A 57671-nucleotide genomic window follows, 5' to 3' on the forward strand; every position below is an offset into this window, starting at 1 on the left:
AAAGAGAAGAGGCGGGGCATGCCCCGCCTCTTACACCACATCTCTGCGCGCTACCGTCGAAATGGCGATGAATGCACGATTTTGATCCAGCTGTTAGTCCTTATAATGGACATATGTTGCGTAACTTAAGCAAATACTATCTTTTTATACGTTGTAAGCAAGGTAGCAGTACTCATTTTTGCCATTTTTTGGCCACGACCTTTGTGACAGACGTGCTGGCGGGTTCGAATCCCATGAAATAGGCCCAAACAAAAAACGGTCCCCTTTCGAGGACCGTTTCCAAATCAGTGGTGGGCGATGAGGGATGTCCGCGTGCGGCTGGCGCCGCCCGCGCCCCGCTTCGTCGCTCCGCTCCTCGCGTGCTGCGCTGGAAAACGCTTCGCGTTTCCTCAGCTCCGCACCCTTGCGGGTTCGAATCCCATGCGCTGAGCCCGAAAAAGAAAGGCCTCCAGTGATGGAGGCCTAACAAATCAGTGGTGGGCGATGAGGGATTCGAACCCCCAGCCTTGTGCGTGTAAAGCACCTGCGCTAACCGTTGCGCCAATCGCCCGTGCGGAGAGAGTATAGCAAAACAACCGCCTCATTCATCTCATATCCATTAAAGGTAACCGGCACGTGTCACAGCGGAGCTGATTCAGTTGAGATTGCCTGAACATTCCGCCCCTCTTTACGCCCTCGGGTATACTCAAAAGCTACTGATTCGATTTGATGCCCAGCAACAGCAGAGGGGATAGTATATGTGCGGTTTTGTCGGTTTTGTCGGTGGGACGGATAACCAATCCGAGGTGCTCACCAAGATGATGGACCGCATCGTCCATCGTGGTCCCGACATGGGCGGTCAGTTTATCGACGGCCGCGTTGCCCTCGGCTTCCGCCGCCTGTCGATCCTCGACCTGACCGAGGCTGGCGCCCAACCTATGGCCAACGAGGACGGTAGCGTCGTCATTGTCTTCAACGGCGAGATCTACAACTTCCAAGAACTCCGTTCCGAGCTCGAAGCCAAGGGCTACAAGTTCCATTGCGGCGCCGACACCGAGAGCCTCCTACACGGCTACGAGGAGTGGGGCGAGGCCGTTCTCGATCGCCTGCGCGGTATGTACGCCTTCGTCATCTGGGACAAAAAGAAGAACAAGCTTTTTGGCGCCCGCGACATCTTTGGCATCAAGCCGCTTTACTACTATCCCATGGCCGATGCGGGCGACGGCGCTCCGGGCGTGCTCTTTGGTTCTGAGATCAAGAGCTTCCTGGACTACCCGCACTTCCACAAGGCGGTCAACAAAAAGGCCCTGCGTCCGTACATGACGCTGCAGTATTCGGCAACCGAGGAGACCTTCTTCGAGGGTGTCTACAAGCTGCCGCCGGCGCACTACTTTACCGTCGATATCCCGACCGGCAAGATGAACATCGAGCGCTACTGGGATTGCGATTACTCTGCCGTCGAGAAGCCGTTCGAAGAGTATGTCGATGAGCTGGACGAGGTCGTGCACGAGAGCGTCGAGGCCCATCGTATCGCCGACGTCAAGGTCGCGTCGTTCCTCTCCGGTGGCGTCGACTCCAGCTACATCGCCGCTTGCCTCATGCCCGACAAGACCTTCTCGGTAGGCTTCGATTACAAGAACTTCAACGAGACCAACTACGCCAAGGAGCTCTCTGACAAGCTCGGCGTCGAGAACGTCCGCAAGATGATCACCGCCGACGAGTTCTTTGGCGCGCTCGAGGACATTCAGTATCACATGGACGAGCCGCAGTCCAACCTGTCGTCCGTGCCGCTGTGGTTCCTGGCCGAGATGGCCCGCAAGGACGTCACCGTCGTGCTTTCGGGCGAAGGCGCCGACGAGCTCTTTGGCGGCTACGCCTATTACGAGGACACGGTTCCGGTGCGCAAGTACAAAAAGATGGTGCCGCTGCCCATCCGTCGCGCGCTCGGTAACCTGGCGCTGCACATGCCGTACTTCAAGGGCCACAATTTCCTGGTCAAGGGTGCCGAGATCCCCGAGAAGTCGTTCCTAGGACAGGCCCTGGTATGGCCGGAGCGTGAGGTCGACGGCGTGCTCAAGCCCGAGTACAACACCGGCGACGGCGCCTTCGAGCTCGCCGCCCCCATCTACGCGCGCGTAAAGGGTCAGCCCGAGCTGGTCAAGAAGCAGTACCTGGACATGAACATGTGGCTCCCGGGCGACATTCTGCTCAAGGCCGACAAGATGTGCATGGCGCACTCGCTGGAGCTGCGCGTGCCCTTCCTGGACCGCAAAGTCATGGAGTTCGCCGAGCACATTCCCGACCGCTACCGCATCAACGAGAACGGCAACAAACAGGTACTCCGCCACGCTGCCAACAAGTCGCTGCCCGATGAGTGGGCCACCCGTCCCAAGGTGGGCTTCCCGGTGCCGATTGTCTACTGGCTGCGCGAGCAAAAGTGGTACGACTATGTCAAGGAGTACTTCACCGCGCCGTGGGCAAGCGAGTTCTTCGATACCGACGAGCTCATGCACCTGCTTGATCTGCACTTTGCGGGCAAGGGCGATTTCCAGCGCAAGATCTATACGCCGCTCGTGTTCCTGGTGTGGTACAAGCGCTTCTTTATCGACGAGGACCAGCCCGCTGTTCAGGCTGCCTAGCCTCGGCTTACGAACGCCTGCGCGTAACGGCTCCTCCGGGAGCCGTTTTTGCGTGGGTGCGTTTCAGTTACTATAAAAACCGTCCCTGCCAAATGGCTGAGAAAGGCGAAAGATGCACCATTCGGATTCCGCGACCGTGACCACGGTCGATACGCTTGCCAAGCTTCTCGATGTGTGCGGCGAGCTGCGCGCATCAGAGCAGGTTGACGAGCGTGCCGTGACCGGCTGCTCGTTTGATTCGCGCGCGGTCTCGGCAGGTGACGTGTTCTTTTGCAAAGGCGCTGCCTTTAAGCCCGCGTTTTTGAGCATGGCGCTCGATGCGGGCGCCGTCGCATTTGTGTGCGAAGAGTCGCTGGTCGAGTCTCTGGAGCCGCTGGCGCAGGAGAGCGGTGCTGCGATGCTGGTTGTTGATAGCGTTCGCACAGCCATGGCCCTGTTGCCGCCGGAGGTCTACGACCGTCCCGACCACGACGTCAAGATCGTGGGCATCACCGGTACCAAGGGAAAGACCACGGCCGCTTTTATGCTTCAGTCCATCATCAAGGCAGCGGGCGAGTCCTGCGGCATGATCGGCTCGGTGAGTACCGACGATGGTATCGAGTGCTACGAGAGCACCAATACCACGCCAGAGGCCCCCGAGGTCTGGCGCCATATCGCCAACTGCCGTGAGTCCGGTCGCCAGTCCATGGTCATGGAGGTCTCGAGCCAGGCGCTCAAGTACCAACGCGTCGAGAATCTGCCGTTTGACGTGGCGTGCTTCCTCAACATCGGGCGTGACCACATCTCGCCGATCGAACACCCCACGTTTGAGGATTATTTTGAGAGCAAACTCAGGATCTTTGACCAGGCAAAGACCGCCGTGGTGAATCTGGGCACCGAAGAGGTTGACCGTGTGCTGGAGGCAGCGTCGACGGCCGAGCGCTTGGTGACCGTTGGCGTCGAGCATCCCGAGGCAAGCCTGTGGGCAAGCGATGTCCGCGTGGTCGGCTTTAACATCGAGTTTAACCTGCATGGCCTGTGTGCCGACGAGTCCGAGGCGGGGGAGAAGATCCTGCTGGGTATCGCGGGAGACTTTAACGTGGAGAACGCGCTGGTCGCTATCGCCGCTGCGCACGAGATCGGCATCGGTATCGATGCCATCAAGAAGGGCCTCTCCAAGCTTCGTGTGCCGGGCCGCATGGAGGTCGTGGAGTCGAAGGACGGCCGCGTGATCTGCGTCGTTGACTATGCGCACAACCAGCTTTCGTTCCGATCGCTTTTCTCGTCGGTTAAACGTGCGTTTCCCGCCAGCCCCGTCATTGCAGTGTTTGGCGCTGCCGGCGGCAAGGCGCAGGAGCGCCGCGAGCAGCTTCCGCGCGAGGCCGCACCATATTCCGACCTGATGATCTTTGCCAACGAGGACCCGGCTCACGAGGACCCGATGAAGGTCTGTCGCGAGCTTGCCGAGCATGTTCCCGACGATACGCCGAACAAGATTATCCTCGATCGCGAAGCCGCTGTGCATGCGGCGTTCAAGGCGGCGCGCGAGGAGTACGTTAACCCCGATGCTCCCACCATTGTCTTGCTGCTGGCAAAGGGTGACGAGGAGCTCATGCACGTGGGTGACGAGTTCGTGCCCATCGAGAGCGACCTTTCGTTGGCCAATCGCCTGATCGATGTTACCCAGTTTGACTAATGAACTATGATGGCGGCGGCGCCCTGAGTGCGCTGTCGCCATAAGCGTGTTCCCTCAATCAAAACATGCCGTCCAAGTCCAAACCCTTCTACGTAAACGGAGTAACCATGTCCCACAACACCCTGCCGACCGTTGCCGAGCTTTCGGGCGAGATGCGCGAGCGCTTGGCCAAGGTCAAGTACGTCTTTACCGACCTGGATGCCACGATGCTCGCGCCCGGCTCGTGCGTGCTGCGCGACAATGACGGCAACCCCTCGACCAAACTCGTCGAGGCCGTCGTGGCACTCGCTCGCGCTGGTATTCAGGTGGTTCCCACCTCGGGCCGCAACCGTACCATGATCCACGAGGACGCGCGCGTGCTCGGCCTCAACTCTTACATTGGTGAGATGGGCGGCCTGGTCATGTACGACCTCAAAGCCAACGATTGGGAGTATCTGACTGGCGACATGCCTTACGACCCCGTCTGCGGCCTTACTCCGCACCAGGTGATCGAGCAGACCGGCGTGTGCGAGAAGATCCTCGCCCGCTGGCCGCACAAGATCGAGTATCACAACGACATGTCGACCGGCTACAAGTACCGCGAGGTCACCGTCGGCATGCGCGGCGACATCCCCGATGACGAGGCGCAGGCCATCCTCGACGAGGCCGGCTGCGGCCTGGTGTGGGCCTGTAACGGTCACCTGACGCATCTGTCCAAGCCGACGACGCTCGAGCTCGATCGCGTCGAGGACGGTCGCGCGTTCAACATCAACCCCGCGGGTCTCAACAAAGGCGTCGCCATTGCGCGCTTCTGCGAGCACCTGGGGATCGAGCGCGAGGAGACGCTCGCGCTCGGCGACTCCGAGTCCGACTTCTACATGGCCGATCACGTGGGCACGTTCTGCCTGGTCGAGAATGGCCTGACGAGCGCCGGCGCGCCCGAGTTCCTGGCTGCTTGCGAGAACGCTTTCGTTACGCGCGGCAAAATTGTCGACGGTTGGGCGGCGACGGCAGAGTTGCTGGTCGCGGCGCGTTCGTAGCGCGGCGTCGCCGCACTTGGACATGTCTTTTCGAGAGAGACTGGTGAGGTAATGTCCGATATCGAGAATCCGGCAGGCGACACGCGCCCGATTGGCGTGTTCGATTCTGGTTTGGGCGGTCTGACGGTTGCGCGCGCCATCGCGACGGCGCTGCCGCATGAGTCCGTCTACTACTTCGGCGACACCAAACGCTGCCCCTACGGCACGCGCACCGAGGATGAGGTGCGCTCGTTTGCGTTGCAGGCGGGCCGTTGGCTGTCGAAGCACGACGTCAAGATTATGGTCATCGCCTGCAACACGGCGACAGCTGCGGCCTTGCGTCTGGCCCAGCAGGTGCTCGACGTTCCCGTGATCGGCGTGATCGCGCCGGGTGCCCGTGCGGCAATCAACAGCACCCGCACGCGTCGCGTAGGCGTGCTCGCCACCAACCTCACCATTCGCTCGGGCGCTTACACGCGCGCCATTCAGGACCTAGATGCCGGCGTCGACGTATACGGCTGCCCCGCCTCGAGCTTTGTCGAGGTTGTCGAACACGAGCTCGCCTCGGGTGCGCATCTGCAAGAGCAGTGGCTTGAGAACGAGGACATCTTCGATACGCCTGCCGTGCGTGCGCTGGTGGGTGCCACGGTTGAGCCACTGCGCGACCACGGTATCGATACCGTGGTGCTCGGCTGTACGCATTTTCCGCTGTTGGTGGGACCTATCCGCCATGCGCTGGGGCCTGGGGTACGCGTCGTGAGTTCCGCCGAGGAGACCACGCGCGAGCTGACCGATATCCTCACGCGCCGCGAGCAGCTGGCGGGCGTCGCCGCCGAGCCGCAGCATCGTTTTGCCACGACGGCCGATAACATTGCCGAGTTTGCGGTGGCGGGCAGCTTTATCTTTGGTCAGCCGCTCAAGAGCATTGAGCATATCGATATCGATGAGCTGAAATAGATGTAAGGCCGCCGTCAGAGCCTTCGCCACACCTTTTGCCGAAAGGATTTTTCTATGGAGTACATGCAGGTCAACCGCGCCAACGGTCGCGCCGCCAACGAGTTGCGCCCCGTTAAGCTCACCCGTGGCGTCATGAAGCACGCCCACGGCTCGTGTTTTGCCGAGTTCGGTGACACGCGCGTGTTGTGCGCCGCCACCATCGAGGAGGGTGTGCCGGGTTGGCGAAAGGGAGCTAAGGCCGGCTGGGTGACCGCGGAATACGCCATGCTGCCGGCGTCGACCGGCAAGCGCTGCAAGCGCGAGCACGCCAACCGCAAGGGTCGCTCCATGGAGATCGAGCGCCTCATTGGCCGCAGCCTGCGTACCGTCGTCAACATGAAGGCGCTCGGCGAGTACACCGTCACCGTCGACTGCGATGTGATTCAGGCCGATGGCGGCACGCGTACAGCGAGCATCACCGGCGCCTGGGTGGCGCTGCACGACGCCCTCGCCATGTGGGTCGAGGCGGGCAAGATCGAGCGCATCCCGCTTACCGGCCAGGTGGCTGCAATCTCCATGGGCGTTGTCGACGGCAATACGCTGCTTGACCTCGATTATTCCGAGGACAGCCATGCCGAAGTCGACATGAACCTCGTCGCCACCGACACCGGTGAGATGATCGAGCTCCAGGGCACTGGCGAGCAGGCGCCCTTTGACCGTAAGCGCCTCAACGCCCTGCTCGACTTGGGCGACAAAGGCATCGCCGAGCTCATCGAGCTTCAGCGCCAAGCCATCGCCTAACCTGCCAAAAAGGGACAGGTTTATTTGGCAGGTTTTATCTGGGAAAACGTCGAAGTATAAGACTGCCGTTGATTGAGAGGGGAGAGGCGGAGGCCCTCGTCGCCCTCGGCGCGGCATTGCTATAGAGACAAGGAGACCACTCATGGCACTTGAGAAGATCGACATCGACACCCTCGACCCGGCGGCGACCATCGTCGTGGCAACCGGAAACGCTCATAAGCTCACCGAGATCGAGGCCATTTTGGGCAAGGTCATGCCCGAGGTGCGCTTTGTGGCGCTCGGCCAGCTGGGCGATTTTGAGGACCCCGAGGAAAACGGCACGACGTTTTTGGAGAACGCCATCATCAAGGCGCAGGCTGCGGTCGAGGAGACGGGCCTTATGGCCATTGCCGACGATTCTGGCTTGGTCGTTGATGCCCTGGACGGCGAGCCGGGCGTGTATAGCGCGCGCTATGCGGGCGTGCATGGCGACGATGCCGCCAACAACGCCAAGCTGCTCGTTAACCTGGAAGGCGTGGCCGACGAGGATCGCACCGCGCGCTTTATGAGCGTCGTTGCGCTCATCGACACGGACGGTTTGGTCACCTATGCTGAGGGCGCCTGCGAGGGCGCTATCGCACACGAGGGCCGCGGCGATCACGGCTTTGGCTACGACCCGCTGTTCCTGCCGGTCGACACGCCGGGCAAGACCATGGCCGAGCTGACGGCGGACGAGAAGAACGCCATCAGTCATCGATTCCATGCGCTCGAGCACCTATCCGCCAAACTGACGGGCGAGGAGTAGGCCGTGCGCGCGGTGGTGCAGCGCGTGCTCAACGCCGGCGTGACGGTCGACGGCAAGTGCGTGGGCAAAATTGGGCGCGGCTATCTGGTCCTGCTGGGCGTGGGCCATGGCGATACGCGTGCCGAGGCCGACAAGCTGTGGGGCAAGCTCCGCGGGCTGCGTATCAACGAGGACGAGAACGGCAAGACCAATCTGGCGCTTGCCGATGTCGACGGCGAGATGCTCGTGGTGTCGCAGTTCACGCTGTTCGCTGACTGCCGCCACGGTCGCCGTCCGTCGTTTACCGATGCAGGCGCGCCCGATGTTGCCAACGAGCTCTACGAGTACTTCCTGACGCTCGTTCGTCAAGATGTCGAACACGTGGCGCACGGCATCTTTGGCGCCGATATGAAAGTCGACTTGGTCAACGACGGTCCGTTCACCATCGTTTTGGACACGGACAACCTTTAGGTTACGCGGTTTTACCAAACCGCGTAACAACTGGTCATGCGAGGTTGTCGTCTGGTACGTATTTGGGATGGGGCTTTTTTAGCTACTTGCGTATGGCGGCAGCAGGGTGCTATAGTATTAGAGTTTTGTCTATCTTAGGGGTATTATCCCCTTTTTGAATTGCACCTTCTGGAGGCCCTGTTCATGGAAGAGATGGAAGTCAATCACGTCGACGACATCCACGAGAAGCTGACCGATATGGTGGGCGATCGCGTTAAGGTGAAGGCCAACATGGGCCGCACCCGCGTCGTCGAGCGCATGGGCACCATCAAGAGCGTCCATCCGGCAGTCTTTATCGTCGAGGTCGACGAGCGCCGTGGCCGCAAGTCGCGTCAGTCCTACCAGTATATTGATGTTCTCACCGGCCAGGTCGAGCTGTTCGACCCCGAGAGCGGCGAGCACATTTTTACCCCGCTCGGCAATCAGCTCGAGGAGCACTAGCGGTGACCGATTGGTCCCTGACCCTTTCCGCGCCGGCAAAGATCAACCTCTATCTGGGGGTTCATACCGAGCGTGACGACCGCGGCTACCATAAGGTCGATTCCCTGATGGCAGCCGTTGGTCTTGTCGATACCGTGACGGTTACGCCGGCACAGGCGCTGACCGTCCAGACGATTCCGACATCCGACTTTCCCATGCAAAAGAATACGGCGTATCGTGCTGCGCTCGCTATGGCCGAGCATTATGGTCGTGAAGCCAACGTCTGCATCACGATCGAGAAGTGCATCCCGTTGTGTGCCGGCCTGGGCGGTCCTTCGACGGATGCCGCGGCGGTCATTGTCGCCTTGGCAGAGCTGTGGGGTATCGACCGTGCCGATCCCGCGCTGGACAACATCGCGCGCGGCATTGGCGCCGACGTTCCCTTCTTTTTGCATGCCAGCCCTGCATTTTACGTGGGTGGGGGAGACGTGCTGGCAACCGAGTACCCCGCACTTCCCGCGACACCCGTCGTGCTGGTTAAGCCGCGCGAGGCAAGCGTTTCAACAATTGAAGCCTATCGACGTTTTGACGAGACCCCAGCGTCTGCGGACAAGCCCGGAGCGATCGCATCTGCCCTTCGCTCGGGAGACGCAGAGGCGGCCTACGCGCTCGTCCACAACAACCTGGGTGTCATTTCCGCGCAGATGGAGCCGCGGATTCAAACGGTGCTCGACTGGCTTCGTTCACAGGACGGTACCATTGCCACAAACGTGTGCGGTTCGGGTGCCTGCTCGTTTGCTCTCTGCGATAGCGCCGCCACGGCAGCCAATCTTGCGGCGACGGCTCAACAAAACGGCTGGTGGGCTTATGCAACGGAGCTCGTTTCCGACACGGTTCGCATTGAAGCGCCAAAGAAATAAAAATTTATCTAGCACGCGGCGAAAATCTTTGTTACTATAGTCGAGCTAACGGGTTGTGGCTCAGTTTGGTAGAGCACTGCGTTCGGGACGCAGGGGTCGCTGGTTCAAATCCAGTCAACCCGACCAGAGCATGAGGAGGGACCGCTTCTTGCGGTCCCTTTTTTTAGCTATTGTTGTGATACCGCGATACCCGCGGTATACTCATTCGAGCTTGTCTCGCTGTATTGTGGAGGTCTACATGTTTGGACTGAGGGCTCCTGAGCTCATCATTATTCTCGTCGTTGTCCTGATTATCTTCGGGCCCAAGAACCTGCCGAAGCTCGGCAAGTCCCTCGGCTCTACCGTCAAGAATATCCGTGAGGGTATGGAGGGCGACGATAAGGCCGAGACCAAGCAGGCCGAGGAGGTCGTGGTCGAGCAGTCCGAGGAGGACAAGGAGATCGCTGAGCTCGAGGCCAAGCTCGCTGCTGCCAAGAAGAAGCAGGCAGAGGACAGCGACGCGGACGCAGAGTAGTCCCATCCCTTTGGGGTGAGCACCTGACCGGCTTGCCCGCAGGCTAGCCGGTCTTTTTCGTTTTGTTGACAGTTGATTGTTTGATCAGAGTTGGGGAGATATCCGTATGGACGCAAGCCAGATCGTACTGACCGCTGAGGGCCGCCAGAAGCTCGTCGAGGAGCTCGCTTGGCGTGAGGGCGATTACGCCAAGGAGATCGTCGAGGACATCAAGGAAGCCCGCGCGTTCGGCGACCTTTCGGAGAACTCCGAGTACGATGCCGCTAAGGACAAGCAGGCCCAGAACGCCGCTCGTATTGCCGAGATCCAGGCCATCCTCGCCAACGCTCAGGTTGCTGCCACCACGGGCGATCTGACCGTCTCCATCGGTTCCACCGTTTCTCTGATTGATCCCAACGGCGAGGTCATGGAAGTCACGCTCGTCGGTACCACCGAGACCAACTCGCTCGAGCACAAGATTTCCAACGAGTCTCCGGTCGGCCACGCCATCATCGGTCACGGCGAGGGCGACTCCGTCGAGGTCGTTACGCCTTCCGGCAAGACTCGCGTCTACACCATCGCCAAGATTGCACGCTAGACCACGGTCCCGCGTAAAGGTATGTTTTCGCTCCCTGGGACCGAATCCTGGGGAGCGTTTTAGTTTGAGGAGCTAACTTATGGCAGAGAACCAGAACGCCGCAGATCAGGCATCGACGCTCAACGACGAGCGCGCCACCCGCCTGGCCAAGCGCGCCGCCCTGTTCGAGGCGGGCCAGAACCCCTATCCCGAGCACTCTGAGCTTGAGGACTACGTTGCCGATATCGAGGCTAAGTATGCCGAGCTTGCCGATGGCGAGGACACCGAGGACGTCGTGAAGATCGCCGGCCGTGTGGTCGCCAAGCGCGGTCAGGGCAAGATCATGTTCATCGTCGTGCGCGATGCGACTGCCGAGATTCAACTGTTCTGCCGCATCAATGACATGGACGAGGCTGCCTGGAATACGCTCAAGGCTCTCGACCTGGGCGACATCCTGGGCGTGACCGGCGTGGTTGTGCGCACCCAGCGCGGCCAGCTTTCCGTTGCCCCTAAGAGCGCGACCCTGCTTTCCAAGGCCGTTCGTCCGCTGCCCGAGAAGTTCCACGGTCTTTCCGACAAGGAGACCCGCTATCGCCAGCGCTATGTCGACCTGATCGCCAACGACGACGTTCGCGAGACCTTCCGTAAGCGTTCGCAGATTCTCTCCACCTTCCGTCGCTTTATGGAGTCCGACGGCTACATGGAGGTCGAGACCCCCATCCTGCAGACCATCCAGGGCGGCGCTACTGCCAAGCCGTTCATCACGCACTTCAACGCGCTCGATCAGGAGTGCTACCTGCGCATTGCTACCGAGCTGCACCTCAAGCGCTGCATCGTCGGCGGTTTTGAGCGCGTGTTCGAGATCGGCCGTATCTTCCGTAACGAGGGCATGGACCTTACCCACAACCCCGAGTTCACCACGATGGAGGCCTATCGTGCCTTCTCCGACCTCGAGGGCATGAAGGCGCTCGCCCAGGGTGTCATCAAGGCGGCTAACAAGGCCATCGGCAACCCCGAGGTCATAGAGTACCAGGGCCAGACCATCGACCTTTCTGGTGAGTGGGCCAGCCGTCCCATGACCGACATCGTCTCGGATGTGCTCGGCAAACAGGTCACCATCGACACGCCGGTCGAGGAGCTTGCCGCCGCCGCGCGCGAGAAGGGCCTGGAGATTAAGCCCGAGTGGACTGCTGGCAAGATCATCGCCGAGATTTACGATGAACTGGGCGAGGACACCATCGTCAACCCGACCTTCGTGTGCGATTACCCCATCGAGGTCAGCCCGCTCGCCAAGCGTTTTGAGGACGATCCGCGTCTAACCCACCGCTTTGAGTTGGTTATCGCCGGTCACGAGTACGCCAATGCGTTCTCCGAGCTCAACGACCCGGTCGACCAGGCCGAGCGCTTTGCCGCCCAGATGGCCGAGAAGGCTGGTGGCGACGATGAGGCCATGGAGTATGACGAGGACTACGTGCGCGCCCTCGAGTACGGTATGCCTCCCGCGGGCGGCATTGGCATTGGTATCGACCGCGTGGTCATGCTGCTCACCAACCAGGCTTCTATCCGCGACGTCCTGCTGTTCCCGCACATGAAGCCCGAGAAGGGTTTCCAGTCCGGTGCCGCTGCCGCCAAGGCTGCCGAGGCCGGCAACGCCGCGAGCCCCTTCGTCAAGCCGCTCAAGCCCACGGTTGATTACTCCAAGATCGCCGTCGAGCCGCTGTTTGAGGAGTTCGTCGACTTTGATACCTTCTCCAAGAGCGATTTCCGCGCTGTGAAGGTCAAGGCGTGCGAGGCCGTCAAGAAGTCCAAGAAGCTGCTGAACTTTACGCTCGACGACGGCACTGGCACCGACCGCACCATCCTCTCCGGCATTCACGGTTATTATGAGCCCGAGGACCTGGTCGGCAAGACTCTGCTCGCCATCACCAACCTGCCTCCGCGCAAGATGATGGGCATTCCTAGCTGCGGCATGCTCATCAGCGCTATCCACGAGGAGGAGGGCGAGGAGCGTCTCAACCTGATCCAGCTCGACGCCTCCATCCCCGCCGGCGCAAAGATGTACTAGGGGGTTACGCGGTTCTACGAACCGCGTAACGGCTCGACGCTGCGCCCTCAGGTTCCGCCGTTCTACCGAACGGCGGACCGGTCGACGCTGCGCGCCGCCCAGAGCGACAATTTGTCATTCAAAAAGCAAGGCATGACCAGAAGGTCTATGCCTTACCTTTTTCATGCCAACTTGTTCGCTCTGGACGGCGCTCGCTGGCGTAGGCTCAACCTGCGATGCGGCAGATGGGGAGTTCCTTTTGTGTCGGCACTTGGGGACACTCCTTGTAGTCATTGGGGACGTTCTTAAACGACTACTCAATGGCTATTGAGCACATGGCTCGCATGGCAGCCGTCTCTTTTATGTTTCCTTTAGCCGTTGCTGCCTAGGATGGGGGTTAGTCGGTAGGAAGGGAGCGTCTATATGGACGACGCGAGCGAGCGTGCAATCGAAGAGGACATGCTCGATCAGTTCAATTACTTTGACGATGAGGATGAGGAGCTAATCGATCGTCGCGAGCCGGCATCGCTTGACTCATTTGATCTGGTCGATGAAGAGACTGATGAGGTTGAGGACGAATCAACGGAGCCCCCACAGTCTTCGCGCCTTGACTCGCTGCTTTCGAGAGCCCCCATGCACCACGGTGTTCGTGCCGGCGCACTCCATATGAAAACAGACTGGCACCAGATCGTGACGGCAGGCGATGAGCTTGCCGTCGATGCGCCGCTCACCGATAAGTCATCCATCATCTGCCGCACCGGTATGCTTATGCTCGCGAGCGGAACGGGTGCCTGGCGTGTACGCGATACCATGAATCGCGTTGCCGCCGTACTCGGTGTCACCGTCCACGTTGACTTAAGTCTTCTGTCGTTTGAGTGCACCTGCATCGAAGATGGCCACTGCTTTAACGAGGTTGTCAGCCTGCCCACAACGGGAGTCAATACCCATCGCATTTGGATGATGGAGAGCTTCCTAAAGGAAATCGAGACGTATGGGCGCCGGTTTACCGTGCACGAATACCACGAGATGCTCAAGACCGTTGAGAGTTCAAAACCCGATTACTCTCCCTGGCAACAGGGCCTTGCGGCAGCTTGTGCTTGCGGCGCCTTCGTCTTTTTGCTCGGCGGCGGCCCTATCGAGATGGCCTGCGCATTCGTAGGCGCTGGTGTTGGCAACTTTGCTCGCTCTCATATTCTCAAGCAGGGTCTTGGCCAGTTTAGCGCGCTGACGATTGGCGTTGCGCTCGCTTGCGTTTCGTATCTGCTGGCATTGCTCGGCCTTGGCCAGGTCGTACCGGGGGCAATGTCGCACCAAGAAGGCTATATCGGCGCCATGCTCTTTGTGATTCCCGGCTTTCCCCTCATTACGGCAGGCCTCGACATCGCTAAGCTCGATATGCGAAGCGGCATTGAGCGTCTTTCGTATGCCGTGTCGATTATTGTGATGGCGACCCTTGTGGGCTGGATGGTTGCCGAGTGTGTGGGGCTGGCACCGGATGATTTTGCCCCGCTCGGCCTTTCGCCGCTTGCCCTTACGCTCCTGCGCGTGGTGATGAGCTTTGTTGGCGTATTCGGCTTCTCGGTGATGTTCAACAGCCCGGTAAAGATGGCCGCGGCAGCTGGGCTGATCGGCGCCGTGTCCAATACCTTGCGCCTTACGCTCGTCGATGCGCCGACGCTGTTTCCCTTTCTGGGCCTGAGCGTAGGTATGCCTCCCGAGGCGGCAGCGTTTATCGGCGCGCTGGTATCGGGGCTGCTCGCGAGCTTAGCCGAAATCAAGCTCACCTACCCACGTATCGCCCTCACGGTGCCATCGATTGTCATTATGGTGCCGGGCTTGTATCTGTATCGCTCGATGTATTACATGTGCACCTTCGACACGGTCAATATGCTCGGCTGGTTTGTGCGTGCAGTGCTCATTGTGGCGTTTCTGCCCGTTGGCCTGGGCGTGGCGAGAACCCTCACCGACTCTCGCTGGCGCCACACCAGCTAATTGGTGCAAATGAAACTGATCCGCAAAACATGAACGTGGATAATCTCCCGTTTTTGGCCTGTTTACGGGCTCAAAACGGGAGATTATCCACGCTCGTGGAATGGGTGTCCGAAAATCCACGCTCGTTGGGCCGATGCAGACGCACCTGGCAATTCCTTTTTTGTAGACGTTGTCGCGCGGCTACGGGTGGGAAAGGTCCCAACGGTTAACATATACTCCATATGGGTAAAGAGACCAAAGCGCTGCCGCGGGGCGGCGCTTTGCGTTTGAAAAAACTAGCTCGTCTAAGAGGAACTAGCATGTTAGACCGTTTTACCGATCGCGCGCGCAAGGTCATGTCCATGGCCAAGCAAGAAGCGCTCGATCTTCACTCAAATAAGGTGGGCACCGAGCACCTGCTGCTCGCGCTTGCCAAGGAGGACGAGGGCATTGCCGCCGAGGCACTGCGTTCGCTCGACATCTCCTATGATGACATCATGGATACTCTCAAAGAGGTCCAGACCACGGTTCCCGAGCCCAGTGATGAGACCGAGGCGGCCAAGCTCGCCTTTACGCCGCTCGTCATTAGCGTGATGGAGCGTTCATTCCGCGTGGCGCGTGAGAACAACCAGACCTACGTGTCGACCGAGCACTTGCTGATCGGCATCGTCGAAGAGGGCAACGGCATGGCCATGGACATCCTCATGCGCCTGGGTGTGTCGTCCGCCTCCATCAAAAAGGCTATCGAGAAACTCACCGCCAAGGACCAGGACAAGAAGCGTCCGCTCGCCGGCGCCGGTGCCGGTCGTCCCGGTGCGGGCCTGCCGTTCTTTAGCGGCTCGGATGCCTCTCAGCAAAAGGGGGGTGGTACCGATACGCTCAAGCAGTTCGCGACCAACCTCACGCAGAAGGCGTGCGACGGCGAGCTCGACCCTGTAATTGGTCGCGAAAAGGAAGTCCAGCGTATGATGGAGATCCTTTCGCGCCGCACCAAGAACAACCCGCTCATTCTGGGCGATCCCGGCGTGGGCAAGACGGCCATCGTCGAGGGCCTAGCTCAGCAGATTGCAGCCGGCAACGTGCCCGAGAACCTCATGAACCAGAATATCTGGACGCTCGACCTGCCGGGTCTCGTGGCGGGTGCCAAGTATCGCGGCGAGTTTGAGGAGCGCCTCAAGAACGTGATCCAGGAGGCCACCGAAGCCGACGACGTCATCCTGTTTATCGACGAGATGCACACCATCATCGGTGCCGGTTCTGCCGAGGGCTCCATCGACGCGAGCTCCATGCTCAAGCCCGTGCTCGCGCGCGGTGCCTTCCAGATTATCGGCGCCACCACGGCCGAGGAATTCCGCAAGTACCTCACCAAGGACCCGGCCTTTGAGCGTCGCTTCCAGACCATCGATGTCGAGGAGCCGAGCGTCGAGGACACGGTCAAGATCCTGACCGCGCTCAAGCCGCGCTACGAGGAGCACCACCATGTGCGGTATACGCAGGGTGCTATCGAGGCTGCCGCGAACCTTTCCAACCGCTACATCCAGGATCGCTTCCTGCCCGATAAGGCCATCGACCTCATTGACGAGGCCGGTGCCCGCGCTCGCATCGCCGCGAATCGCGCACCCGAGCCGGTGCGTGAGGCCGAGCATCGCGTGGAGGAGCTTAAGGCCGCCGCGCAGGAGGCCACCGAGAGCGACGACATGAACAAGGCCGCCGAGATCACCGAGCAGCAGAAGGCCGCCGAGATTGAGCTCGCCGAGGCCAAGGCCGCCTGGACCGCCGAGCTCGACGCCAGCCCGCTCACCATCGATGTGAGTCAGATCGCCGATATCGTGTCCGTGACTTCGGGCGTGCCGGTGTCCTCGCTTACCGAGAGCGAGAGCCGTCGCCTGCTGCAGGCCGAAAGCGTGCTCAAGACGCGCATCATCGGTCAGGATGAGGCTGTCGAGGCAGTTGCCAAGGCCGTGCGCCGCAGCCGCTCACCCCTCAAGGACCCGCGTCGCCCCGGCGGCAGCTTTATCTTCCTGGGTCCCACCGGCACGGGCAAGACCGAGCTCGCCAAGACGCTCGCCGAGTACCTCTTTGGCAGCAAGGATGCACTCATCAGCTTCGACATGTCCGAGTTCGGTAGCGAGTTCGAGGTCTCCAAGCTCATCGGTAGCCCTCCGGGTTACGTCGGCCACGACGAGGGTGGCCAGCTCACTAAAGCCGTTCGTCGCCACCCGTATTCGGTCGTGCTGTTCGACGAGATTGAGAAGGCGCACCCCGATATCTTCAACATCTTGCTGCAGGTGCTGGAGGAGGGCCGCCTGACCGATAGCCAGGGCAAGACGGTCGACTTCCGCAACACCGTGATCATCATGACGTCCAACGTGGGCGCCCGCGAGATTGCGCAGGATGCGAGCGTGGGCTTTGGTACCACCGGCGAGCAGGGCCTCACCTCGAGTGAGATCCGCGGCCGCGCGATGGGCGAGCTCAAGCGCCTGTTCCGCCCCGAGCTGCTCAACCGTATCGACGACATCGTGGTGTTCCAGAAGCTCTCGGGCGAGAACCTGACCAAGATCGCGCACCTGCTGGTGGACGACCTGCGTCAGCGTTTGATTGCCAACGGCATGAACATCAAGCTCACCGATGCGGCCTATGACAAGATCGTGGCCGAGGGCACCGACCTCACCAACGGTGCGCGTCCGCTGCGCCGTGCTATTCAAAAGCTCATCGAGGACCCGCTGTCCGAGGAGCTTCTGGCCGGCGAGTGGGGCGAGGGCGATACCGTCCTGTGCGACGTGGCCGATGGCAAGTTTGTCTTTAGCCATGGCACGGGCGAGATCCCGGCACCGCGTCCGGCGGGCACGCTCGGTGGCGATACCGCCCCGGCGGCACCGCACACCGGCAACGCCGCGCCCGTGAGCGGCGGCGTGACCTCGGGCCCCGGCGGCATGATGCAAGCCGGTTCCGGCGCGCTGTAGGGATTGAATATAACCTTGCATGATAGGGGGCGTTTCCGATGGAGGTGCGCCCCTTTTCTTGTAGAGAAGAGTTTCCGGTAACGATAAAATAATTGAAAGAGTTCTGCTGGATGGCAAAAGGAGTTACTATGGCGAATAGCGCTCAAAGAATTGAGATGTCGTTCGATAACATGAGAAAAATCGGAATGGTTCTTTGTGCCGTGCTGGTACTTATAGCCATCGCTACCATCGCCGTCTTTGGTTCGGCATTTGTTGTTGCATGCCAAAGTATTTTGAACGGCGCAGTGGTAATCGAGGGGGTCGTTGAGCTTGGTAAGGGCGGCAGCATCGCGCTCCCAAACTTGGCGCTATGGGCGGTTTTGCTCCTGGCAGGGGAGTTTACATTGTCAAGCATTAGCTTCGATGTCGCCCGTCGTCAATCGCCTTTTACTATCCGACATGCACGGATGATTGCCGTTATTGCCTGCCTATTTGCAATCAATGCCGTGATGGGCTCTCTACAGATTGGCAGCGATTTAAAAATAATGATGGGCAATTGTATGTTGAGCTGTCGTATGAATTCCGCTCTCCTTCAGATTGGTGACTCAGGCATCACTTTGGATGTGGGATCCATCATTGCAATGATGGTCGCTTTCGCTTTGTCGATCTTCTGGCGCTATGGGGCGCTTTTGCAGTCCCAGTCCGATGATTTGGTCTAGGTGATTGACCATGGATTATCTCATTATTGAGGTTGAGACGATTTTGCTTAAGACCGGGAAAACAAATGCCGATCTAATAAGAGCGACTGGGCATACGCCAGCTAACATTTCTAAAATCCGTAATGCAAAAATCAAAGCCATACGCTTGAAGACATTGCTTGATATCTGTGTTGAGTTGGATTGTCAGCCGGGAGATTTGATCCGTCGCGTGAGTGAAATAGAACTTGAGGAACTTACCATCGCGCGTGCGCGGAATAAGATTTTGCAAAGACGCAATCCCGACCCCTCCGAGATATTGCCCACAGAGGTTTACGTAGTAGATCTTTCTAAGGAATAACAAAACAGAATAAGAAGACAAGAATACAAACACGTATACATGCAAGGCTCCTACTGAAACGATCGATAGGAGCCTTAATTTATTTGAAAATAGTTCTTGAAATCATTAGATTATCGATATACGATAACAGCGTATTAAAACAGAAGATAAATCGAAAGGAGGTAATTATGAACTGGGTAATCGATCCGTGTAGCAACGTGCAGGGTGGCGGTGGTGGCTGCCGCAATTACCACCCGTGTTCGCGCTGTAGCTGTTTTGGCGTATATGTTCATTTCTAGCAACGCGAACGTTAATGCTGGTTAAGACAGCAGAGGGTAAGCAGCGTGGTCGATAACTGCCATCCGTCGGCCGCGCTGCCTTTTTTAATGAGGTTCATGAGACATGGGTAATGCGATTTCAATCAAGGATCTATCAAAGCGCTACGGCAAAAACTGGGCGTTGTCTGATGTTTCATTTGATATAGATGAGGGCGAAGTGTGCGCTCTCGTTGGGGAGAACGGCGCAGGGAAGAGTACATTGATCGATATTCTTCTTGGCTTGCTTAAAGCAACGAAAGGCTCAATCAGTTTTTTCGGCGAGTCTGGGAGAACGGGTCTGGCAAGAGCGCGCAGAAACATCGGATTCGTCCCTGACGGCTGTGGGGCATTCTTGAACTTAACCGGGCGAGAAAACTTGACCTCACGCTGTATCGAGTGGGGGCTGCCAAAAAGTGAAGTCAATCGAGTGCTCGCTGCCGTTGGTCTAGAAAATGCAGCGGATGCATCGGTAAAACAATACTCTCTCGGCATGAAGCGGCGTCTGGATATCGGAACGGCTCTACTGGGCAACCCGCAATTGCTCATCATGGATGAACCGATAAACGGGCTCGATCCAGTGGGCGTGATCGAGGTACGTGATCTTCTGCTGTCGTTAAAGGACAGGAGGGATAAAACGGTGCTCATTTCAAGCCACAACCTAGATGAACTGGAGAAAGTCGCGACATCCTTCGCTTTTCTCCATCAAGGCCGACTTCTCGTTAAGGAAGAGAATTCCTATAAAGACAGAAGTCTGGAAAAGCGGTTTTTGGATTTGATCGGGGAGGCAGATAATGCAACTTCTGCGACTGATTAGATGCGAAGCCCGTCGGTTGCTCAGAAATCCAGCCTATTTCGTGTTGTTGATCTGGGGGATTTGGATTGTTAAAGATGTCTGTAATCCAAATATGTATGGGACCTATGGAACATCTGATTTAGGGGGAGTCGGCAAACAGATCGGTTTCTTTGCGAACATCCTCGACAAGACTGACCCGGCTGGTTCGGCGGTTCGGACGGCACTATTCATGACCTACGAGTGGTTTTTCGTTCTGGTCGGATGCATTGTTATTTCCTGTGCGATGGATTATCAAAGCAGGTCTTCTGAAGTGACGTATGCAAAGGGTACGGGTATAGCAAAGGCCGTTGTCGCAAAGTGGCTTGTTCTGACGATTGCAACTTCAATAGCGTTCAACCTGTTTTCGGGATTTACTCTCTTCAAATCTCCGCTTGGCTGCTATGTGGATGGGCGGGTGTTTCTTGATAGATACCTGCCCGTGTTGCTTTTGATTGATGTTATTTTGGCTGCATTAGTAGCTCAGTCGATGGCAGTTTTCTATTTACTTAGAAATGCACCGCTTAGCATTATGTTGGTGTTGGTCGGGACGCTGCTCGCCTCCGATGAATATACGCTGGTGGTCTTTTCCAATCACGCATCGACGCAAATTCCCTGGTGGCTCTCAGTCGGACCATACTTACGCCATCTTGGAAATCTGTGCTTTCAAGGCCTAGCCATTAATCAGATCATTCTTTTCTCTGTTATTTGCACCGTTGTTTCGTTGCAGCTCGGGGTCATGGGAATCAAAGCGAGGAGGGGGTAGAAATGCGCTGCGAAGATATGATTAAGGCTGAAGCCTATCGAGTTATGAAGAGCAAAGCGCCTCTTCTGCTGATTGCGGCAGGTTTCGTGCTCGCATTGCTTTATTCTGTGTCTTATGAACCATGGAGAGCCTACGGAACGAGCGATTGGCTTGGCGACGGTGTTATGGGCTTCTTTCCAAACCCACAATATGGTTTTGGGGGAATTCCGGGAGACCTCGTTAAAGATGGAGCTCGCTACCTTTCCGCTGTGGCACCGCTTGCCCATTCTCTGTTCTTTCCTATTGTTGCTGTTCTCGTCATCGGCTATGCGTTTCGAACTCCGATAACGGGATCTCAATGGCTTGTTTCCTATGCAAGGGGAATGAAAACAGTACAGTTGTTGGTTGCAAGGACTCTTGTCTCGATTGTCACGCTTGTCGGTGGTTTTGTTCTCTTTTCGATACTCGTTGGTGCGGTCCAAAGCGCGAGTGGCATAGGAATGACGATGGATATGATCGGAGAGTTTCTTCTTCGGCTGTCTCTTGCTGCCTTGATTTGCACAACGTTATGCCTGCTGCTCGTCCTGGCCATCTCGCTCTTTGGAAATGGCGCGTTTGTTCTATCGTTCATCATCCTGCTGCTTTATTTGGGGTATGGGAATCCAAATATGCCACTGCACTTGACATGGCTGGCGACCCTTGCGTCCCCGCGACCAATTCAATTCATCGTGCCGGGGACGTTGCTATTTGTAGCGCTGGCAACAGTCGTTCCCATTGTCATCCTCGGACTTTGTTGGGCTATCAAGGGTGCTATCAGAAAACGGAGCATATAAATGAAAGAGTCTGAATTTAACGTTATTGAAGAGAATGATGTGAACGGTATCACTATCTACAATACCCAGTCTGGTGGCGTTCTCGACCTTGACGCTGCGCACACGAATGAGCTGAATTTATATCGCAAGGGTGCTGCCGCCTTGGATGGTGATTTCGAAGAGGCCCTTAAGATGGGTGGCATGTTGGTAGATGACGATGTTGACGAGCGGCGAATGTTGATGCTTGAGAGTTTGTCGGCAAGGTTTGCAAATGACTATTTAGGACTGACGATTGCTCCAACGCTGGCATGCAATTTTAGGTGTCCCTATTGCTATGAAAAGGGCTGCTCGCACCCCACTATGTCAGAAGAGACAATGACGGATATCGCAGAATTCGTGCGTTCCGGCTATCCCGGGATCAACGATCTTCACGTTGACTGGTATGGAGGCGAACCCCTACTCTGTGTGGACATGATCGAGCGACTGACAAAAGAACTGAGAGGGGCGATTAGGCCAGGCGCTACTTATTCTGCCGGAATGGTAACGAACGGATATCTCCTGACGCGAGAAATTGCTCAGAAGCTTGCTGATTGTCAGGTCGGTTCGGTTCAAATCACTATCGATGGCTCAAAGAGGGATCATGATTCGCGGAGGGTCCCGGCCGACGGTCGTCCGACATATGATGCCATTATCGACAATATAATCTCATGTGCCGATGTTCTTCAGATTACCATTCGCGTGAATGTCGATGAGTCCAATAGCAAAGAGGTCGATGCGTTGATTGACGAGCTTGACGCTAAAGGGCTTCGCGGTAAAGTCGCGATTTATCTTGCTGCGGTCGACAATGTTAACGATACTTGCGCAAATGACATTCATTGTTTTTCTCAGCGTGGGTTCTCTCAAGTTGAAACGTTCTTTATGGATAAAGCTAGCGAGCGCGGATTCAACGTTATTCCGTTTACGCCGTATGAACCAGGTGTCTGCTGTGCGGTTTCCCTTAATTCGTTTGTCATCGATCCGCTTGGTAGACTTTTTAAATGTTGGGATGAGGTTGGCAAGGGCGAGTGCGCCGTTGGAAATGTTCGAGAAGGTGTGAAAGCTAATTCGAACTATTTGAAATGGATGGAGTATTTACCAAACGACCCGGTATGTGGCGAGTGTGTAATGTTTCCGGCTTGTATGGGCGGATGTCCCCACGCCGCGATGGAGGGTCAGAGAAAATGCGCGAGCGTTAAATTCAATGCAAGGCAGAGAATGCGGTTGGCTTGTAATTATCAGTATTCGCATGAGGCAAATCACGATGTTTAGATTTTGGAAGATATATCTCCTCCATAAGCCAAGGCTTTATGTCTATCTGCTTCTCGATGTCTTGTCTCAACTGTGCAGCCTTGCTGAACCATATTTGTTGGGACTGACTGTAAATGTGCTGGCGGCAAAAAATGTCCTCGGAATTAGTTTGCGGACGCTAGTCTTATGTATTTTCGCGATTGGCGTGGTCGCCATTGTGGGGTCGGTGTTGGCCTATTGGACTTCCCTAATCTATGTCGACCTTCAAGCGCATGCGGGATATCAACTTAACGCTGACACACTTGAACACGTCAAGCGTTTGCCCCGGAAGTTTTTCATCGGATTTGATGCGGGCTATTATAATCAGCAAATCAATCACGATTCAAACGATCTCATAATATTCGGAATAACATCGGCGTCAAATATCATTGGCGGTGTTGCAACGATTGTTTGTTCCTTGATTATGTTGATGAATATAAACATTGCGATGGCGATTGCCTGTCTAGCCTGCATCGTTACGGGGGCAGTAGTTTATCGATTGTTTAGCGGGCTGCTGTTCAATCGAGGCTTTGAGTTTCAAGAAAAGACCGCTGCTTTCTATGGGACTCTCCAGAGCCAGCTGGAGAGCGTCTCCTTTCTTCGTCGCCATTCATTATTCGATTTCTATTCCTTGAGGCTGCAGAAGGCTTTCGATGGTCTTTATCCAGCTATATTGGCTAACCAAAAAGCCGGATCACGGTTCGAACTTGCGAATCAGTTGATTTTTTCCTTTGCGCAGTTCTGTTTGCTCGCGATTGGAGGCTGTGAGATTGTCGCAGGCAAAATGCCGGTTGGTTTTCTGCTGACGGCATTGAGCTATTATTCGAGCGCCAATTCTGCTCTGGTGAACTTGCTTTCTTGGGGCAAAAGCTACCAGGCGAGCAAGGTGAGCGCCCAACGCCTTAAGCGCCTTTGGGCAATGGATGAAGAGGTGAACGGTTCTGTCCGCATTGGCTCTCCTGTTTCACTTGTGTGCAAGGGCCTGTCGATTTGTCGCCCTGATACCGATCGAATCATAGATTATCCAGAGCTCATCTCGCTTAATCGAGGGGTCTTATACGGCGTGTCGGGCGCAAACGGAAGCGGGAAAAGCACGCTTCTCGATGGCATAGCTGGTCTATATCCCGATGATTGCGTTGGGACTATTGCTTATGACGAGGTTGATTTGAGTCAGATTGATTCTATAAATCTACGCTCGTATGTCGTTGGTATTGCCGAGCAAGAACCTGATATCGTTAACGGAACACTCAGAGAGAATCTGACGCTACTCGCGGGCGATAATTGTCCAATTCTTGAAGTCGGGCGACTTGTAGACCAGTTTGGTCTGACCAAACTGGTCTCAACACTTCCCAATGGTCTTGATGGGGTGCTGGACGAGCAAAACCATAATATATCGGGTGGTGAGAAGCAGAAGATTGCGATTATTCGTGTTTTGCTTAAGGACTCACCCGTCATGTTATTCGATGAACCGACGTCGGCTCTTGACGGAGCGAGTAGGTCAGCGTTCATTGATATTCTGCAACAGAAGAAAGAGGATCATATAGTGGTTGTTGTCTCGCATGATCCCGAGTTGCTTGAGGCTTGCGACGAAGTGATTGAGCTGTAGACGCCGGAAGGTTAGCCCATTTGAGTCTTAATTTCTGCCATGGTGGAAAGCTGTTCGAGGTTGGTGCTTACCGGAAAATGTAAGCCACTACACCTCCCGGTAAGGCATTGCTGCGCTCTTATGGATGCTATACTAAGTCCAGGATGATGTATAGCAACCTGAAGGATGAGGCATGGAAGCCGAATTGCTCGATAAAAAATCTATTCAGATGAACGTGCGCATAGATCGCCAGCTCAAAGAAGCCGGAGATGCCGTTCTGGCGCATATTGGCATGACGCCGTCAAAAGCCGTTCGGACACTTTGGGAGTATCTGGTCGTTAACGGACGCATGCCCTCGAAGGGAGACGCGGCGGCTCCGGTTTCTGACGGAGTGGAGCCCCGGCGCATGGAATCAAGGGCCGCGCAAGGCAGCCATATCGTTCGCGATTCGTGCCTCAAATACGGCATCCCCATCCCTGAGTTCTCGGGAGACTATGACGACCTCTATGAGGAGGCCATGGCGGAGCGCTATCCCGAGTGGGTGGAACTATGAGCACAGAAGGCGTCCTCAAGCTGTTAATCGATACCAACGTATGGATGGATTACTTTTCTGGCAGGTCCGACCGTACGGCAAATGTCGTCCATCTGATCGAGATTGCCGACGCCTCGGAGCGGATTGCCCTGTTTGCCTCGTCGCTTTCGGTCAAAGACGTTTCATATCTTGTCTCGGCGGCAATCAAGCAGGAGTGCCGAAGAAAGACTGGCTCACTGAGTGATAACGCCATTGCGGCGGCAGATGAAACGGCCTGGGCATGCGTTCGACAGATGCGCGAGCTAGCCCTCATCGCCCCGGTCGGTGCAGACGAGGTCTTCGACTCCTTTGTGTTCAAGTATCATCACAACGATTTCGAGGACGACCTGATGCTGGGCGTCGCCAATCGTATCGATGCCGATTACGTGGTGACCGAGGATAAAAATCTCATTAAACATACCAATGGTGTATGCATTAACGTCGAAAAGGCGTTGAGGTTGGTTGGAGAGGTCAACAGCTCATCCGCCCTGTCCATCTAGCCTGCTCCATCTTGATAAAGTGACGTTTCCTCACCGTTAGCCGATGATGCGAGGGCGCTCGGCGTTTTCGACTGGTTTATGCACGCTAAGTCTGGGAATATACAAGTCGCATGTCTTACTGTCTAACCAGTTGCGCCAAGGAGGCACCATGGATTACAAGATCACCGGCTACGAGCCCGCCCAGCTGTTCCATTTCTTTGAGGAGGTCAGCGCGATCCCCCGTGGGTCTGGCAACGAGAAGGGCATCAGCGATTTCCTGGTTGCGTTTGCCAAGGAGCGCGGCCTCGATGTGTACCAGGACGAGGTCTACAACGTCATCATTCGCAAGCCTGCATCTGCCGGTGCCGAGAATGCCCCGACCGTGATGCTGCAGGGCCACATCGATATGGTGTGCGACAAGTTGGGTTCCGTCGAGCACGACTTTACGACCGATGGTATCGACCTGGTCGTCAAGGACGGTGTCCTTACCGCCAACGGCACCACGCTGGGTGCCGACAACGGTATCGCCGTCGCTCTGATGCTCACTGTTCTCGATGACGATTCGATCGTTCACCCCGCCCTCGAGTGCGTATTCACCACCGACGAGGAGACTGGCCTGGTCGGCGCCGAGACGCTCGACAAGTCCCAGATTAGCGCCCGCACCATGATCAACCTCGACTCCGAGGAAGAGGGCGTTGCCACCGTCAGCTGCGCCGGCGGCGTCGTCGTTACCTACACCTGCCCGATCGCGCGCGAGCGCAAGACCGGCAGCGCTCTCACGCTCGACATCTCCGGCCTGCTGGGTGGTCACTCCGGCTCCGACATCAACCTGGAGCGCGGCAACGGCAACCTCATCATGGCCCGTATCATCGACCGCCTGATGGTCGCCGGCGAGCCCGCCATCGTCAGCTTTAACGGCGGCACTAAGGACAACGCCATCAACCGTGAGTGCAAGGCCGAGCTGGTTTACGCCGACCACGCTGCCGCCGAGGCCGCGGCCCAGATTGCAAAGGGCATCATCGCCGACGTCACTGCCGAGCTCGAGGTCTTCGACCCCGGCTTTACCTGCACCGTCGAGATTGCCGACGACGCCGAGGTCGAGGCCATGGACCAGAAGTCCGCGCTTGCCCTCATCCGCGCCCTGCGTCTTGCCCCTAACGGCGTGATTCGCCGCAACGTCGCCACCGACGGCTCCGTCGAGGTTTCCTCCAACATCGGTGTGGTTGCCACCTCTGACGACCAGGTCAAGATCATGCTGTCCCCGCGCTCCTCGATCACCTCGCTGCAGAACGAGTTCAAGGACCGCCTGCAGACGCTGGCCGATGTCTTGGGCTTCGACGCTAAGTTTGAGTTCGAGTATCCCGGCTGGAGCTATGCCGAGCATTCGCCGGTCCGCGACGTCTTTGTCGAGAGCTATCGCGAGCTCTTTGGCTCCGAGCTGCGCATCGAGTCCATTCACGCCGGCCTTGAGTGCGGCCTGTTTGCCGAGGCCCTGCACGGCCTGGACGCCATCGCCGTGGGCCCGACGCTCTCCGATGTCCACACCCCGGACGAGAGCATGGAGCTCGCTTCTGCCGAGCGCTTCTACGAGCTGCTCATCGACGTCCTCAAGCGCCTCGCTGCGTAAAGATTGCGTTAGCAGCAGTCCGAGCCACGTGCTAGCGGATTGCAAATGACATTACGAGAGGGGACACCCGGTCTTTTGCGACAGGTGCCCCCTCTCTTCTTTTGGGAAATGGGAAATTGATTGGCGTCTAGCCCATATCCGCCTTGATGAGGTCGAGGGTGCGCTGGCAGTTTTCGCGGACGGGGCCGAGCATATGCTCGCGCAGGTCCGCCATGCCGGGCAGGTCGGCGTATTCGTCCATGACCTCTTCCATGCAAACGGGTACCTCGTAGGCGAGGTCCATCATGGTCGCAAAGCAAAACTTCTCGGATAGACCGGCATCGGTGAGCGCCGCCTCCAGCGCGGGGTCGCCCATACCGTGGTATCGGCGGATAGCGCCTGGACCGATGCGCCCCACACGATTTTCGCCGCCAACGCTCATGGCAAGGCGCGCCCGGCGGCGCATGCGCTCATACGCCAAACCCGACGCGACATCGTACATTCGAGCCATCATGGCTGCGCCGTCGTTTCCAAGGAGCAGGGAATAGTTTTTCGCATGCGCATCAGGTGCACCGATAACGGCGTTGAAGAACAGTATCTGCGTAAACAGATACAGGTTAAGTTGATGGTGGCTCGTATTTACGAGGAGCTCTTGAATGTCGCGGGTGGTCGGGCCGCCGTCTGCCGTGTACTTTTGGGCGGGCATCACCCCAAGTGCCTGACAGAGGTCTTCTTGATGTAGGCGCCTGATCGTTCCGTCTTCGACTTTCACGCGGTCATAGCGTTCAACAATGAGGGCAGGTTCGTCCTCAAACATACGATATTCGACGTTTTCCGTTGCGATGCCGGCGCGCTGGGCGCTTTTCATGCAGACAAACTCATTCAGAGCCTCGAGTTTAAATCCGATAACGCCATTTTTGAAAATATGCGTCGTGGGCGAGGAGCCCATGCATTCGCACCAGCGGCCGTTTATGAACGCGAGCGCGAATTTGCCCTGGTTGCCTCCAAGCGACCAACTTTCATCTAGACCCATCCACGATGCATCGCGGTCATCTCTGATCGACTTGAGACGGAGAGCAATTTCGTGGTCGTCTATAGGGCGGTATTCGCCAGCGCGATGCAGGACGGCATCGGCATCTTCTTCGGCACAAAACTGCACTCCGCCCGGACAGTCGAGTCCGATATGGCTGAGCAACGCAACGGGATTGTTGGGCCTAACGTCGAATTCGGCGGCAATCGCTTTTCGCTGGTCCTCGCTGTCGGGTAGAAGGCCAAACAGGTACGGATTCATGACCTGTTGTCCGTATGTGCGATTCGATACGGGTATGTTGGTCGATAGCGCTGGTCCGTCATAGTCATGATCGTAGGTAAAACTGATAAGACCGTTCTCATCTTGCGTGAGCGTTCCCGCAGGTACGTCGCAAATAATGGTCCGAAGTGATGTTCTGGCCATTGGCTATTTCCCTTCGGGCTTGGTTTGGTTAGATACGTTTGCGGCAATCGAGACTCCGAGATTGGACATGGCGAAATCGGCGAAGACCTCGTCGTAGAGTGCGGATGTAAAGGGAGCATCTGCAAGAGCCGGAATGGGGGTACTACGACGGTTGCGATGATGAGGACGTTGAGTGTGATGGCGCCTGGGGATGCTGCGAGGCAGCGGATTGGCATGCGGGGCGTCGACTGGCCGCTCGTTTTTCGCTTCGCCGATATCCCCTTGAGCGGCGAGTGCCAGTCCAAGAGCATTGAAAATCGTCAGCAACTTGTCGAGTCGAATGCCGGTGGCGTCTCCTAGCTCGAGCGATGCGAGCAGGCGCTCCGAAACACTGGCCGTTTTAGCGAGGGCGGCACGGGTGAGACCCTGAGCCTCGCGTGCCTGGCGCACGTAGATGCCAGCTTGGCGCGGTGTGGTGATGGGAAGGGTGTCCACGGCGATCTCCTAACGTGCAGACTTTTGCATATTAGTATGACATGCAAAAGTCTGCACGAAAAGGCCTCATGCAAAACTCTGCATAAGGCCTTGTGCTGGCGTTGAGTTTTGAGCGATTGTGCTTGGCGTTATAGCGCCAAAATCCCCAGATGCTCAAGCAAGATCTTAAGCCCGATGAGGATGAGCACGACGCCACCCACGATGGTGGCGGGTTTTTCGTAGCGCGCGCCAAAGGTGTGGCCGATCGCTACGCCGGCGACGGAGAAGATAAACGTTGTGACGCCGATAAGCGATACGGCGGGAACGATGTCAACCGAGAGCGCCGCAAACGAGATGCCTACGGCTAGGGCGTCGATTGAGGTGGCGATGGCGAGGATCAGGTATTCTACCAGGTCAATCTTTTCGGCATCCTTGTCGTCGCCTTCGTTCTCATCTTCGTCTTCGGAAAAGGCTTCCCACAGCATTTTGCCGCCGATAAAGGCCAAAAGGATAAAGGCGATCCAATGGTCGATGGGTCCGATGATGCCCATGAATTGACTGCCGAGCGCCCATCCGATTACGGGCATGCCGGCCTGAAAGCCGCCAAAGAACAGGCCGAGCACTACGGCGACTTTAAGGTTGATTTTCTTCATGCCAAGGCCCTTGCAGATGGAAACGGCAAAGGCGTCCATCGAAAGGCCAACGGCGAGCAACACGAGCTCTGCGAGTCCCATAGTCTGGCTTCCTCTCTGCGGGCGAGCCCGATTACGCGACTACTCCCTCATTAATATGAGACCCGATGCTACCACATGAGCAGTCAAGAGAGCCTCGTCCCAAATGAGCTACCTAAGCTGTGTTCGCTCATTCTGTAAGCATCGGATTTCGCAAGCAACGCAGGGACAAACCGTGAGAAACTATTTAGCGTTTATGGAGCGTATACGATGGGAGCGATGCCTTGGATAAGAACGAGCTGCAAAAGCGTATGGAACAGGCCATCCGCCTGACGGCACCTGGTCAGCCGATCCGCACCGCCCTCGACATGATCATCGCCGGTCACCTGGGCGCCCTTATCTGCGTCGGCGACACCGAAAACGTGCTCGCTGCCGGTAACGACGGCTTCCCGCTCAACATTTCGTTCACCTCGAACCGTCTGTTCGAGCTCTCCAAGATGGACGGTGCCATCGTCATCGACGGCGACCTCACCCAGATCCTGCGCGCCAACTTCCACCTCAATCCCGATCCCTCGCTTGCCACGAGCGAGACGGGCATGCGTCACCGCACCGCCGCTCGCATGTCGGTGCTCACCGATGCCATCGTGATCTCGGTCTCGGCCCGTCGTGCCGTCGTTAACGTGTACGTTCACGGCAAGAGCTACGAGATTCAGCCTGTCACCACCATCATGAGCTCGGTCAACCAGCTCGTCGCTACGCTCCAGACTACCCGTCAGTCGCTCGATCGCTCCTTGCTGCGCCTGACGGCCCTTGAGCTCGACGACTACGTTACGCTCGCCGACATTACCGGTATTTTCTCGAGCTTCGAGATCATGCAGCAGGCAAAGACCGAGCTTAAGGATTGCATTGTCAAGCTGGGCAACCAGGGCAAGCTCGTGCAGATGCAGCTCGAGCAGCTCGCGGGCTCCAGCATGGATACCGAATACGACCTGATGATCCGCGACTACGCGAGCGATTCCTCCGAGGCAAACGCCGAGAAGATTCGCGCCGAGCTCGCTCGCATGACGCCCAAGGACCTGTCCGACCCGCAGCACGTGGCGGCGGTTCTGGGTTATGACGACCTGGACGAGGATTCCGTCATGACGCCGCTGGGCCTGCGCACGCTTTCGCGCGTGTCCGTCGTGCGCGACGGCGTGGCCGAGAAGATCGTCGACGAGTACGGCTCGTTGCAGGAGCTCATGGACGACATCAGCGAGGATCCGGAGCGCCTGGGCGACTTTGGCGTCAACAACCCTGCCATTCTTGCGGACTCGCTGTACCGCATGAAGGGCACCAAACAGGGGAACGCATAATGGCGCCCGTATGCGCCGTGGTCGTTGCCGGCGGCAGCGGCCAGCGCTTTGGAAATCCCGGCGGCAAGCAGCTCGTTAACGTGGCGGGCCGTCCGCTCATGAGCTGGTCTATCCGCGCGTTCGATCGTAGCGACAAGGTCGGCCACATCGTGGTGGTGTGTCCTGCCGAGCGCCGTGCCGAGATGCGCCGCCTGGCCATCGATCCGTTTGACTATGACACGCCCATCAGCTTTGCCGATGCCGGCGATGCCCGTCAGGATTCCACCCGTGCCGGCGTGCATGCGGTTCCGGCGGGTTTCGAATATGTCGCCATCCACGACGGCGCCCGTCCGCTTATCACGACCGAGGCCATCGATCATGCGATCGACGTGCTTGTGGGCGACCGCTCGCTCGACGGTGTCGTGTGCGGTCAGCCCGCGATCGACACGCTCAAAATCGTCGACGGCGATAATATCGTCGAGACGCCGCCGCGCGAGCTCTATTGGGCTGCGCAGACGCCGCAGATCTTTAGCGTTGACGCCATGAAGCGCGCCCACACCGCAGCTATCGCCGAGGGCTTTATCGGTACCGACGATTCATCGCTGGTCGAGCGCATGGGCGGGCGCGTCCGCTGTGTCCAGAGCCCGCGCGACAACCTTAAGGTGACGGTGCCCGAGGACCTGCGTCCTGTAACCGCGATTCTGCTCGGTCGCATGGCCGAGGGAGAGGACCTTCCCCATGTTCAGTAACCTGCGCATTGGCCACGGCTACGACGTCCACCGTTTGGTGGAGGGGCGTCGATGTATCATCGGCGGGGTCGACATTCCCTACGAGCGCGGCCTGCTGGGCCACTCGGATGCCGATGTGCTCGCGCACGCCTTGGCCGACGCCATTCTGGGCGCCTGCCGCGGGGGAGACATCGGCAAGCTATTCCCCGACACCGATCCCGCCTACGAGGGTGCTGATTCGATGGTGCTGCTCGCTCGCGTGATGGACTATGCGCGCGAGCTGGGCTTTGAGTTTGTCGATGCCGATTGCACCATTGCCTGTCAGCAACCCAAGATCACTCCGCACCGCGATGCCATGCGCGCCAACCTTGCCCATGCCCTGGGCGTCGACGTGGAAAACGTGGGCGTCGCCGCCACCACGACCGAAAAGCTCGGTTGGGAAGGCCAAGGCGAGGGAATTGGCGCCTGGGCCGTCTGCCTGCTACAGAAAACCGTTAAGGAGTAACGAATGCGTATCTACAACAGCGCTACCCATAAAAAGGAAGAGTTCCAGCCCATCGAGTCCGGCAAGGTTCGCATGTACGTGTGCGGCCCCACGGTCTACGACAACATCCATATCGGCAACGCCCGCACGTTCATCAGCTTTGACGTGATTCGCCGCTGGCTCATCGCGAGCGGTTACGAGGTCACGTTCGCCCAGAACCTCACCGATGTCGACGACAAGATCATCAAGCGTGCCAACGAGCAGGGCCGTACGGCCGCCGAGGTCGCGACGGAGTTCTCCGACAAGTTCATCGGCGTCATGCGCGCCGCCAACGTGCTCGATCCCGATGTGCGCCCCCGCGCCACCAAGGAGATCGGCCCCATGATCGCTATGATCAAGACGCTTATCGAGCAGGGCCACGCTTACGCAGCCGATAACGGCGATGTGTACTTTGCCGTGCGCAGCGATCCCAACTATGGTCAGGTCTCGGGCCGCAACATCGACGACCTTATGGTTGGCGCGCGCATCGAGGAGAACGAGGACAAGAACGACCCGCTCGACTTTGCCCTGTGGAAGGCCGCTAAGCCCGGCGAACCCAGCTGGCCGAGCCCCTGGGGCGAAGGCCGTCCCGGTTGGCACACCGAGTGCGCCGCCATGGTGCATCGCTACCTGGGCACCCCGATCGACATCCACGGCGGCGGCTCCGACCTTGCCTTCCCGCATCACGAGAACGAGTGCGCCCAGGCCACCTGCGCCTGGCACCAGGGTTTCTCCAACACCTGGATGCACACGGGCATGCTGCTGGTCGACGGCGAGAAGATGTCCAAGTCGCTCGGAAACTTCTTTACGCTGGCCGAGGTGCTCGAACAGCACTCTGCCGCGGCCCTGCGCCTGCTGATGCTGCAGACGAGCTATCGCTCGCCGCTTGACTTCTCCTGGGAGCGTCTGGATGGTGCCGAGAACTCGCTCACACGCATTGCCGGTACGGTCGAGAACCTGCGCTGGGCCGCGAACCATGCGACGGCCGATGCCGATGAGGCAGCATCCGAGGCGTTTGCCGCTAAGGTCGCCGAGGCCCGTGCCGCCTTTAAGGAGTGCATGGACGACGACTTTAACACCGCCGGTGCCATGGGTGCTGTCTTTGGCTTTGTGACCGAGTGCAACCAGTACCTGGAGCAGGCGGGCGATGCTGCCGACAAGGCCGCTGCGCTTGCTGCCGCCGATACGCTGGTCGAGCTGCTCGATACGTTTGGCGTTGAGCTCCCCGAGCCCAAGGTCGAGCTGCCGCTGGGCCTGCTGGGCGTTGCCGCCGGCCTGGTCGCCTACACGGGCGACGACGTGGACGAGGCCGCTGCCAAGATTCTCGAGGCCCGCGCCGAGGCCCGCGCCGCCAAGAACTGGGATCTGGCCGACGCCATCCGCGACCAGCTCAAGGACCTCGGGCTGACGATCGAGGATACTGCCGCGGGCACCCGTATTAAGACTCTCTAATCCCTGCGGGTTTCCCAAGCACCCGACCGCCCGAGTCACGGCACCTTGCCTTTCAATCGTCGGTCATGACCTCAAGGTCTATGCCCTCCTCTTTCAAGGTAATCTGCCGCACCTCGGGCGGTCGGTCTATTTGTTTCGTTTGATAGTCGTATTTAGGAGGTCGCTTTATGGCCGACAATCGCAAGCGTGCACCGCGTGGAGGCAAGCAGGCTGCTTCTGGCTCGCGCCCGATTCGCCGCAATGACCGCGCTGCCGCTTCCAAGGGCCAGCGCGAGCGCTCCCAAGCCCAGGCTGCGCGTCCGCAGCGCGATCGCAACCGCGACGCTGTCCAGGCTCCCAAGGGCGAGTTTATCGAAGGTCGTCGTGCTGCCGCCGAGGCCCTGCGCACCGGCTTTCCCGTCAAGTGCGCGCTCATCGCCGAGGGCGGGGAGCGCGATGCTGCTTTGTCTCGTCTGGTCGATGACCTCAACGCCGCGGGTGTCCGCATTAAGTATGTGCCGCGCGCGCAGCTCGATGCGCTGTCGAGCCATGGCGCTCACCAGGGCATTGCGCTCGAGGTGGGTAATTTCCCCTATGCTGATGTCGCCGATATCCTCAATCGCGCGGGTGACGGACCGGCGCTCGTCGTCGTGCTCGACCATGTGACCGACGATGGCAACTTTGGTGCGATCGTGCGCTCCGCCGAGGTCGTGGGCGCGGCGGGCGTCATCATTGCAAACAAGCGCGCCGCCGGTGTGACCGTGGGCAGCTACAAAACCTCTGCTGGTGCCGTCATGCACCTGCCCATCGCGCAGGTTCCCAATATCGCCCGAGCGCTTGACGACCTCAAGGCCGCCGGCTTTTGGGTGGGCGGTGCTTCCGAGCACGCCGAGGGCAGCTGCTGGGATGCTCCCTTTGAGGGCCGCGTTGCGCTCGTCATGGGCTCCGAGGGCGACGGCATCTCGCGCCTGGTGCTCGAGAAATGCGACTTTTTGACCAAGCTTCCCCAGCGCGGCATGACCGAGAGTCTCAATGTGGCCCAGGCGACCACCGCGCTGTGCTTTGAGTGGCTGCGCCGCAATGCCGGCGAGCTCATGGGGGAGGAGTAGCGCATGTCCAAGAAGAACCGCGCCAAGTCCAAGGCCAAGCGCTTTGGCGAGGGCTCGGCCAAGCCAATTGTTTCGGCCGCGACCTATGGCGTGGGCGGCAATGCGTTTGCGCAGGCTATCGCCGATCCGGTCTCGACGGTGCACTCCAATAAGCCCGAGCTGCTGGTGGTCGACGGCTACAACGTGATTCACTGCACGCCGCGCTACGAAAAGCTCGTGTACGACCATTCCGACGATCCGTATTCCAGCGACGTCCACGATATGGCTCGTACTGCGCTCATCAACGACGTCGCCGCCTTTGCCCAGGGCCGCTACGAGGCCGTGATCGTGTTCGACGGCGCGGGCAATATCTCCAGCGAGCGCCCCAACCTGCCGGCCCGTGGCGTGCGTATCGAGTTTTCGCCGACGGGTGTCTCCGCCGATACCGTGGTGCAGAAGCTCTGCATCGAGGCGCGCGAGGAAGGCCGCGCGTGCTCCGTGGTGTCGAGCGACGGCACGATCCAGGCCGTTGTCATGGGTAAGGGCGTTACGCGCATCTCGAGCCGCATGCTGGTGGACGAGATCAAGCAGATCGATAACGACGTTCACGAGGCAGAGGAAGCTCCGCAGATCAAGATGACTCTGGGCAGCCGCCTGAGTCCCGATGCCCTGGCCAAGCTTAAGGCCCTGCGCGGACGGTAGGGGATTATCCATAGAGACCCGTTCCCCAATTGGCCGGCCCGTTGATTTGTAATCAATGGACTGTGGGTTGCCGTCGCCAAAACGAATAGTTTTTGGTTTTGGCGAACAGATAAAACTATTCGTTCTGACGAATAGTTTTGAGATGTGGTCGGTCGAAAGGTCTGTTGCGCCCCGTCCGTAATTCCTTTATTCTTAACTGGCTTCGCGCGAAAGCGCCAAGTGTGCCAGTGTGGCGCAACGGTAGCGCAACTGATTTGTAATCAGTGGGTTGCAGGTTCGATTCCTGTCACTGGCTCCATGAGAGTTTCGGGCTCTGTCTCTATATGGGACTGGGCCCGTTTCTATTTATGTTGACATGTCAGCGGGTTTGACTTCCACCAGGCTTCAGGTTTGTCTTGATCTGTAACAGGGGCGGGCTGAAAACCCTCCTTATAGTTACAGATCGAGACAATGCCAAGGGATGGTCGATAACATCTCGATCTATAACACGAAGAGGCTGAAAGCCGTTCTTGCTGTTATAGATTTAGATAAACAGACAAGCCGCCAGGGAAACATCTCGATCTGTAACAGATAGAGGAGGAATAACCCTCTTACTGTTACAGATCGAGACAGAAGCCAGGGCGAGGTTGGTCATCGTCATCGAGCGAGGATTTTCGGACACACGAGCGAGGATTTTCGGACACACGAGAGTGGAAAATCTCCCGCCTGGAGAATGAGCGTGGATAATCTGCCACTTTGGGCCCAGTGGCACGTCAAAAGTGGGAGATTATCCACGCTCGATTTCAAACGGGAGAAAATCCACGCTCGGTCGAGCCAGGGAAGCCCGATCTCGACCTATATGATAGGTGCAAATGGGTCGTTATCGAAGTAATATTCTGCAGGCTTACTCCACTACGCCAAAGTGTTCCCTCGGGAAATGTCACCAGTGCAGCAAAATCCACCATCCTTCATATCCAAACTCAACAAAACCGCAGGTCAAAGGTATATAGATACGCCCGGTACCGTGTATCTAGAGGTTTTCGTTGACAGGCCCCAAGGTTGCATCGTATTATCTTTTTCGTTCGCGGGGGCGGCGGTCCAAAAGACCAAAGAAACTGCGGATACTTGAACGATTGGGAGTTTGCCCGAGTGGTTAATGGGGACGGGCTGTAAACCCGTTGGCTCTGCCTACATAGGTTCGAATCCTATAGCTCCCACCCGTCAAGTGCCTGTATAGCTCAGTCGGTAGAGCACTTCGTTGGTAACGAAGAGGTCACCAGTTCAAGTCTGGTTGCAGGCTCCATCCGGCGGTGTAGCTCAGTTGGTTAGAGCACACGGTTCATACCCGTGGCGTCACTGGTTCGAATCCAGTCACCGCTACCATAGGTAACACGGTGGCTTCTCAATAGTATGTTGAGAGGCCACTATGGTATAAAGGCAAAGTCCCGTCCGGGGACGACCTGTTAAGAGGAGGGCTTTATGGCCAAAGAGAAGTTTGAGCGCACTAAGCCGCATGTTAACATCGGCACCATTGGTCACGTCGACCACGGCAAGACCACGCTGACCGCTGCCATCACCAAGGTTCTCTCCGAGACCGAGGGCTGCAAGGCTGACTTCACTGCGTTCGAGAACATCGACAAGGCTCCCGAGGAGCGCGAGCGCGGCATTACGATCTCCGTCTCCCACGTTGAGTACGAGACCGCTGCCCGTCACTACGCTCACGTTGACTGCCCGGGCCACGCTGACTACGTCAAGAACATGATCTCCGGTGCTGCTCAGATGGACGGCGCTATCCTGGTCATCGCCGCTACCGACGGCCCCATGGCTCAGACCCGCGAGCACATCCTGCTCGCCCGTCAGGTCGGCGTTCCCTACATCGTCGTCTTCCTGAACAAGTGCGATATGGTTGACGATGACGAGCTCATCGACCTCGTCGAGATGGAGACCCGTGAGCTCCTCTCCGAGTACGATTTCCCCGGCGACGACATCCCCGTCATCCGTGGCTCCGCTCTGGGCGCTCTCGAGGGCGACGCCAAGTGGATGGACGCTATCCGCGAGCTCATGAAGGCCGTCGACGAGTACATCCCGACGCCTGCTCGTAACAACGACCTCCCGTTCCTGATGGCCGTTGAGGACGTTATGACCATCTCCGGCCGTGGTACCGTTGCTACCGGTCGTGTCGAGCGCGGTGAGCTCAAGCTCAACGAGCCCGTCGAGATCGTCGGCATCAAGGATACCCAGAACACCGTCGTTACCGGTATCGAGATGTTCCGTAAGTCCATGGACTTCTGCGAGGCTGGCGACAACGTCGGTCTGCTGCTCCGCGGCATCAAGCGCGAGGACATCGAGCGCGGCCAGGTTCTCTGCAAGCCCGGTTCGGTTACCCCGCACACCAAGTTCACCGGCGAGATCTACGTTCTGACCAAGGAGGAGGGCGGCCGTCACACCCCGTTCTTCGATGGTTATCGTCCTCAGTTCTACTTCCGTACCACCGACGTTACCGGTACGGTCAAGCTTCCCGAGGGCACCGAGATGGCTATGCCTGGTGACCACATCACCATCGAGGGCGACCTCATCCACCCGATCGCCATGGAGGAGGGCCTGCGCTTCGCTATCCGCGAGGGTGGCCACACCGTCGGTTCGGGCATCGTCTCCACGATCATTGAGTAAATTAGCTCTCTGATATAGCTGACTTAGAGAACCCGGCACTTATATGGGTGCCGGGTTCTTTTCTGCAATGGATATCGAGCCATTGCTAGTGCCGAGAGGATCAGTTCGGTCCAGGTCGCACCGTCGATTAGCTCTCGCTGGCTTCATTGATGTGTTCCAAATATGAATGGATCCACCGAGAACCAATTGACTCGAGGTTTTCGTTGACAGCACTTACGTAGAGCTGATAAAGTAACAACTCGTGCCCGTACGGGGCGGAAATGAAAGGTTCAGGATACATGCGTACTCTAGTTACTCTTGCGTGCACTGAGTGCAAGCGCCGCAACTATACGACCACCAAGAACAAGGCGAACATGCCTGATCGTATGGAGATCAAGAAGTATTGCCCCTGGTGCCGTCACCACACGCTGCACAAAGAGACTCGCTAGTCTCTAGTCACATACGCCAGTAGTTCAATTGGTAGAGCATCGGTCTCCAAAACCGAGTGTTGAGGGTTCGAGTCCTTCCTGGCGTGCCAGTCATTATTCCGTAAGCTCCCAATTGGGGGCTTACGGTTTACTCATGTATAAGCGCATTGCGCGGAGGTAACCCAAATGGCCAACAAGAAGAACAAGAAGAAGGCTCAGCAGAAGGCGCCTGCCAACAACGCTGCCGCCAACTCCAAGGTTGAGGCCAAGAAGGCCGTTGCCAAGAAGAACGAGAAGGCTGCGAAGTCCAAGAAGAATGAGAAGCCTGGTTTCTTCGCCCGCACCAAGAAGTATTTCGCTTCGGTCAAGTCCGAGATGAAGCGTGTCACGTGGCCCGACAAGAAGGAGCTCGTGAACTACTCGGTTGTCGTTTGCGCTTCTCTGATCGTCGTCGGCGTCGTCATCGCTCTGCTCGATGCTGGCTTTGGCGAGGCTCTTGCTCTGTTCTCTGGATTGAGGGGCTAAACCATGTCTAAGCGTTGGTACGTCGTTCACACTTACTCCGGATACGAGAACCGCGTTAAGTCCGATCTCGAGCATCGTATCGAGACCATGGGCATGCAGGACCGTATCTTTGATATCGAGATTCCTATGGAGCGCGTCACCGAGATTAAAGAGGGTGGCAAGCGCGAGACCAAGGATTCCAAGATCTTCCCGGGCTATGTCCTGGTCCGCATGGAGATGGATGACGATGCCTGGACGTGCGTTCGCAACACGCCCGGCGTCACCGGTTTCCTGGGCGGCAACGGCAAGCCCGCTCCGCTTTCCCGTGACGAGTACAACAAGATGACTCGTCGTCCCGGTAAGGGCGATTCGCCCAAGCGCACCTCGGTTGATATCCAGGTCGGCACGTCCGTCCGCGTCACCGATGGCCCGCTTACCGACTTTGATGGCAAGGTCTCCGAGGTTAACACCGAGGCTGGCAAGCTCAAGGTCACGCTGATGATCTTTGGCCGCGAGACGCCGGTCGAGCTCGACTTTAACCAGGTCGCTGTCATCGCTTAAGTTTTCGTCCGTTCGCGCGAGCGTGCTTCTTCTGTGACTGCTCATCTCAGGAGTGCTTCTAACACGTGCGTGCTTACGATATAGCAAGTACTTCACACTCGTGATTCGAAAGGAATGACCATGGCTGAGAAGAAGGTTGCCAACGTCATTAAGCTCCAGATTCCTGCTGGTGCCGCTAACCCCGCTCCTCCCGTCGGCCCCGCCCTGGGCGCTGCTGGCGTGAACATCATGCAGTTCTGCCAGGCCTTTAACGCCGAGACGCAGGACAAGAAGGGCGACATCATCCCCGTTGAGATTTCTGTCTACGAGGATAAGTCCTTCTCCTTCATCACCAAGACCCCGCCGGCGGCTCACCTCATCAAGAAGGAGCTGAACCTCAAGTCTGGTTCTGCTAAGCCCCAGGCCGACAAGGTTGGTCAGCTCTCCCAGGAGCAGCTCACCAAGATTGCCGAGATCAAGATGCCGGACCTCAATGCCAACGACATTGACGCCGCCAAGAAGATCATCGCCGGTACCGCCCGTTCCATGGGCGTCACCATCGCTGAGTAGCGATTTCTTTAGGTAATGACGGGTGCCCCGACCGAGGCGCCCGTTATATGTGTGCAATAGGGCACACGAAACGATGTGGGAGGGCATAAGCCCGTTTAACCACAGGAGGTAATGCACATGGCTAAGCATGGTAAGAGCTATAACGCCGCTGCCGAGAAGATCGACCGCGCCACGCTCTACACCCCCCTTCAGGCTGCCAAGCTCATCAAGGAGCTCGACACCGCCAAGTTCGACGAGACCGTCGAGGCCCACTTCCGTCTGGGCATCGATACTCGTAAGGCTGACCAGAACATCCGTGGTTCTATCTCCCTGCCCCACGGCACCGGCAAGACCGTTCGTGTTGCCGTCTTCGCCGAGGGCGAGAAGGCCCGCGAGGCCGAGGCTGCCGGCGCCGACATCATCGGTTCCGACGAGCTCGTCGCCCAGATTCAGAAGGGCGAGATCAACTTCGACGCCGCTATCGCTACGCCGAACATGATGGCCAAGGTTGGCCGCATCGGTAAGATCCTTGGTCCCCGTGGCCTCATGCCGAACCCCAAGCTCGGCACCGTGACCATGGACGTCGCCAAGATGGTCTCCGAGCTCAAGGCCGGCCGCGTTGAGTACCGCGCCGACCGCTACGGCATCTGCCACGTGCCCCTGGGCAAGAAGTCCTTCTCTGAGCAGCAGCTCGTTGAGAACTACGCTGCCCTGTACACCGAGATCCTGCGCGTCAAGCCCTCTTCTGCTAAGGGCAAGTACGTCAAGTCCATCTCCGTGTCTTCCACCATGGGCCCTGGCGTCAAGGTCGATCCCGCTGTCCAGCGTGACTTCCTGGCTGAGTAACTGTTAGTTACTGACTGAGCAAAGCAAGCATTGCTAAAGAAGCCCGGTTCTGCCTCGTGCAGGGCCGGGTTTCTTGCTATCGCGCCACCAAAACCAACACGAAGGGGACAGGCACCTTTGTGGTGGTTTTGGCACTTTGGCGTCAATGTTATGGCATCGCAGCGAGCCGGTTCCAAGTGCCCCAGGTCGCCCCGAAAGAGGAGCGACGCGTACTTTGGTACGCGAGCGACGGCTTGAGTGGCGAGATGGGGTGCTTGGGGCCGGCGCAGCGTCAAGCCTTAAAGGTGGTTACCAGGGTGTTCTGGCGGTAGAGGACTCGATGGCCTCGTGGCGCTTGAGCTCGCGGCGCATGGTTTGCGAATTGAGCCAGGCTGCCTGCCAGCCACGGATAGGGTAGTACGCTTCGTCAAGTTCAAACTGCGTATAGCCGCAGGCGTTGATGATTGTTGCCCCGCATGCATGTCGACGCTCACGCTGAAAATCGTGGCCATAGCATTGGTGCACATGCCCGTGCACCATATAGTCGGCCCCCCAGGACTCGAGCGCCGTGTTAAAGCATTCGAATCCTCGATGTGGCAGATCATCCAGATCGCCCACGCCGGCGGCGGGTGCATGGGTGAGCAAGATGTCGCAGCCGCCGACCATCCTCACTTTGCGGGACAGCTTGCGCATGCGCTTGGCCATTTCGTGCTCGGTGTACATGTTGGCACCGTCTCGGTAGCGCATGGAGCCGCCAAGCCCCGCGATGCGGACGCCGCGGTACACGTAGACGGCATCTTCGACACAGATGCAGCCGCCCGGTGCATGACGTACGTAGCGGTCATCGTGGTTGCCTCGCACGTAGATGAGCGGTTTGTTGATGACGGTGACCAAAAACTCAAGATAGTCCGGGTCCAGATCGCCAGCGGACAAAATCAAGTCAACACCCTCAAAGCGTTCCTTGCGAAAGCATTCCCAAAGGCATCGCTCTTCGGTATCGGCTACGGCAAGGATCTTCATAGGGCGTGGACTTTCGGCTCATCGTTGGGCTGCGGAATGGCACCTACCACGTTGTCGGCCAGCCAGTCCATCTCGACGATTTGCGTGCTCGGCAGCGGGGGAAAGCCCTCGATCTGCACCACGCCGTCTTGGCTATGGAGCTCGCCGCCAAATGGATTGATGGAGCCCTCGACGATGCCATTGCGGAGGAGCTGAACAAGCTTGCGCGTCTGATAGGGCAGGCCCGGAGCGTAGCGAATGTCGATTACGCCCGAGCTCATACCATACCAGTAGTTGACGGCGCGAACCTGGCTATCGTCACTGGTCTCATCCCAGGTGCCATGCAGCAGGCTTCGCACGATAAGCTCGTAGTATCGGCCCCAGTTCCATACCGGCATGGCAATGCCGACGACCTTGCCATCGACCAGGCGGTGGAGTCCGTAGGCCGTGGGGTCTTCGAGTGACTTTGACATGTCGGCGCCGGTCATGACGCTCACGCCTTCGCGGCACATGGCCTCGGCAAGACCGCCGGCGGGCACATCGCCCCAGGTGAGGATTACCTGCGCGCGAGGGTCGAGCAGCGAGGCGCCAATCGCAAAGGCGTTGATCTCGCTGAGTGCGCCTGAGGCGAAGACCGACGCGTGGTAACCGATGCGGTGGTTGTCCGCCATGCTGGCGGCAAGGGCGCCCAGCAGAAATTTTGCCTCGTACATCTTTCCAAAATACGAGCGCACGCTTTGGTGGGGAAGGCCGATAGAGCAGTTGAGGAACCGAACCCGGGGATACTCAACGGCAGCCCTGAGCGTGTATTCCATCAGGCGGTGCGAGGTCGAGAAGATGACGTTTGCTCCATGTTTGACAGCCGTTTCCGCGGCGGCGTAGAACGCGTCCGGATTGTGGCAGTCCTCGAACGCCTCGGTGCGCACGATACCGCCAAAGTGCTCATCGAGATACTGACGCCCTTGGTCGTGCAGGCTGTCCCAGCTCGACGTCGCACAGGGGAACTCATGGATAAAGGCGATGCGCAGGGGGTTGGCCGCCGAATAGACGGTCTTGCCCATAAAGAAGTTGAGCACACCGGAAGTGGACTTGGCGGGCGTCTCCTCCTCATCGACGCTCGGCGCTTCGACAAGATCGACCTTGTCCTCATTACTTTTGCCGGCAATGACCAGCTCGCGCCAGATCTTGCACAGGCGGTTTACGACGATGTCCGTCGGCGTGTCCAGCAGGCGGTCCTGGTTGTACACGTTGAGATAGACGAGCATGGCGTCGGCGGGCGTAATGTCCAGGTGGTCGCCGCCGGCGCGTAAGTAGGCGCGCTTAAAGAGCAGGAAGGTGTGGCGCAGGTAGTCGACCTTTTTCTGTGGCCACTTTTCGACAAGGTCCTGGCCGAGCATCTTGGCGAGCGTTCTATAGCTTCCCTCGCGCGAGAACTCAATCTCGTATAGGGGGCAGACGCGCCAAAACGCGCAGAACTCGCCGTACAGGCGACTTTCGACGGAATCCCATGTGCCGGGGTAGAGGCGGGTGACCTTGGCCGAAACCGTCGGGGCGTCCAGGAATTTGAGGACGCTGACGCGCTTGTTGCCCTCCTGGACGTAGAACCGATGCATGAACTCGGTGACGATGATGGGGTCGCGATAGCCCTCGGTCACCTGGATGTCATAGAGGTTGGACCACTTGCGGGCGAACTCGGTGCTAAATGGCAACAGGGGCATAAAGTTGCACGAAAAGGCTGACTGACGGCCCTTGGTAACCGTGCCGACGACCATTTCGAGCGGAATGTCCCTTAGGCCGACGCTCTCTCGCTGACCTAAGGGGAGCTGGGCAACGAGGCTATCGAGGTCCGTAAGGTACGGGTGCTCGCTTTGGCTGATGGCGCGACGGCGTCCCTGCTCGCCGCGCTTGCGTGCTTGACGATAGGCCTCTTCCATGGTGTCTACTCCCTTAGTCGTTTAAACAACGATATAAACCATGGTACCACGATGCGAAACCACCACAAAGGTGCCTGTCCCCATTGTGGTAGTTCACCTTTATGGAGGTGTTAGGCGATGATGGGGGCGATGGCGCGGATGCAGGCGTCGGCTGCCGTGAAAGTGGTGCTGTCGTCGCTGACGATAAAGATGATCTTGCCCTTGATGCCAAAGTCGCCGATTTCGCTAAAGAGCACGTAGGGCTCCTTGTCAAAGCCCGAGATGGGAAGCACGGCGGCCTTGGTGGCGTCGGTGAGCTCATCTGCCAACGCGTCCAGTGAAGCCCACTTGGACGTGTCCTTGACCGCGACGGGGACGGCTACGCGCCCAAAGGGCATCAAATGCACGAGCGTGTTCTTGGAGATGTTGGAGTTGGGGACGATGATGGTCTGCCCGCAGGCGTCCTCGATGGTCGTATGGCGCCAGGTGATGTCTTGGACCACGCCCGACACGCCGCCGACCTCGATATTGTCGCCGGGCTTGATGATGCCCATAAAGGTCACCTGCATGCCGCCGATAAGGTTTGACAGCGTGTCCTGAAAGCCGAGCGAGATGGCGATGCCGCCGACGCCAAGAGCGGCAACGAGGGCGTTTGCGTTAATGCCAAAGCAGTTGTCGAGGATAAAACTACCGCCGATCATCCAGATGACGGCGCGCGCGATGTTGATGAAGATGCTTGATGAAGGGAGTGGGTTATCGTCGCGGTTGAGCAGGTGGTACAGGGTCTTGGACGCGACCTTGGCGGCAACGGCGGTGCCGATGGCCAAGATACCTGCCCAGATGATGTTGTGGACCCATCGTTGTGCAAAGAAATGAAGAATTGGCTCAAACAATTCCATGTAGGGAAACCTCCTCATGATCGTTCAACCATGATACCCAACAAGAAGCCCGTCCGATCACATCGGACGAGCCGATAACTTGAGAAGGGGTGGCCGCAGCGGCGTAGGCTGGGGCACCGGTGAGCGCACCGGCGAGAAGTGCGGCGGTCAAAGCGAGACGTGGAAGAGATCTTCTCATGGCAGTTTCCTTAGTTCTTAACCAGTGGTCCCTGCTGACGCTGGATTATCGACATAATATGCGAAAACCGCCGCAAGGGCGCCTGTCCCTTTGCGGCGGTTTTGACGTTTGCGCAGATAAAACCTGCCAAAATAAACCTTTCCCTCTTTGGCAGGTTTTAGCTCAGCAGCATGCGGTCGTTGGCGAGCTCGCCGCCCGAGACCTCCTCGAACTTCTGCAACAGGTCGGCGACGGTGAGCGACTTCTTCTCGTCGCCTGCCACGTCGTAGATTACGTGGCCTTCGTGCATCATGATCAGACGGTTGCCCAGACGAATGGCGTCGTTCATGTTGTGCGTGACCATGAGCGTGGTCAGGTGGTTCTCGTCGACGATCTCCTCGGTCAGGTTGAGCACCTTCGAAGCCGTCTTGGGGTCGAGGGCCGCGGTGTGCTCGTCGAGCAGCAGCAGGCGCGGCTTGGTGAGTGTGGCCATCAGCAGGGTGAGTGCCTGGCGCTGGCCGCCCGAGAGCAGGCCGACCTTGGCGTTGAGGCGCGTGTCCAGACCGAGGTCCAAGCGCTTGAGCAGCTCAACGTACTCGTCCTTTTCGGCCTTGGTGACGCCCCACGAAAGACCGCGACGCTGGCCGCGGCGCTTGGCGAGGGCCAGGTTCTCGGCAATTTGCATGTCCGCTGCGGTGCCGCGCATGGGATCCTGGAACACTCGGCCCAGGTACTTGGCGCGCTGCGACTCGCTCAGACGCGAGATATCGTTGCCGTCGAGCTCAATAACGCCCGAATCGAGCGGATACACGCCGGCAATCATGTTGAGCAGCGTGGACTTGCCGGCGCCGTTGCCGCCGATCACGGTCACAAAGTCGCCGTCGTTAAGGGTGAGGTCGACGCCGGTGAGTGCGCGCTTCTCGGTGACGGTGCCCTTGTTAAAGGTCTTTTTGACGTGCGAGAGCTTAAGCATCTGCCTCATCCCCCTTCGTGTAGGAGCTGCGGAGCTTATAGCGCTCCCAAACCACGGGCACGCACAGGGCCACGGCAACAATCACGGCGGAGAGCAGCTTCATGTCGTTGGCATCCATGCCCAGCTGCAGCACGATGGCGCGAATGAGGAAGTACACCACGGAGCCAAAGACGGCAGAGGCAAGACGGACGCTAAACTGCGTCAGACCGCCGGGCAGCAGGCGGCCGAGCACCTCGCCGATAACAATGGCGGCAAGACCGATAACGATGGCGCCGGTGCCCATACCGATATCGGCATACTTCTGGCTCTGGCAGATGAGCGCACCCGAAAGGCCGATAAGGGCGTTGGAGAGCACGAGGGCGATCATCTTGGTGGAGTTGGTGTTGACGCCCAGGGCGCGGATCATGTACTCGTTGTTGCCGGTGGCGCGCAGCGCCGAACCGATCTCGGTGCCAAAGAACCAGTACAGGATGGCGACGATGGCCACGGCCAGCACAATGCCCAGGATGATGGCAACGGTGGACTGCGGCAGGCCCGTCATGTGGCTGACAGACGAGAAGATGGTGCCCTTGGCAAGGATGGGCGTGTTGGACTTACCCATGATGCGCAGGTTGATGGACCACAGGCTGATCTGCGTAAGGATTCCGGCGAGGATTGCGGGAATCTCAAAGACGGTGGTCAAGATGCCCGTGACGGCGCCGGCGATGGCGCCGGCGCACATGCCAGCCAGTACGGCGAGCAAGGGGTCGACGTTATTGTTGACGATGAGCACGGCGCAAACGCAGCCGCCGAGGGCAAAGCTGCCGTCGCAGGTCATATCGGGGATGTCGAGCAGGCGGAACGTGATAAACACGCCGAGCACCATAATGCCCCAGAGGACGCCCTGCGAAATGGCGCCCTGCAATGCAATGAGCATGCTTCATACCTCCTAGGATAGGGTGGACACGTGATTTTCCATAATAGCGGTAACACTGCATAAAAGAGCTGCGGACGGATGTTTTGTCTCATCCGAAACAAGCAGGGCGAACGCCGGTCTATAGCGTTCGCCCCTGTGGCTCAGATATTGAATAACGCGGCTATGGCACGAGCGCGGGCTCTAGATGCATTGCCACGCATGACGCTACGCGTCCAGAGCGGAAAGGTCGATACCCAGAGCCTCGGCCATCTCGTCGTTCTTGACGACGACCAGGTCCTTGCTCGAGAGATGCTTGATCGGCATATCCTCGGGCTTGGCCTCGCCCTTCAGGATCTTGACGGCCATCTCGCCTGCGGCGTAGCCCAGGTCCTCGTAGTTGATGGAGAGGGTGAACACGCCGCCGGCCTTGCACATGCCCTCCTCGCCGGTCACGAAGGGGAGCTTGTTCTCCTTGCAAATCTGGCCGACCTGCGAAGCACCCGCGGCGATGGTGTTGTCGGTGGGGGAGTACAGCGCGTCGACCTTGCCCACGGCAGACTCGACGACGGACTGGATCTCGTTGGAGCTCGAGACGGTAAAGTCGGTGTAGTCGAGGCCCAGCTTGTCGAGTTCCTTCTTGGCGGCCTTGATCTGGACGTCGGAGTTGGACTCGGCGGTGCAGTAGAGCAGGCCGACCTTCTTAACGTCGGGCAGGACCTTCTGCATCATCTCGAGCTGCTCGGCGACCGGGGTGAGGTCGGAAGCGCCCGTGACGTTGGTGCCGGGCTTGTCGTTGTCCTGGACCAGGCCGGAAGCGGCGTAGTCGGTGATGGCGCAGCCAACGATGGGGATATCGGCGGTGGCGCCGGCGGCAGCCTGCGCGGCGGGCGTAGCGATGGCATAGATCAGGTTGACGCCGTCGCCTACGAACTTGTCGGCAATGGACTTACACGTGGACTGGTCGTTCTGGGCGTTCTTCTGGTCGATCTTGACCTTGAGACCGCTCTTCTTGATGGCCTTGACGAAGCCGTCGTTGGCGGCATCGAGCGCGGAGTGCTCGGTGAGCTGCAGAACGCCGATGGTGTAGTCGGAACCGGCGGCAGCGGAGCCGGAACCAGAGTTGCCGCCGCATCCGGCGAGCGGAGCGAGCGCGAGCAGGCCAGCGGAGACAAGAAGGCTCCTGCGGCTGATGGTGATGTCCTTCATATCATTACCCCCAGTATAAAAATGGCTGGAAACACTGCACTAGGAAAAAGTGCAAGTGGGACTATAGTAACGCCGATGCCCATTTTTACAACATCCTGGCGCGTTTTTTAATACTGAACCGGATGGGCGGTGCTGAGGAACGACGGACGGTAACGGGGCTTACGCTGCGGGCGCGGGGCTGTCTTCTTCGTCTAGCGCGGCAAAGAGTTTCTTGCCGTCGAGCAAACGCGTGCTGACGTTTCTCATGCGGCTGACCTCAACGGTGCGCAGGGTGTCGTCGGCGCCTCGGGCGTCGTAGACCGTTCCCAGCAGATACGAGACGCCATCGCGCTGCCTGATGGCAAAGGGCCGGACCGTCATCCGCACCACCTCGATTTCGCCCCGGGTCAGGACATTTGTGATATCAAAGCTGACAGTTGTTCCATGGTCGATGGCCTGTTCGACGAGCTCGCACGTGTCGATACGCTTGGCGTGCGGATGCGTTGCCTTGACGGGCGCGTCGTTGGCGGCCGGTGCCGGTTCGGGCATATCGAGATAATCGCGAACATCGGCGCTCGCCATGGCGACCAGGTGCTGTGCCATGCTCTTTCGAATGGCTATGGGCGTCGATCGGTTGCGCATGACCATGCCGTGGAGCCGTATGATCTCTTCGTCAGCAAGCGGGCGGGTGAGGAGCCGATAGCCCACGCCGCGTTTATAGTCGATTTCGTATCCGGCGTGACGAAGTGCGGATATCGAGGTATAGATGCTGCGGCGTGCTGCCGAGATGGGCATGCGGGCGGGGTCGTCGGGATGGGCGAGGAGCTCGACCAGCTCGTCGGAAAGCAGCGCCTTGTCCTCGCCGGTGTTCTCGCTCAAGAGCTGCAGGATGCGTACGGCGCGATAGGCTGCCATCGAGGCGGAGCCCCTGGTCGTGGTCTCGTAGTTTTCAACAACGGCTTCGGTCATAGCGCCCACGTCCTTTCCTTTTTTGGTGATGGCAGATCAGAGCCTAGGGCGCGGAGCCTGGCCAAGGACGCGTGACGCCTTGGACGGTCGATGGTTGCCGGCAAACGGCGGGTCGAGTTTTCAACAACCCTGCCTAACTGACCAAAACCTTGCCAAAAGCTTGACGGATGCTGTTGAAAAAGCGCCCCTCGGCTTGCCGAGAGGCGCTGGCGTGATGCACTGGAACGCGTTTGTTGGCGCTATGGCGATTAGAAGTCGGCGTTACCCACGGTACGAGGGTGCGGCAGGACGTCGCGGATATTGCCCACGCCGGTGAGGTACATCACCAAGCGCTCGAAGCCCAGACCGTAGCCGGCGTGCTTGCAGGAACCGTAGCGGCGCAGGTCAAGGTAGTACTTGTACTGCTCGGGATTCATACCCAGGTCTTTGATGCGGGCCTCGAGCAGATCCAGGCGCTCCTCGCGCTGGGAGCCGCCGATAATCTCGCCGATACCGGGAACCAGGCAGTCGGCGGCGGCGACGGTCTTGCCGTCCTCGTTCAGGCGCATGTAGAAGGCCTTGATCTCGGCCGGGTAGTCGGTTACGAAGGTCGGGCGCTTAAAGTGCTCCTCGGTCAGGAAACGCTCGTGCTCGGTCTGCAGGTCGATGCCCCAGCTGACGGGGTAGTCGAACTTGTGGCCCGCAGCAACTGCCTGCTCCAGGATCTCGACGGCCTCGGTATAGGTGACGCGGGCAAAGTCGGAGTTAGCGACATGGTCCAGGCGCTCGAGCAGGCCCTTGTCCACAAACTTGTTGAGCATATTGAGCTCGTCGGGGCAGGTGGCCATAACGTCCTTAAGGACGTACTTGAGCATAGCCTCGGCGTTATCCATGTAGTCGTTGAGGTCGGCGAAGGCCATCTCGGGCTCAATCATCCAAAACTCGGCGGCGTGGCGCGTGGTGTTGGAGTTCTCGGCGCGGAAGGTGGGACCAAAGGTGTACACATCTCCAAAGGCCGTGGCGAAGTTCTCGGCGTTGAGCTGACCGGACACGGTAAGGCTCGCGTGCTTGCCAAAGAAGTCCTGACTCCAGTCGACCTCGCCGGCTTCGGTCAGGGGCGGGTTTTTGGGGTCGAGCGTGGTCACGCGGAACATCTCGCCGGCGCCCTCGCAGTCACTCGTGGTGATGATGGGGGTGTTGACGTAGACAAAGCCCTGCTCCTGGAAGAAGCGGTGGATAGCGGCAGCTGCGACAGAGCGGATGCGGAACACGGCGCGGAACAGGTTGGTGCGCGGACGCAGGTGCTGCTGGGTGCGCAGGAACTCGACGGTTGCGCGCTTCTTCTGCAGCGGGTAATCCGGGGCGCTGACGCCCTCGACCTCGATGGAGGTGGCAGAAAGCTCGAAGGGCTGGGGCGCATCGGGGGTCAGTTTGACGGTGCCGGTGCAGATGAGGGCGGCCGAGACGTTTTGATGGGCGATCTCGTCGTAGTTGTCGAGCGCCTCGCGGTTCATGACGACCTGCAGGTCGCGGAAGCAGCTGCCGTCGTTGAGTGTAACGAAGCCAAAGTTCTTCATGTCGCGGACGGACTTGACCCAGCCGGCAACGGTGACGGTCTGGCCACCGAGCGACTCGGCATCGGCATAGAGCTGCGCGATTTTGGTGCGGTTCACGTATCCTCCCATAACGGTTGTACGGATTATTTCCAAACAGTTAACCATTCTAACCCGCGAGCGGGGCGTAGCAAAACGTCAGGTGTGATGTATGGGCGTGACGTGGGCACCGCGCAAGCGTCGATTTTGCGGTGCCTAGTGCCCGCAGATGGCTTGGCGCATGAGGGCAGCGTAGGTGTCGATTCCCGCCTGGGTGAGGTGTGTGCCGTCGTCGACGAGGTATTCGCTGTGGCCCTCTGAGGCGCCGTTCCAGTCGATGACGCCGGCGTTGTCGTTTTGGGCACAGACGTCACGAATCGTCTGGTTATTGCGGTCCTGTAGCTCGAGCGGTACGCGCACGGTCACAAAGTAGATGGGCTTGCCGCCCACGGCATTAATCACGTCCTGTACCTGCTGGGGGTCGCGGATGAGGCCGTTGGTGCCAAGCGCGCAGATGACCACGCTTGGATCGTAGTTGGCACTGTCCTGTGCATAGACGTCCTGGAAGGTGTAGAACTGGCGGCTCACCACGCCGTCGATGTAGGCGTTGGGAAGCGCTGCCTGAATGCCAGATTGGGCACCTGCGGTGACCGAGTCGCCGATCATGAGCACGCGGGCGTCGCAGGTCCCGGTCGCCTCGTCGTAGGTAAAGCTCTTCCAGTCAAGGTTCTTGGGGACCTTTTCGGCGATAGGTCCCTCTTTGGGTTTTTGCTTGGTTGCGTCATCGGATGCGGTGTCGCTGGGCTGGGAATCTTTACCGGATGCAGGCTCGGCGCCCTTGTCGTTGGCTCCGTTGTCCTGGGACGAGGTCGCGTTCTGGGCAAGCTCGGGACGGAGCTGCTCGGCGCGGGCGGTGGCGATGCCTGCCCAGTCAAGCGGCGCGAAGGCAAGTGCGGCGACGCATGCGGCGCCAAGCGCGGGGAGCACCATGGCGGGCGCGAGGACGTGTTTTCTTGCCGTGCTGTCCTGTTGGGTCGGCTTGTGGGACCAAGGGCGTTCGACGAGGCGATAGAAAACCTCGGCTACCGCAAGAATCAGTACAAGCTGTAATACCTGCTCCCACCAGGCGATGCGGGTAGTGCGGGTTGCGGGGTTCATAAGAAGCAGTAGGGGATAGTGCACCAGATAAACCGAGAACGAGCGCTGGCCCAGCCAGACGAGCGGCTTGACCGACAACAGACGACGCACGATGCACTCCGTATTCTGCACGCAGATGATGAGGAGTCCGGTGGCGAGGGCAAACAGCAAAAAGCCGCCGCGGTAGAGCCAGGCGCTCTCTCCGGTCAGCATGAGTGCGCCGGCTATAACGGCAACGAGCCACGCGATAGAAATCGCGTTGACCTTTGAGATGCCCTTGTTGGCGCCGGGGGTATGGATGTCACCGCTCAGCATCTCGCGCAGACGCGGCGCGGCGATGGCGGCTAAGGCTCCGCATAGAAGCTCGGCGGCACGGGCGTCGGTTCCGTAGTAGACGCGCGATGTGTCGGCGGTGGGATTAAACATGAGGACCATGGCTGCCGTCGACGCAAGCGCGAATGCGATCGTGATGCCGATGGCGGTGTTGCGCGACCTGGTTTTGCTGCACAGTGCCATAAGGATGACCGGCCATACCAGATAGAACTGCATAGTGACAGCGCAGAACCACAGGTGCGTGAGCGGCGAGGGGAGTCCCGCGGCGGCGAAATACGAGACGTTGCGGAAGATGTAGAACCAGTTGCTCAAAAAGAGTGCCGATGGCAGGGCGTCCTGCTGCACCTTAGGGAGTAGGCTCGGGGCCGCGATGTAGGTGGCGACGGCGGTAAGCGCGATGGTCACGACGATCGGCGGCATCATGCGCGCAATGCGGCGGCAGATATAGCGCGGGTACGAGACTCCGTCGCGTGCCGTGGCTCGCATAATGCTTTTGGTGGCGAGATAGCCACTCAGCGTAAAGAAGAGTGTAACGCCCAAAAAACCGCCGGTCAGGCGGCTGGGGCGAAGGTGATATAGGACGACGCCGGCGATGGCGAGGGCGCGGAGCCCGTCGAGCGCGACGATGCGTTGGTTGCGTTGAGGCGCGGCATGTGCGGCGCCCGTGGGTGTGTTTTGCATCGATCTTCCTCCAATGTCGACCTAGCAGTCTAGCGCTCTGCGCGGACAAAGGAAGGGGGTTCGTGCGGTTGAACAACATGCCGCGGGGCGATGCCTCGCTACGCAAAAGCCGCACCTGCGTTGATGCTCAGCTGCCTATATAGAAACGTTTCAGAACCTCTACATAGGCAAAAACAACAGCACAGATGCGGCAAAGATGCGCGGGTGGTTGAGCCTTTATGCGATGATGCTCGGCTACTTGGTCTTGGCCACCAGCAGCGGGTCGCCGAGCTTGACGAGCGGATTGCCGCCGATAAGCGTGCCAGACTCGCCGACGTGGTCGATGCTCTTGAGGCGGTCGAGCTCAGAGACGATGACGGTCACGATGTCCTCGTGACCAGCGGCCTTAATGGCCTCGCGGTCGAAGCTGATGAGCGGCTGGCCGGCCTTGACCGTGTCACCCATCTCGACAAAGCGGGCAAAACCCTTGCCGTTCATTTCCACGGTGCCCAGGCCAACATGGATGAACACACGAAGACCGTCCTCGGTGATCATGCCGATGGAGTGGTTGGTGACGGTGGTGGCGCCGATACGGCCGTTGGCAGGGGCGTAAATGGTGCCGGTAATGGGCTCGATGCCATAGCCCTGGCCGAGCATGCCCGAGGCGATGGTCTCGTCGGGAACCTCACTCAGATTGACGAGCACGCCGTTGACGGGAGCGTAGATGACGCCTTCGCGGGTGGCGAAGCTTGCTGCGGGCGGAACGGACGCCTCGCCCGACGAAGTGAACGTGGACTTGAGCGAATCGAGCAGACCCATAGATGCCTCCAACGTATCAGGCGCGCATGTTGCACGCGTGTGGTTTGCCGGAAACGTTTCGTACGTGTTTCCCAGCACGGTCAGCGCTCCTATTTTACGCTGCCTAACGATACCTCTGAACAGCGATTTTGTGATATATCAGTTGAAGGCCAACTTATTGCGGGGGTGTTTCTGCGCCGCGGGCTCAAGTGGGGTACGCTAGGGTGCGAAAAACGAGTGCGCACGAATCGCACGGAGGGAGCACCTATGATTATTGAGAACCATGCGCTGTGGGGCGAGGAGCCGACCGAGGATTATCCGGCGACGTTTACGTATCTGGGTGCCGAGCCGCTGCCCGACAAGCCCAATGGCCGCCGCCCCGCGGTGATCATCTGCGGCGGAGGTGGGTTTACGCATATCGCTCCGCACGAGCAGGACCCGGTGGCGTTTGCATTTTTGGACCGCGGCTACCAGGCCTTTGTGCTCAACTATGTGACGAGCGCCACGGGCGACGTGAGCTTTCCGCACCCGCAGGCGGACCTCGCCAAGATGGTCGCTACCGTGCGCGCCAACGCCGACGAGTGGCATGTCGATCCCAAGCGCGTGTGCATCGTGGGCTTCTCGGCGGGCGGCATGATCTGCGCCTCGTTGGCAACGCAGTGGAAGACCGGACCCTTCGCGGGTCTTGCCGGGGCTCGTCCGGAGGATATTCGTCCCGACGCCGTGGTGCTGGGCTATCCGTTGCTCGACCTTGCCTATGTGCGCGATATGCAGACGCGCGACCCGCGCATCGACCTGCGCGTGCCCAAGACGGGTGGCAAGACGGGGCGCGATTTGCTCAACGACTATCTGTCGATGGTGACGGGCGGCGAGGCGACCGATGAGCACCTGACCGACATTTGCCCTACCACGCATGTTTCGCGCCAGATGCCGCCGACCTTTGTGTGGGGCGTGTCCGACGACAAGACAGCGCCGATCGCACAGGTCTATCCGTTTGCGCAGCGCATGGCCGAGGAGGGCGTCGCTTGCGAGATGCACGTCTTTGACCAGGGCGGTCACGGCCTTTCGCTCGGCAACGCCAACACCGCGGTCGACAACGAGGACAAGCAGGTGGCAGTCCGTCCTTGGATCCGCCTGGCCTTCCGTTTCCTGGAGCGCCATATGTAAAAGTAGACTACTTGCCCGTTTCAAAAAGTCTGCTTAGAGGAGGAGCCATGCTTGAGGGTACGTATGTGGTTTTGGCCCAGACGCCGGTGGGGAGCAAGCGCGGCGAGGTGACGTTTTCACATGGGGTGAACGGCGCGCTCAGGGCAGTACTAAACGTCAGGGGTCTCAATATCGCTCTCTCGGGTGCCCGCGCTGAGTGCGATTTCTTTGAGCTCTCGGGTACTATCTCCCACGTCCTGATGGGCAAGGCGCCCTTTACATGCACGGGGTCGGTTGAGGGTGATCGACTCACTGCTACCGCGCGGTCGGGTTCCATTTCGATCTCGCTGAGCGGTATGCGCAAAGAGCTTTCGGGGCGCACCGCATAAAGTTTGCGCAGGTAAACATCGGTATTTGACTTTATAAAATAGTTCAGAGCGCTATCATTTGTCGTTACGAGTTGGTTAGCCCCGGTAAACGGTTAACCGCGTCTAACGAAAGGATGAGCGCGTGAAGCTCGATACACTCGAGATTGGAAAGGACGCCGTTGTCGCATCGGTGGCATCGGACGATCAGGCACTCCGACAGCATATTTTGGACATGGGCCTAACGCCGGGCACCGAAGTCACCATGATGAAGTACGCCCCCATGGGCGACCCGCTCGAGATCCGCCTGCGTGGCTACGAGTTGACACTGCGCAAGGACGATGCCGCTCGCATCGAGCTTGTGGGTATTCACGACACCGATACGGGTCCGCGCGCTAACGCCGCAATCGGCACGACGGAGCATCCGGCCCTGGGCGAGGGGACGTATTCGCCCCGTGCGGCAAAGACGGCCGTGCCCGAGGGCGCGCCGCTGCACTTTGCCCTCGCCGGCAACCAAAACTGCGGCAAGACCACGTTATTCAACCAGCTGACGGGCTCCAACCAGCATGTCGGTAACTTTCCCGGCGTGACGGTCGACCGCAAGGACGGCACTATCCGTAACCACCCCGAGGCGAGCGTTACCGACTTGCCCGGTATTTACTCGTTGTCGCCGTACACGGGCGAAGAAATCGTCAGCCGCCAATTCATCTTGGACGAAGACCCCGACGCCATCATCGACATCATCGACGCCACCAACATCGAGCGTAACCTGTACCTGACGCTGCAGCTTATGGAGCTCGATCGTCCCATGGTCATCGCGCTCAACATGATGGACGAGGTGACGGCCAACGGCGGCGCCGTGGACGTCAACCTGCTCGAGAGCCTGTTGGGAGTGCCGGTCGTCCCCATTAGCGCTGCCCGCAACGAGGGTATCGGCGAGCTGGTGGACCATGCCTTGCATGTGGCGCGTTTCCGCGAGCGTCCCGGCCGCCTGGACTTCTGCGCACCTGATGGCCCAGACGGCGGCGCACTGCATCGCTGCATCCACGGCATCGCCAACCTTATCGAGGACCATGCCGCGACGGCGCACATTCCCGTGCGTTTTGCGGCGACCAAGCTGGTTGAGGGCGACGAGCTGGTGACCGAGGCGCTTCACCTGGATCGCAACGAGCTCGATGCCATCGAGCACATCATTACCCAGATGGAGGGCGAGGCCGGCACCGACCGCCTGTCCGCGCTGGCCGATATGCGCTTTAGCTTTATCGGCGACGTGTGTGGGCGTTGCGTCGTCAAGCCGCACGAGAGCCGCGAGCATGTGCGCTCCGTCAAGATCGACCGCATCCTGACAGGTCGTTACACAGCCATTCCGGCGTTCCTGGTGATCATGGGCCTCGTCTTTTGGCTGACGTTTGGCGTGATCGGCGCGGCGTTGCAGGGACTCATGGAGGACGGCATCGCTGCCGTCATCGCCTCGGCCGATGCGGGCCTCAAGGCGTTCGGCACCAACGACGTGGTGCGCTCGCTGGCTGTCGACGGCGTGCTTACGGGTGTGGGCAGCGTGCTGACCTTCCTACCGATTATCGTCGTGCTCTTCTTGTTCCTCTCCATTCTGGAAGACTCGGGCTACATGGCGCGCGTCGCCTTTGTCATGGACAAAGTCCTGCGTCGCTTTGGCCTGTCGGGCCGCAGCTTCGTGCCTATGCTCGTCGGTTTTGGCTGCACCGTGCCGGCTATCATGTCGACCCGTACGCTCCCATCCGAGCACGACCGCAAGATGACGGTTATGCTCACGCCGTTCATGAGCTGTTCGGCCAAGTTGCCGGTCTACGGTCTGCTGTGCGGGGCGTTTTTCCCGCAGGCGACAGTTCCCGCCATGGTCTCGCTCTATCTGATTGGCATTGCGGTCGGTTGCATCGCGGCTTTGGTACTCAACCGTACGGCATTTAAGGGCGACCCGGTGCCGTTTATCATGGAGCTTCCCAATTACCGCCTGCCGAGCGTCAAGACGACGGTGATGCTGGCATGGGATAAGGCCAAGGACTTTATTACCAAAGCCTTTACCATTATCTTTGCCGCGACCGTGGTCATCTGGTTCCTTCAGACGTTCGATATCCGCTTTAATGTGGTCGCCGATCAGTCGCAAAGCCTGCTTGCGGGCCTCGGCAGCATCATCGCGCCGGCGCTGACGCCGCTTGGGTTTGGCGACTGGCGTGCATCCACGGCGCTCGTCACCGGACTTATCGCCAAGGAGAGCGTCATCTCGACCCTCACGGTACTTTTGGGCGCGACCTCGCCCGCGGCGCTGTCGACCATGTTTTCGCCGTTTACTGCCTATGTGTTCCTGGTCTTTACGTTGCTGTACCCGCCGTGCGTGGCTGCGATCGGCGCCGTCAAGAGCGAGCTGGGCGCGCGCTACGCCGTTGCCGTGTTCGCGTTTCAAGTGACGGTCGCCTGGATCGTGGCGTTTGTCGTGCATTCGGCGGGCATATTGCTGGGGTTGGCTTAGTTATTTATTGACGGCGCAACCTCTGTGTATCGAATTGTTTTCGGCCCCGCATCTGTTGCTGACGGATGCGGGGCCGTTGCTATATAATCGCCTCCGCTCAAAATGATTGGAGACGTTATATATGAGTCAGGCAAGGCAAGACGGCATCACGCTCAGGCAGTGGCTCCCGCTCGTCGGGCTCACCTGCTGTGCGTTCGTGTTCAACACGTCGGAGTTTATGCCCATCGGCCTTTTGACTGATATCGCCGCGTCGTTCTCGCTCACCGAGGCCCAGGCGGGCATCATGATCTCGGTCTATGCCTGGGGCGTCATGCTGCTGTCGTTGCCGCTCATGGTGT

General features: G+C 58.7%; 53 protein-coding genes and 7 tRNA genes (1 of these 60 running past the window's edge). 46 read left to right on the forward strand and 14 right to left on the reverse strand.

What is annotated here, in order from left to right; genetic code table 11:
• Positions 1–474 precede the first annotated feature (474 nt).
• Positions 475–550, reverse strand: a tRNA-Val gene (locus I2G43_RS08060).
• Between the two features lie 187 nt (positions 551–737).
• On the opposite strand from I2G43_RS08060, the gene asnB reads away from it, so the two are divergent.
• From asnB to I2G43_RS08185, 25 genes are all read left to right on the forward strand, one after another.
• A complete protein-coding gene (gene asnB, locus I2G43_RS08065) occupies positions 738–2618 on the forward strand; it encodes an asparagine synthase (glutamine-hydrolyzing) (protein WP_117563808.1) in 1881 nt (626 codons plus the stop codon).
• A gap of 112 nt (positions 2619–2730) precedes the next feature.
• Positions 2731–4293 (forward strand): Mur ligase family protein, encoded by a 1563-nt coding sequence (locus I2G43_RS08070; protein WP_195535768.1) that lies wholly within the window; start codon positions 2731–2733, stop codon positions 4291–4293.
• Positions 4294–4400: 107 nt separating this feature from the next.
• Positions 4401–5312 (forward strand): HAD family hydrolase, encoded by a 912-nt coding sequence (locus I2G43_RS08075; RefSeq protein WP_195535769.1) that lies wholly within the window; start codon positions 4401–4403, stop codon positions 5310–5312.
• Positions 5313–5363: 51 nt separating this feature from the next.
• Positions 5364–6248, forward strand: coding sequence for a glutamate racemase (gene murI, locus I2G43_RS08080; RefSeq protein ID WP_117806091.1), 885 nt, complete (start codon positions 5364–5366; stop codon positions 6246–6248).
• A gap of 54 nt (positions 6249–6302) precedes the next feature.
• Positions 6303–7028, forward strand: coding sequence for a ribonuclease PH (gene rph, locus I2G43_RS08085; RefSeq protein WP_117775890.1), 726 nt, complete (start codon positions 6303–6305; stop codon positions 7026–7028).
• Between the two features lie 142 nt (positions 7029–7170).
• Entirely contained in the window at positions 7171–7812 is a 642-nt protein-coding gene (gene rdgB, locus I2G43_RS08090) for an RdgB/HAM1 family non-canonical purine NTP pyrophosphatase (protein WP_195535770.1), read from the forward strand.
• Between the two features lie 3 nt (positions 7813–7815).
• A complete protein-coding gene (gene dtd / locus I2G43_RS08095; RefSeq protein WP_195535771.1) occupies positions 7816–8262 on the forward strand; it encodes a D-aminoacyl-tRNA deacylase in 447 nt (148 codons plus the stop codon).
• A gap of 183 nt (positions 8263–8445) precedes the next feature.
• A complete protein-coding gene (locus I2G43_RS08100) occupies positions 8446–8742 on the forward strand; it encodes a Veg family protein (RefSeq protein WP_006234957.1) in 297 nt (98 codons plus the stop codon).
• A 2-nt stretch (positions 8743–8744) separates the two neighbouring features.
• Entirely contained in the window at positions 8745–9641 is an 897-nt protein-coding gene (gene ispE / locus I2G43_RS08105) for a 4-(cytidine 5'-diphospho)-2-C-methyl-D-erythritol kinase (RefSeq protein ID WP_324249526.1), read from the forward strand.
• Between the two features lie 49 nt (positions 9642–9690).
• Positions 9691–9767, forward strand: a tRNA-Pro gene (locus tag I2G43_RS08110).
• Positions 9768–9879: 112 nt separating this feature from the next.
• Positions 9880–10155 carry a twin-arginine translocase TatA/TatE family subunit gene (gene tatA / locus I2G43_RS08115; RefSeq protein WP_022094895.1) on the forward strand — a complete coding sequence of 92 codons (276 nt, stop codon included), beginning with the start codon at positions 9880–9882 and terminating at the stop codon, positions 10153–10155.
• A 106-nt stretch (positions 10156–10261) separates the two neighbouring features.
• The gene (gene greA, locus I2G43_RS08120) at positions 10262–10732 is read left to right on the forward strand and encodes a transcription elongation factor GreA (RefSeq protein ID WP_006234960.1); all 471 of its coding nucleotides are present in this window, start codon (positions 10262–10264) and stop codon (positions 10730–10732) included.
• 79 nt (positions 10733–10811) lie between these two features.
• Complete coding sequence (gene lysS / locus I2G43_RS08125; protein WP_195535772.1) at positions 10812–12776, forward strand: lysine--tRNA ligase; 1965 nt, start codon at positions 10812–10814, stop codon at positions 12774–12776.
• A gap of 402 nt (positions 12777–13178) precedes the next feature.
• Complete coding sequence (locus I2G43_RS08130; RefSeq protein WP_199579841.1) at positions 13179–14747, forward strand: threonine/serine ThrE exporter family protein; 1569 nt, start codon at positions 13179–13181, stop codon at positions 14745–14747.
• 299 nt (positions 14748–15046) lie between these two features.
• Positions 15047–17689 carry an ATP-dependent Clp protease ATP-binding subunit gene (locus tag I2G43_RS08135; protein WP_195535773.1) on the forward strand — a complete coding sequence of 881 codons (2643 nt, stop codon included), beginning with the start codon at positions 15047–15049 and terminating at the stop codon, positions 17687–17689.
• 128 nt (positions 17690–17817) lie between these two features.
• Positions 17818–18387 (forward strand): hypothetical protein, encoded by a 570-nt coding sequence (locus tag I2G43_RS08140; RefSeq protein ID WP_195535774.1) that lies wholly within the window; start codon positions 17818–17820, stop codon positions 18385–18387.
• Between the two features lie 10 nt (positions 18388–18397).
• Positions 18398–18724, forward strand: coding sequence for a helix-turn-helix domain-containing protein (locus I2G43_RS08145; RefSeq protein WP_195535775.1), 327 nt, complete (start codon positions 18398–18400; stop codon positions 18722–18724).
• A 381-nt stretch (positions 18725–19105) separates the two neighbouring features.
• Positions 19106–19834: an ABC transporter ATP-binding protein gene (locus I2G43_RS08150; protein ID WP_195535776.1), complete on the forward strand. Its 729-nt coding sequence runs from the start codon at positions 19106–19108 to the stop codon at positions 19832–19834.
• Entirely contained in the window at positions 19812–20615 is an 804-nt protein-coding gene (locus I2G43_RS08155) for a hypothetical protein (RefSeq protein ID WP_195362275.1), read from the forward strand. Before I2G43_RS08150 ends, I2G43_RS08155 begins: the two co-directional genes overlap by 23 nt.
• Positions 20616–20617: 2 nt before the next feature.
• Entirely contained in the window at positions 20618–21427 is an 810-nt protein-coding gene (locus tag I2G43_RS08160; RefSeq protein ID WP_195535777.1) for a hypothetical protein, read from the forward strand.
• Positions 21428–22714: a radical SAM/SPASM domain-containing protein gene (locus I2G43_RS08165; protein WP_195535778.1), complete on the forward strand. Its 1287-nt coding sequence runs from the start codon at positions 21428–21430 to the stop codon at positions 22712–22714. It begins immediately after the preceding gene.
• The gene (locus I2G43_RS08170) at positions 22707–24338 is read left to right on the forward strand and encodes an ATP-binding cassette domain-containing protein (RefSeq protein WP_195535779.1); all 1632 of its coding nucleotides are present in this window, start codon (positions 22707–22709) and stop codon (positions 24336–24338) included. The genes I2G43_RS08165 and I2G43_RS08170 overlap by 8 nt, the downstream gene beginning before the upstream one ends.
• Before the next feature lie 172 nt (positions 24339–24510).
• Positions 24511–24870 (forward strand): type II toxin-antitoxin system RelB/DinJ family antitoxin, encoded by a 360-nt coding sequence (locus tag I2G43_RS08175; RefSeq protein ID WP_195535780.1) that lies wholly within the window; start codon positions 24511–24513, stop codon positions 24868–24870.
• Positions 24867–25388: a PIN domain-containing protein gene (locus I2G43_RS08180; protein ID WP_195535781.1), complete on the forward strand. Its 522-nt coding sequence runs from the start codon at positions 24867–24869 to the stop codon at positions 25386–25388. The genes I2G43_RS08175 and I2G43_RS08180 overlap by 4 nt, the downstream gene beginning before the upstream one ends.
• Before the next feature lie 148 nt (positions 25389–25536).
• Positions 25537–26994, forward strand: a complete 1458-nt coding sequence (locus tag I2G43_RS08185; RefSeq protein ID WP_195535782.1) for an aminoacyl-histidine dipeptidase — start codon at positions 25537–25539, stop codon at positions 26992–26994.
• Positions 26995–27121: 127 nt separating this feature from the next.
• On the opposite strand, the gene I2G43_RS08190 is transcribed toward I2G43_RS08185, so the two are convergent.
• The 3 genes from I2G43_RS08190 to I2G43_RS08200 form a co-directional block, all read right to left on the reverse strand.
• Positions 27122–28426, reverse strand: coding sequence for a type II toxin-antitoxin system HipA family toxin (locus tag I2G43_RS08190; RefSeq protein ID WP_195535783.1), 1305 nt, complete (start codon positions 28424–28426; stop codon positions 27122–27124).
• A gap of 3 nt (positions 28427–28429) precedes the next feature.
• The gene (locus I2G43_RS08195) at positions 28430–28900 is read right to left on the reverse strand and encodes a helix-turn-helix transcriptional regulator (RefSeq protein WP_324249527.1); all 471 of its coding nucleotides are present in this window, start codon (positions 28898–28900) and stop codon (positions 28430–28432) included.
• Positions 28901–29028: 128 nt separating this feature from the next.
• Positions 29029–29613 carry a manganese efflux pump MntP family protein gene (locus tag I2G43_RS08200; RefSeq protein WP_195535784.1) on the reverse strand — a complete coding sequence of 195 codons (585 nt, stop codon included), beginning with the start codon at positions 29611–29613 and terminating at the stop codon, positions 29029–29031.
• 248 nt (positions 29614–29861) lie between these two features.
• Between I2G43_RS08200 and disA the strand changes: the two genes are divergently transcribed.
• The 17 genes from disA to rplA all read left to right on the forward strand — a co-directional run bounded on the left by disA (position 29862) and on the right by rplA (position 40848).
• Entirely contained in the window at positions 29862–30902 is a 1041-nt protein-coding gene (gene disA, locus I2G43_RS08205) for a DNA integrity scanning diadenylate cyclase DisA (RefSeq protein WP_006234973.1), read from the forward strand.
• Positions 30902–31630, forward strand: a complete 729-nt coding sequence (ispD, locus tag I2G43_RS08210; RefSeq protein WP_195535785.1) for a 2-C-methyl-D-erythritol 4-phosphate cytidylyltransferase — start codon at positions 30902–30904, stop codon at positions 31628–31630. Before disA ends, ispD begins: the two co-directional genes overlap by 1 nt.
• Positions 31620–32114 carry a 2-C-methyl-D-erythritol 2,4-cyclodiphosphate synthase gene (gene ispF, locus I2G43_RS08215; protein WP_006234975.1) on the forward strand — a complete coding sequence of 165 codons (495 nt, stop codon included), beginning with the start codon at positions 31620–31622 and terminating at the stop codon, positions 32112–32114. Before ispD ends, ispF begins: the two co-directional genes overlap by 11 nt.
• Positions 32115–32117: 3 nt before the next feature.
• The gene (cysS, locus tag I2G43_RS08220) at positions 32118–33584 is read left to right on the forward strand and encodes a cysteine--tRNA ligase (RefSeq protein ID WP_195535786.1); all 1467 of its coding nucleotides are present in this window, start codon (positions 32118–32120) and stop codon (positions 33582–33584) included.
• 167 nt (positions 33585–33751) lie between these two features.
• Positions 33752–34672 (forward strand): 23S rRNA (guanosine(2251)-2'-O)-methyltransferase RlmB, encoded by a 921-nt coding sequence (gene rlmB / locus I2G43_RS08225; protein WP_195535787.1) that lies wholly within the window; start codon positions 33752–33754, stop codon positions 34670–34672.
• A gap of 3 nt (positions 34673–34675) precedes the next feature.
• Positions 34676–35353, forward strand: a complete 678-nt coding sequence (locus I2G43_RS08230) for an NYN domain-containing protein (protein WP_006234978.1) — start codon at positions 34676–34678, stop codon at positions 35351–35353.
• A 223-nt stretch (positions 35354–35576) separates the two neighbouring features.
• Positions 35577–35651, forward strand: a tRNA-Thr gene (locus tag I2G43_RS08235).
• 816 nt (positions 35652–36467) lie between these two features.
• Positions 36468–36549, forward strand: a tRNA-Tyr gene (locus tag I2G43_RS08240).
• Between the two features lie 10 nt (positions 36550–36559).
• Positions 36560–36635: transfer RNA gene (locus I2G43_RS08245), tRNA-Thr, on the forward strand.
• A gap of 3 nt (positions 36636–36638) precedes the next feature.
• Positions 36639–36715: transfer RNA gene (locus I2G43_RS08250), tRNA-Met, on the forward strand.
• Between the two features lie 96 nt (positions 36716–36811).
• Positions 36812–38002 carry an elongation factor Tu gene (gene tuf / locus I2G43_RS08255; RefSeq protein WP_035137538.1) on the forward strand — a complete coding sequence of 397 codons (1191 nt, stop codon included), beginning with the start codon at positions 36812–36814 and terminating at the stop codon, positions 38000–38002.
• Positions 38003–38280: 278 nt separating this feature from the next.
• Positions 38281–38430, forward strand: a complete 150-nt coding sequence (gene rpmG, locus I2G43_RS08260) for a 50S ribosomal protein L33 (protein WP_102372646.1) — start codon at positions 38281–38283, stop codon at positions 38428–38430.
• Between the two features lie 13 nt (positions 38431–38443).
• Positions 38444–38519: transfer RNA gene (locus I2G43_RS08265), tRNA-Trp, on the forward strand.
• Between the two features lie 76 nt (positions 38520–38595).
• Positions 38596–38934, forward strand: a complete 339-nt coding sequence (gene secE, locus I2G43_RS08270) for a preprotein translocase subunit SecE (protein ID WP_195535788.1) — start codon at positions 38596–38598, stop codon at positions 38932–38934.
• Positions 38935–38937: 3 nt separating this feature from the next.
• Complete coding sequence (gene nusG / locus I2G43_RS08275) at positions 38938–39474, forward strand: transcription termination/antitermination protein NusG (protein WP_006234984.1); 537 nt, start codon at positions 38938–38940, stop codon at positions 39472–39474.
• 120 nt (positions 39475–39594) lie between these two features.
• The gene (rplK, locus tag I2G43_RS08280; RefSeq protein ID WP_022093893.1) at positions 39595–40023 is read left to right on the forward strand and encodes a 50S ribosomal protein L11; all 429 of its coding nucleotides are present in this window, start codon (positions 39595–39597) and stop codon (positions 40021–40023) included.
• Between the two features lie 117 nt (positions 40024–40140).
• The gene (gene rplA / locus I2G43_RS08285) at positions 40141–40848 is read left to right on the forward strand and encodes a 50S ribosomal protein L1 (protein ID WP_022093892.1); all 708 of its coding nucleotides are present in this window, start codon (positions 40141–40143) and stop codon (positions 40846–40848) included.
• A gap of 288 nt (positions 40849–41136) precedes the next feature.
• Here the strand turns inward: rplA and I2G43_RS08290 are convergent, their stop codons facing one another.
• The 10 genes from I2G43_RS08290 to I2G43_RS08335 form a co-directional block, all read right to left on the reverse strand.
• Positions 41137–41847: a metallophosphoesterase family protein gene (locus I2G43_RS08290; RefSeq protein WP_195535789.1), complete on the reverse strand. Its 711-nt coding sequence runs from the start codon at positions 41845–41847 to the stop codon at positions 41137–41139.
• Positions 41844–43760 (reverse strand): BMP family ABC transporter substrate-binding protein, encoded by a 1917-nt coding sequence (locus tag I2G43_RS08295; RefSeq protein WP_195535790.1) that lies wholly within the window; start codon positions 43758–43760, stop codon positions 41844–41846. Before I2G43_RS08295 ends, I2G43_RS08290 begins: the two co-directional genes overlap by 4 nt.
• Before the next feature lie 110 nt (positions 43761–43870).
• A complete protein-coding gene (locus I2G43_RS08300; RefSeq protein ID WP_195535791.1) occupies positions 43871–44638 on the reverse strand; it encodes a mechanosensitive ion channel family protein in 768 nt (255 codons plus the stop codon).
• A 335-nt stretch (positions 44639–44973) separates the two neighbouring features.
• On the reverse strand, positions 44974–45768 hold the full coding sequence (locus I2G43_RS08305) for an ABC transporter ATP-binding protein (RefSeq protein WP_138113127.1): 795 nt from the start codon (positions 45766–45768) through the stop codon (positions 44974–44976).
• Entirely contained in the window at positions 45761–46684 is a 924-nt protein-coding gene (locus I2G43_RS08310; protein WP_195535792.1) for an ABC transporter permease, read from the reverse strand. Before I2G43_RS08310 ends, I2G43_RS08305 begins: the two co-directional genes overlap by 8 nt.
• Before the next feature lie 204 nt (positions 46685–46888).
• The gene (locus tag I2G43_RS08315; protein ID WP_195535793.1) at positions 46889–47869 is read right to left on the reverse strand and encodes an ABC transporter substrate-binding protein; all 981 of its coding nucleotides are present in this window, start codon (positions 47867–47869) and stop codon (positions 46889–46891) included.
• 159 nt (positions 47870–48028) lie between these two features.
• Positions 48029–48817 carry a hypothetical protein gene (locus I2G43_RS08320; protein ID WP_195535794.1) on the reverse strand — a complete coding sequence of 263 codons (789 nt, stop codon included), beginning with the start codon at positions 48815–48817 and terminating at the stop codon, positions 48029–48031.
• 248 nt (positions 48818–49065) lie between these two features.
• Positions 49066–50469: an asparagine--tRNA ligase gene (asnS, locus tag I2G43_RS08325; RefSeq protein ID WP_324249528.1), complete on the reverse strand. Its 1404-nt coding sequence runs from the start codon at positions 50467–50469 to the stop codon at positions 49066–49068.
• Positions 50470–50604: 135 nt separating this feature from the next.
• The gene (locus I2G43_RS08330) at positions 50605–52539 is read right to left on the reverse strand and encodes an acyltransferase family protein (RefSeq protein ID WP_195535795.1); all 1935 of its coding nucleotides are present in this window, start codon (positions 52537–52539) and stop codon (positions 50605–50607) included.
• A 234-nt stretch (positions 52540–52773) separates the two neighbouring features.
• Positions 52774–53337 (reverse strand): PTS sugar transporter subunit IIA, encoded by a 564-nt coding sequence (locus tag I2G43_RS08335; RefSeq protein ID WP_195535796.1) that lies wholly within the window; start codon positions 53335–53337, stop codon positions 52774–52776.
• A gap of 246 nt (positions 53338–53583) precedes the next feature.
• Here I2G43_RS08335 and I2G43_RS08340 point away from each other — a divergent pair, with 246 nt between their 5' ends.
• The 4 genes from I2G43_RS08340 to I2G43_RS08355 form a co-directional block, all read left to right on the forward strand.
• Complete coding sequence (locus tag I2G43_RS08340) at positions 53584–54483, forward strand: alpha/beta hydrolase (protein WP_117839997.1); 900 nt, start codon at positions 53584–53586, stop codon at positions 54481–54483.
• Positions 54484–54530: 47 nt separating this feature from the next.
• Positions 54531–54851 (forward strand): hypothetical protein, encoded by a 321-nt coding sequence (locus I2G43_RS08345; protein ID WP_117786142.1) that lies wholly within the window; start codon positions 54531–54533, stop codon positions 54849–54851.
• Between the two features lie 121 nt (positions 54852–54972).
• Positions 54973–57333, forward strand: a complete 2361-nt coding sequence (gene feoB, locus I2G43_RS08350) for a ferrous iron transport protein B (protein ID WP_195535797.1) — start codon at positions 54973–54975, stop codon at positions 57331–57333.
• Positions 57334–57454: 121 nt separating this feature from the next.
• On the forward strand, positions 57455–57671 hold the 5' portion of the coding sequence (locus tag I2G43_RS08355; RefSeq protein ID WP_195535798.1) for an MFS transporter. The gene runs 980 nt beyond the window's last position; only the first 217 of its 1197 coding nucleotides appear in the window; the start codon lies at positions 57455–57457; the stop codon falls past the right edge of the window.

The organism is Collinsella aerofaciens (assembly GCF_015557435.1).
Classification (GTDB): domain Bacteria; phylum Actinomycetota; class Coriobacteriia; order Coriobacteriales; family Coriobacteriaceae; genus Collinsella; species Collinsella aerofaciens_Z.

Bases quoted from the DNA above. Each gene is read 5' to 3' on its own strand.
- I2G43_RS08320 (WP_195535794.1), bottom strand. From the start codon at position 48,817: ATGACCGAAGCCGTTGTTGAAAACTACGAGACCACGACCAGGGGCTCC.
- greA (WP_006234960.1), top strand. From the start codon at position 10,262: ATGGACGCAAGCCAGATCGTACTGACCGCTGAGGGCCGCCAGAAGCTC.
- I2G43_RS08135 (WP_195535773.1), top strand. From the start codon at position 15,047: ATGTTAGACCGTTTTACCGATCGCGCGCGCAAGGTCATGTCCATGGCC.
- rdgB (WP_195535770.1), top strand. From the start codon at position 7,171: ATGGCACTTGAGAAGATCGACATCGACACCCTCGACCCGGCGGCGACC.
- I2G43_RS08330 (WP_195535795.1), bottom strand. From the start codon at position 52,539: ATGCAAAACACACCCACGGGCGCCGCACATGCCGCGCCTCAACGCAAC.
- I2G43_RS08345 (WP_117786142.1), top strand. From the start codon at position 54,531: ATGCTTGAGGGTACGTATGTGGTTTTGGCCCAGACGCCGGTGGGGAGC.
- I2G43_RS08075 (WP_195535769.1), top strand. From the start codon at position 4,401: ATGTCCCACAACACCCTGCCGACCGTTGCCGAGCTTTCGGGCGAGATG.
- I2G43_RS08145 (WP_195535775.1), top strand. From the start codon at position 18,398: ATGGATTATCTCATTATTGAGGTTGAGACGATTTTGCTTAAGACCGGG.
- I2G43_RS08070 (WP_195535768.1), top strand. From the start codon at position 2,731: ATGCACCATTCGGATTCCGCGACCGTGACCACGGTCGATACGCTTGCC.
- ispF (WP_006234975.1), top strand. From the start codon at position 31,620: ATGTTCAGTAACCTGCGCATTGGCCACGGCTACGACGTCCACCGTTTG.
- I2G43_RS08230 (WP_006234978.1), top strand. From the start codon at position 34,676: ATGTCCAAGAAGAACCGCGCCAAGTCCAAGGCCAAGCGCTTTGGCGAG.
- tuf (WP_035137538.1), top strand. From the start codon at position 36,812: ATGGCCAAAGAGAAGTTTGAGCGCACTAAGCCGCATGTTAACATCGGC.
- I2G43_RS08305 (WP_138113127.1), bottom strand. From the start codon at position 45,768: ATGCTTAAGCTCTCGCACGTCAAAAAGACCTTTAACAAGGGCACCGTC.
- I2G43_RS08200 (WP_195535784.1), bottom strand. From the start codon at position 29,613: ATGGGACTCGCAGAGCTCGTGTTGCTCGCCGTTGGCCTTTCGATGGAC.
- I2G43_RS08175 (WP_195535780.1), top strand. From the start codon at position 24,511: ATGGAAGCCGAATTGCTCGATAAAAAATCTATTCAGATGAACGTGCGC.
- I2G43_RS08150 (WP_195535776.1), top strand. From the start codon at position 19,106: ATGGGTAATGCGATTTCAATCAAGGATCTATCAAAGCGCTACGGCAAA.
- cysS (WP_195535786.1), top strand. From the start codon at position 32,118: ATGCGTATCTACAACAGCGCTACCCATAAAAAGGAAGAGTTCCAGCCC.
- I2G43_RS08310 (WP_195535792.1), bottom strand. From the start codon at position 46,684: ATGCTCATTGCATTGCAGGGCGCCATTTCGCAGGGCGTCCTCTGGGGC.
- I2G43_RS08335 (WP_195535796.1), bottom strand. From the start codon at position 53,337: ATGGGTCTGCTCGATTCGCTCAAGTCCACGTTCACTTCGTCGGGCGAG.
- I2G43_RS08180 (WP_195535781.1), top strand. From the start codon at position 24,867: ATGAGCACAGAAGGCGTCCTCAAGCTGTTAATCGATACCAACGTATGG.
- asnB (WP_117563808.1), top strand. From the start codon at position 738: ATGTGCGGTTTTGTCGGTTTTGTCGGTGGGACGGATAACCAATCCGAG.
- I2G43_RS08290 (WP_195535789.1), bottom strand. From the start codon at position 41,847: ATGAAGATCCTTGCCGTAGCCGATACCGAAGAGCGATGCCTTTGGGAA.
- rplA (WP_022093892.1), top strand. From the start codon at position 40,141: ATGGCTAAGCATGGTAAGAGCTATAACGCCGCTGCCGAGAAGATCGAC.
- rlmB (WP_195535787.1), top strand. From the start codon at position 33,752: ATGGCCGACAATCGCAAGCGTGCACCGCGTGGAGGCAAGCAGGCTGCT.
- ispD (WP_195535785.1), top strand. From the start codon at position 30,902: ATGGCGCCCGTATGCGCCGTGGTCGTTGCCGGCGGCAGCGGCCAGCGC.
- I2G43_RS08155 (WP_195362275.1), top strand. From the start codon at position 19,812: ATGCAACTTCTGCGACTGATTAGATGCGAAGCCCGTCGGTTGCTCAGA.
- I2G43_RS08170 (WP_195535779.1), top strand. From the start codon at position 22,707: ATGTTTAGATTTTGGAAGATATATCTCCTCCATAAGCCAAGGCTTTAT.
- secE (WP_195535788.1), top strand. From the start codon at position 38,596: ATGGCCAACAAGAAGAACAAGAAGAAGGCTCAGCAGAAGGCGCCTGCC.
- nusG (WP_006234984.1), top strand. From the start codon at position 38,938: ATGTCTAAGCGTTGGTACGTCGTTCACACTTACTCCGGATACGAGAAC.
- I2G43_RS08340 (WP_117839997.1), top strand. From the start codon at position 53,584: ATGATTATTGAGAACCATGCGCTGTGGGGCGAGGAGCCGACCGAGGAT.
- I2G43_RS08140 (WP_195535774.1), top strand. From the start codon at position 17,818: ATGGCGAATAGCGCTCAAAGAATTGAGATGTCGTTCGATAACATGAGA.
- I2G43_RS08100 (WP_006234957.1), top strand. From the start codon at position 8,446: ATGGAAGAGATGGAAGTCAATCACGTCGACGACATCCACGAGAAGCTG.
- I2G43_RS08130 (WP_199579841.1), top strand. From the start codon at position 13,179: ATGGACGACGCGAGCGAGCGTGCAATCGAAGAGGACATGCTCGATCAG.
- I2G43_RS08300 (WP_195535791.1), bottom strand. From the start codon at position 44,638: ATGGAATTGTTTGAGCCAATTCTTCATTTCTTTGCACAACGATGGGTC.
- I2G43_RS08295 (WP_195535790.1), bottom strand. From the start codon at position 43,760: ATGGAAGAGGCCTATCGTCAAGCACGCAAGCGCGGCGAGCAGGGACGC.
- I2G43_RS08315 (WP_195535793.1), bottom strand. From the start codon at position 47,869: ATGAAGGACATCACCATCAGCCGCAGGAGCCTTCTTGTCTCCGCTGGC.
- tatA (WP_022094895.1), top strand. From the start codon at position 9,880: ATGTTTGGACTGAGGGCTCCTGAGCTCATCATTATTCTCGTCGTTGTC.
- rplK (WP_022093893.1), top strand. From the start codon at position 39,595: ATGGCTGAGAAGAAGGTTGCCAACGTCATTAAGCTCCAGATTCCTGCT.
- murI (WP_117806091.1), top strand. From the start codon at position 5,364: ATGTCCGATATCGAGAATCCGGCAGGCGACACGCGCCCGATTGGCGTG.
- lysS (WP_195535772.1), top strand. From the start codon at position 10,812: ATGGCAGAGAACCAGAACGCCGCAGATCAGGCATCGACGCTCAACGAC.
- rph (WP_117775890.1), top strand. From the start codon at position 6,303: ATGGAGTACATGCAGGTCAACCGCGCCAACGGTCGCGCCGCCAACGAG.
- I2G43_RS08160 (WP_195535777.1), top strand. From the start codon at position 20,618: ATGCGCTGCGAAGATATGATTAAGGCTGAAGCCTATCGAGTTATGAAG.
- I2G43_RS08185 (WP_195535782.1), top strand. From the start codon at position 25,537: ATGGATTACAAGATCACCGGCTACGAGCCCGCCCAGCTGTTCCATTTC.
- disA (WP_006234973.1), top strand. From the start codon at position 29,862: ATGGAACAGGCCATCCGCCTGACGGCACCTGGTCAGCCGATCCGCACC.
- I2G43_RS08165 (WP_195535778.1), top strand. From the start codon at position 21,428: ATGAAAGAGTCTGAATTTAACGTTATTGAAGAGAATGATGTGAACGGT.
- rpmG (WP_102372646.1), top strand. From the start codon at position 38,281: ATGCGTACTCTAGTTACTCTTGCGTGCACTGAGTGCAAGCGCCGCAAC.
- I2G43_RS08190 (WP_195535783.1), bottom strand. From the start codon at position 28,426: ATGGCCAGAACATCACTTCGGACCATTATTTGCGACGTACCTGCGGGA.